At 54.7% G+C, this 57,671-nt stretch carries 50 protein-coding genes and 4 tRNA genes (1 of these 54 running past the window's edge); 29 read left to right on the top strand and 25 right to left on the bottom strand.

Annotated features, from left to right (window positions below; all coding sequences use genetic code 11):
• Positions 1-993 carry the 3' portion of a sensor domain-containing diguanylate cyclase gene (locus tag TH468_RS11695; protein WP_085644327.1) on the top strand. It extends 684 nt beyond the left edge of the window, so the window shows 993 of its 1,677 coding nt (coding positions 685-1,677); its start codon lies beyond the left edge, outside the window; its stop codon occupies positions 991-993.
• Positions 994-1,228: 235 nt separating this feature from the next.
• Here the strand turns inward: TH468_RS11695 and glnA are convergent, their stop codons facing one another.
• Positions 1,229-2,638 carry a type I glutamate--ammonia ligase gene (gene glnA, locus TH468_RS11690; RefSeq protein ID WP_007091889.1) on the bottom strand — a complete coding sequence of 470 codons (1,410 nt, stop codon included), beginning with the start codon at positions 2,636-2,638 and terminating at the stop codon, positions 1,229-1,231.
• Positions 2,639-2,702: 64 nt separating this feature from the next.
• Entirely contained in the window at positions 2,703-3,041 is a 339-nt protein-coding gene (locus tag TH468_RS11685) for a P-II family nitrogen regulator (RefSeq protein WP_007091888.1), read from the bottom strand.
• Between the two features lie 419 nt (positions 3,042-3,460).
• Here TH468_RS11685 and TH468_RS11680 point away from each other — a divergent pair, with 419 nt between their 5' ends.
• Entirely contained in the window at positions 3,461-4,633 is a 1,173-nt protein-coding gene (locus TH468_RS11680) for an aminotransferase (protein ID WP_085644325.1), read from the top strand.
• Between the two features lie 69 nt (positions 4,634-4,702).
• Here TH468_RS11680 and TH468_RS11675 read toward each other — a convergent pair whose 3' ends face one another.
• Entirely contained in the window at positions 4,703-5,053 is a 351-nt protein-coding gene (locus TH468_RS11675) for a rhodanese-like domain-containing protein (RefSeq protein ID WP_085644323.1), read from the bottom strand.
• A gap of 116 nt (positions 5,054-5,169) precedes the next feature.
• On the opposite strand from TH468_RS11675, the gene TH468_RS11670 reads away from it, so the two are divergent.
• The gene (locus tag TH468_RS11670) at positions 5,170-6,036 is read left to right on the top strand and encodes a LysR family transcriptional regulator (RefSeq protein WP_168177130.1); all 867 of its coding nucleotides are present in this window, start codon (positions 5,170-5,172) and stop codon (positions 6,034-6,036) included.
• Positions 6,037-6,164: 128 nt separating this feature from the next.
• Here TH468_RS11670 and TH468_RS11665 read toward each other — a convergent pair whose 3' ends face one another.
• Positions 6,165-7,166, bottom strand: a complete 1,002-nt coding sequence (locus TH468_RS11665; protein WP_085644319.1) for a Gfo/Idh/MocA family protein — start codon at positions 7,164-7,166, stop codon at positions 6,165-6,167.
• Between the two features lie 318 nt (positions 7,167-7,484).
• On the opposite strand from TH468_RS11665, the gene TH468_RS11660 reads away from it, so the two are divergent.
• Positions 7,485-7,561 (top strand) — tRNA-His (locus tag TH468_RS11660).
• Positions 7,562-7,697: 136 nt separating this feature from the next.
• On the top strand, positions 7,698-8,753 hold the full coding sequence (gene pyrC, locus TH468_RS11655; protein ID WP_085644317.1) for a dihydroorotase: 1,056 nt from the start codon (positions 7,698-7,700) through the stop codon (positions 8,751-8,753).
• Between the two features lie 70 nt (positions 8,754-8,823).
• Here the strand turns inward: pyrC and TH468_RS11650 are convergent, their stop codons facing one another.
• Positions 8,824-9,618: a putative metalloprotease CJM1_0395 family protein gene (locus tag TH468_RS11650; protein ID WP_085644315.1), complete on the bottom strand. Its 795-nt coding sequence runs from the start codon at positions 9,616-9,618 to the stop codon at positions 8,824-8,826.
• 139 nt (positions 9,619-9,757) lie between these two features.
• Between TH468_RS11650 and TH468_RS11645 the strand changes: the two genes are divergently transcribed.
• Positions 9,758-10,615 (top strand): DUF547 domain-containing protein, encoded by an 858-nt coding sequence (locus TH468_RS11645; RefSeq protein ID WP_085644313.1) that lies wholly within the window; start codon positions 9,758-9,760, stop codon positions 10,613-10,615.
• Positions 10,616-10,626: 11 nt separating this feature from the next.
• On the opposite strand, the gene TH468_RS11640 is transcribed toward TH468_RS11645, so the two are convergent.
• Positions 10,627-10,830, bottom strand: coding sequence for a hypothetical protein (locus TH468_RS11640; RefSeq protein WP_085644311.1), 204 nt, complete (start codon positions 10,828-10,830; stop codon positions 10,627-10,629).
• A gap of 311 nt (positions 10,831-11,141) precedes the next feature.
• Between TH468_RS11640 and TH468_RS11635 the strand changes: the two genes are divergently transcribed.
• The 11 genes from TH468_RS11635 (at position 11,142) to TH468_RS11585 (ending at position 19,944) form a co-directional block, all read left to right on the top strand.
• Positions 11,142-12,104, top strand: a complete 963-nt coding sequence (locus TH468_RS11635; RefSeq protein WP_085644309.1) for a DMT family transporter — start codon at positions 11,142-11,144, stop codon at positions 12,102-12,104.
• A 192-nt stretch (positions 12,105-12,296) separates the two neighbouring features.
• Positions 12,297-15,098: a DNA gyrase subunit A gene (gene gyrA / locus TH468_RS11630; RefSeq protein ID WP_085644307.1), complete on the top strand. Its 2,802-nt coding sequence runs from the start codon at positions 12,297-12,299 to the stop codon at positions 15,096-15,098.
• 12 nt (positions 15,099-15,110) lie between these two features.
• Positions 15,111-15,638 (top strand): pantetheine-phosphate adenylyltransferase, encoded by a 528-nt coding sequence (gene coaD / locus TH468_RS11625; RefSeq protein WP_007091878.1) that lies wholly within the window; start codon positions 15,111-15,113, stop codon positions 15,636-15,638.
• Positions 15,639-15,699: 61 nt separating this feature from the next.
• Entirely contained in the window at positions 15,700-16,230 is a 531-nt protein-coding gene (locus tag TH468_RS11620; protein ID WP_007091877.1) for a peptidylprolyl isomerase, read from the top strand.
• Between the two features lie 152 nt (positions 16,231-16,382).
• Positions 16,383-16,458, top strand: a tRNA-Lys gene (locus TH468_RS11615).
• Positions 16,459-16,688: 230 nt separating this feature from the next.
• A tRNA-Lys gene (locus TH468_RS11610) sits at positions 16,689-16,764 on the top strand.
• A gap of 230 nt (positions 16,765-16,994) precedes the next feature.
• Positions 16,995-17,070: transfer RNA gene (locus TH468_RS11605), tRNA-Lys, on the top strand.
• Between the two features lie 266 nt (positions 17,071-17,336).
• The gene (locus TH468_RS11600; RefSeq protein ID WP_085644305.1) at positions 17,337-18,218 is read left to right on the top strand and encodes a MotA/TolQ/ExbB proton channel family protein; all 882 of its coding nucleotides are present in this window, start codon (positions 17,337-17,339) and stop codon (positions 18,216-18,218) included.
• Between the two features lie 26 nt (positions 18,219-18,244).
• On the top strand, positions 18,245-18,634 hold the full coding sequence (locus tag TH468_RS11595) for a biopolymer transporter ExbD (RefSeq protein WP_063095394.1): 390 nt from the start codon (positions 18,245-18,247) through the stop codon (positions 18,632-18,634).
• Positions 18,631-19,047: a biopolymer transporter ExbD gene (locus TH468_RS11590; RefSeq protein ID WP_085644303.1), complete on the top strand. Its 417-nt coding sequence runs from the start codon at positions 18,631-18,633 to the stop codon at positions 19,045-19,047. The genes TH468_RS11595 and TH468_RS11590 overlap by 4 nt, the downstream gene beginning before the upstream one ends.
• Positions 19,048-19,050: 3 nt before the next feature.
• Positions 19,051-19,944, top strand: a complete 894-nt coding sequence (locus TH468_RS11585; RefSeq protein WP_085644301.1) for an energy transducer TonB — start codon at positions 19,051-19,053, stop codon at positions 19,942-19,944.
• A 54-nt stretch (positions 19,945-19,998) separates the two neighbouring features.
• On the opposite strand, the gene TH468_RS11580 is transcribed toward TH468_RS11585, so the two are convergent.
• The 3 genes from TH468_RS11580 to TH468_RS11570 all read right to left on the bottom strand — a co-directional run bounded on the left by TH468_RS11580 (position 19,999) and on the right by TH468_RS11570 (position 23,608).
• Positions 19,999-20,289, bottom strand: a complete 291-nt coding sequence (locus TH468_RS11580) for a DUF2218 domain-containing protein (protein ID WP_085644299.1) — start codon at positions 20,287-20,289, stop codon at positions 19,999-20,001.
• A gap of 45 nt (positions 20,290-20,334) precedes the next feature.
• Positions 20,335-21,471, bottom strand: a complete 1,137-nt coding sequence (locus TH468_RS11575) for an ABC transporter substrate-binding protein (RefSeq protein ID WP_085644729.1) — start codon at positions 21,469-21,471, stop codon at positions 20,335-20,337.
• Positions 21,472-21,583: 112 nt separating this feature from the next.
• Positions 21,584-23,608 (bottom strand): TonB-dependent siderophore receptor, encoded by a 2,025-nt coding sequence (locus TH468_RS11570; protein WP_085644297.1) that lies wholly within the window; start codon positions 23,606-23,608, stop codon positions 21,584-21,586.
• 162 nt (positions 23,609-23,770) lie between these two features.
• On the opposite strand from TH468_RS11570, the gene TH468_RS11560 reads away from it, so the two are divergent.
• Positions 23,771-24,778 carry a helix-turn-helix transcriptional regulator gene (locus TH468_RS11560; RefSeq protein ID WP_246832302.1) on the top strand — a complete coding sequence of 336 codons (1,008 nt, stop codon included), beginning with the start codon at positions 23,771-23,773 and terminating at the stop codon, positions 24,776-24,778.
• 10 nt (positions 24,779-24,788) lie between these two features.
• On the opposite strand, the gene TH468_RS11555 is transcribed toward TH468_RS11560, so the two are convergent.
• A complete protein-coding gene (locus TH468_RS11555) occupies positions 24,789-26,114 on the bottom strand; it encodes a globin-coupled sensor protein (RefSeq protein ID WP_085644290.1) in 1,326 nt (441 codons plus the stop codon).
• A 288-nt stretch (positions 26,115-26,402) separates the two neighbouring features.
• Here TH468_RS11555 and TH468_RS11550 point away from each other — a divergent pair, with 288 nt between their 5' ends.
• From TH468_RS11550 to TH468_RS11540, 3 genes are all read left to right on the top strand, one after another.
• Complete coding sequence (locus tag TH468_RS11550) at positions 26,403-26,879, top strand: hypothetical protein (RefSeq protein ID WP_246832301.1); 477 nt, start codon at positions 26,403-26,405, stop codon at positions 26,877-26,879.
• Between the two features lie 141 nt (positions 26,880-27,020).
• A complete protein-coding gene (locus tag TH468_RS11545; RefSeq protein WP_037989637.1) occupies positions 27,021-28,115 on the top strand; it encodes a TRAP transporter substrate-binding protein in 1,095 nt (364 codons plus the stop codon).
• 251 nt (positions 28,116-28,366) lie between these two features.
• Positions 28,367-29,461, top strand: coding sequence for a TRAP transporter substrate-binding protein (locus TH468_RS11540; protein WP_063096108.1), 1,095 nt, complete (start codon positions 28,367-28,369; stop codon positions 29,459-29,461).
• A gap of 90 nt (positions 29,462-29,551) precedes the next feature.
• Here the strand turns inward: TH468_RS11540 and TH468_RS11535 are convergent, their stop codons facing one another.
• Positions 29,552-29,944 (bottom strand): hypothetical protein, encoded by a 393-nt coding sequence (locus TH468_RS11535; protein WP_085644286.1) that lies wholly within the window; start codon positions 29,942-29,944, stop codon positions 29,552-29,554.
• A gap of 134 nt (positions 29,945-30,078) precedes the next feature.
• Between TH468_RS11535 and TH468_RS11530 the strand changes: the two genes are divergently transcribed.
• Positions 30,079-34,038, top strand: a complete 3,960-nt coding sequence (locus TH468_RS11530) for a NahK/ErcS family hybrid sensor histidine kinase/response regulator (protein WP_085644284.1) — start codon at positions 30,079-30,081, stop codon at positions 34,036-34,038.
• A 649-nt stretch (positions 34,039-34,687) separates the two neighbouring features.
• On the opposite strand, the gene TH468_RS11525 is transcribed toward TH468_RS11530, so the two are convergent.
• The 4 genes from TH468_RS11525 to TH468_RS11510 all read right to left on the bottom strand — a co-directional run bounded on the left by TH468_RS11525 (position 34,688) and on the right by TH468_RS11510 (position 38,486).
• On the bottom strand, positions 34,688-35,305 hold the full coding sequence (locus TH468_RS11525) for a LysE family translocator (protein ID WP_139834701.1): 618 nt from the start codon (positions 35,303-35,305) through the stop codon (positions 34,688-34,690).
• Positions 35,306-35,399: 94 nt separating this feature from the next.
• Entirely contained in the window at positions 35,400-36,242 is an 843-nt protein-coding gene (locus tag TH468_RS11520) for an AraC family transcriptional regulator (RefSeq protein ID WP_085644282.1), read from the bottom strand.
• A 68-nt stretch (positions 36,243-36,310) separates the two neighbouring features.
• Positions 36,311-37,492, bottom strand: coding sequence for an AI-2E family transporter (locus tag TH468_RS11515; protein WP_085644280.1), 1,182 nt, complete (start codon positions 37,490-37,492; stop codon positions 36,311-36,313).
• Between the two features lie 163 nt (positions 37,493-37,655).
• Positions 37,656-38,486 (bottom strand): YdhR family protein, encoded by an 831-nt coding sequence (locus tag TH468_RS11510; RefSeq protein ID WP_085644278.1) that lies wholly within the window; start codon positions 38,484-38,486, stop codon positions 37,656-37,658.
• Positions 38,487-38,599: 113 nt separating this feature from the next.
• On the opposite strand from TH468_RS11510, the gene TH468_RS11505 reads away from it, so the two are divergent.
• Positions 38,600-39,178, top strand: a complete 579-nt coding sequence (locus tag TH468_RS11505) for a TetR/AcrR family transcriptional regulator (protein WP_085644275.1) — start codon at positions 38,600-38,602, stop codon at positions 39,176-39,178.
• 13 nt (positions 39,179-39,191) lie between these two features.
• Here the strand turns inward: TH468_RS11505 and TH468_RS11500 are convergent, their stop codons facing one another.
• Both TH468_RS11500 and TH468_RS11495 read right to left on the bottom strand, forming a co-directional pair.
• Positions 39,192-39,710, bottom strand: a complete 519-nt coding sequence (locus TH468_RS11500; protein ID WP_085644273.1) for a hypothetical protein — start codon at positions 39,708-39,710, stop codon at positions 39,192-39,194.
• 117 nt (positions 39,711-39,827) lie between these two features.
• Positions 39,828-40,499 (bottom strand): response regulator transcription factor, encoded by a 672-nt coding sequence (locus TH468_RS11495; RefSeq protein ID WP_085644271.1) that lies wholly within the window; start codon positions 40,497-40,499, stop codon positions 39,828-39,830.
• A gap of 418 nt (positions 40,500-40,917) precedes the next feature.
• Between TH468_RS11495 and pepN the strand changes: the two genes are divergently transcribed.
• Positions 40,918-43,545, top strand: coding sequence for an aminopeptidase N (gene pepN / locus TH468_RS11490; RefSeq protein WP_085644725.1), 2,628 nt, complete (start codon positions 40,918-40,920; stop codon positions 43,543-43,545).
• Between the two features lie 99 nt (positions 43,546-43,644).
• Positions 43,645-43,947 (top strand): cupin domain-containing protein, encoded by a 303-nt coding sequence (locus TH468_RS11485; protein ID WP_085644269.1) that lies wholly within the window; start codon positions 43,645-43,647, stop codon positions 43,945-43,947.
• Positions 43,948-44,018: 71 nt separating this feature from the next.
• On the opposite strand, the gene TH468_RS11480 is transcribed toward TH468_RS11485, so the two are convergent.
• The 5 genes from TH468_RS11480 to TH468_RS11460 all read right to left on the bottom strand — a co-directional run bounded on the left by TH468_RS11480 (position 44,019) and on the right by TH468_RS11460 (position 49,406).
• Entirely contained in the window at positions 44,019-45,452 is a 1,434-nt protein-coding gene (locus tag TH468_RS11480) for an FAD-binding oxidoreductase (protein ID WP_085644267.1), read from the bottom strand.
• A 23-nt stretch (positions 45,453-45,475) separates the two neighbouring features.
• Entirely contained in the window at positions 45,476-46,375 is a 900-nt protein-coding gene (gene dapA, locus TH468_RS11475) for a 4-hydroxy-tetrahydrodipicolinate synthase (RefSeq protein WP_085644265.1), read from the bottom strand.
• Between the two features lie 30 nt (positions 46,376-46,405).
• Positions 46,406-47,710, bottom strand: a complete 1,305-nt coding sequence (locus TH468_RS11470; protein WP_085644263.1) for a TRAP transporter large permease — start codon at positions 47,708-47,710, stop codon at positions 46,406-46,408.
• Between the two features lie 10 nt (positions 47,711-47,720).
• Positions 47,721-48,239, bottom strand: a complete 519-nt coding sequence (locus tag TH468_RS11465; protein ID WP_071241269.1) for a TRAP transporter small permease — start codon at positions 48,237-48,239, stop codon at positions 47,721-47,723.
• Between the two features lie 132 nt (positions 48,240-48,371).
• On the bottom strand, positions 48,372-49,406 hold the full coding sequence (locus TH468_RS11460; RefSeq protein WP_085644261.1) for a TRAP transporter substrate-binding protein: 1,035 nt from the start codon (positions 49,404-49,406) through the stop codon (positions 48,372-48,374).
• A 413-nt stretch (positions 49,407-49,819) separates the two neighbouring features.
• Between TH468_RS11460 and TH468_RS11455 the strand changes: the two genes are divergently transcribed.
• Positions 49,820-50,437, top strand: coding sequence for a helix-turn-helix domain-containing protein (locus tag TH468_RS11455; RefSeq protein WP_071241289.1), 618 nt, complete (start codon positions 49,820-49,822; stop codon positions 50,435-50,437).
• A 4-nt stretch (positions 50,438-50,441) separates the two neighbouring features.
• Entirely contained in the window at positions 50,442-51,587 is a 1,146-nt protein-coding gene (locus tag TH468_RS11450; RefSeq protein ID WP_085644260.1) for an alpha-hydroxy acid oxidase, read from the top strand.
• 101 nt (positions 51,588-51,688) lie between these two features.
• Here TH468_RS11450 and TH468_RS11445 read toward each other — a convergent pair whose 3' ends face one another.
• The gene (locus tag TH468_RS11445; RefSeq protein ID WP_085644258.1) at positions 51,689-53,878 is read right to left on the bottom strand and encodes a methyl-accepting chemotaxis protein; all 2,190 of its coding nucleotides are present in this window, start codon (positions 53,876-53,878) and stop codon (positions 51,689-51,691) included.
• Positions 53,879-54,695: 817 nt separating this feature from the next.
• Here TH468_RS11445 and TH468_RS11435 point away from each other — a divergent pair.
• The gene (locus TH468_RS11435) at positions 54,696-55,757 is read left to right on the top strand and encodes an SPOR domain-containing protein (protein WP_085644254.1); all 1,062 of its coding nucleotides are present in this window, start codon (positions 54,696-54,698) and stop codon (positions 55,755-55,757) included.
• A 230-nt stretch (positions 55,758-55,987) separates the two neighbouring features.
• Entirely contained in the window at positions 55,988-56,638 is a 651-nt protein-coding gene (gene upp / locus TH468_RS11430) for a uracil phosphoribosyltransferase (protein WP_062951457.1), read from the top strand.
• Positions 56,639-56,720: 82 nt separating this feature from the next.
• Here upp and TH468_RS11425 read toward each other — a convergent pair whose 3' ends face one another.
• On the bottom strand, positions 56,721-57,170 hold the full coding sequence (locus TH468_RS11425; RefSeq protein ID WP_233421754.1) for a hypothetical protein: 450 nt from the start codon (positions 57,168-57,170) through the stop codon (positions 56,721-56,723).
• 286 nt (positions 57,171-57,456) lie between these two features.
• A partial coding sequence (locus tag TH468_RS21855; protein WP_210402245.1) for a hypothetical protein occupies positions 57,457-57,671 on the bottom strand: 215 nt, incomplete at its 5' end.

The following is a 57,671-nucleotide window of genomic DNA, read 5'->3' as shown; positions in this document are numbered from 1 at the left end:
AGCCTGAAGGGGCCAAGTGGCGCAATTGCCGGTACGATTGGCTCGTTGATTGATGTGACATCGCTAAAACAGGCTCAGGCCGAAGTCGCCGCGGCAGCACAACGTCTGACAGGGCTTTTGGAAAAGGCACCAATCGGTGTTGGCATTTCCAACCGGGATGGCGGGGAATTCCAGTTTTATAACAAGATGTTCGAGACTCTTCTGTCTCTTGATAGTGATGGGGCGGTGCCAACGGACACAGTGCTTCTTTCGGAGCGATACCGAGAAAAGAGTCTTCAGGATATGGATATGCTTGGCGAACTGCAGGATGTGGAATTACGCATTCGCCGTCCGGCAGATTCAGATGCGCGCTGGTTGAAGGCATCGATGGAGCCGCTGACATTTGAGGGGCAGGAATCTGTGCTCTGGTGGATAAGTGATATCACCAAGCAGAAGCTTGCCGCACGAGAGCTGCAGAACAAGGCAAATAACGACGAACTGACCGGCCTGGCAAACCGTGCGCGTTACATTCAGAAGCTTTCACAATGTGAAACTGTCTTGCGCGGCACGGATACGCCAGCGTCAATCTTCCTGCTTGATCTTGATGGCTTCAAGACCGTGAACGATACATTGGGGCATGGTGCTGGCGATTGGGTTCTGGTTGAAACGGCAAAGCGGCTCAAGCGTGTTGCCCGTCGGGCGGAGGAAGTGGCGCGTCTGGGCGGTGATGAATTTACCCTGTTTTTCATTAATAAAGGTGATGAAAAGGAAATGGCGGCACTGGCCGATGACATTCTTGCCGAGATTTCCAAACCGTATATGTGGGAGGGGAATCGTTGTGATATTGGTGCATCGATTGGTTTTACCGTTTTCGACGCAGGCTATTGCGACATGACCGAGCAATTGCGCCGTGCTGACAAGGCTATGTACGAAGCCAAAGAAGCCGGCAAGGGGCGGGCCTGTCTCTATCGGCCAGAGCTTGAACCCGATTTGCACAGGGATGATACTGTCTAGGTCCGATTGGTTTGCTCAAGTGGAATTTGGGGTGGGGTGATGTGATCATCCCGCCTTTTCCTTTGCTGATTTGATCAGTTGCATCCGCCAGTACTGCGGTTTTGCCGAGACTTTCAATTAGCCAATAGGGCTAACCAGACGCATTTTTGCCGGGAAGCTGGTGGTTGGCATAAACAAAAACGCCCGGCACATGGCCGGGCGTTTCGTGTTCGATGCGTCCTTTCTGGTGAAAGGATCAGCCGCTGTAGTACATGTCGAATTCGACCGGGTGCGGCGACTGTTCGAAGCGGATAACTTCTTCCATTTTCAGAGCGATGTAAGCGTCGATCAGGTCGTCGCTCATCACATCGCCTTTTTTCAGGAAGTCGCGGTCTGCGTCGAGGCTGTCAAGTGCTTCGTGCAGCGAGCGGCAAACGGTCGGAACTTCTTTGAGCTCTTCCGGCGGAAGGTCATAGAGGTTTTTGTCCATTGCATCGCCCGGGTGGATCTTGTTCTCGATACCGTCAAGGCCAGCCATCAGCATTGCGGTGAATGCGAGATACGGGTTGGCAAGCGGATCAGGGAAGCGAATCTCGACGCGCTTGCCCTTCGGGGATGCGGTGTAGGGGATACGGCAGGAAGCCGAACGGTTACGGGCCGAGTATGCCAGCAGAACCGGTGCTTCGAAGCCCGGGACCAGACGCTTGTAAGAGTTGGTCGTCGGGTTGGTGAAAGCGTTCAGTGCTTTGGCGTGCTTGATGATGCCGCCGATATAGTACAGAGCGGTGTCAGACAGGTCCGCATAGCCGTTACCAGCGAACAGCGGCTTGCCTTCGTGCCAGATCGACTGGTGAACGTGCATGCCCGAGCCGTTGTCGCCAAAGACCGGCTTCGGCATGAAGGTTGCAGTTTTGCCATACTGATGTGCAACCATGTGGATGCAGTATTTGTAAACCTGAACGGCATCAGCATGTTCGATCAGGGTGCCGAAAGCGATACCCAGTTCGTGCTGCGACGGTGCAACTTCGTGGTGGTGCTTTTCGCAACGCACGCCCATTTCGTTGATGTAGTTGACCATTTCGGCGCGAATGTCGTTGGCCGAGTCAACCGGCTGTACCGGGAAATAGCCGCCCTTCGGACCCGGACGGTGGCCGCGGTTGCCGCCTTCGAATTCGGTGCCGGTGTTGTACGGACCTTCTTCGGAGTCCAGCTGATAACCCATGCCTTCGCCTGCTGTGGTCCAGCGAACGTCATCAAACATGAAGAATTCCGGCTCTGCACCGAAATATGCGGTGTCGCCGATACCGGCCGATTTCATGTATGCGAGTGCGCGTTTCGCAGTCGAACGCGGGCAACGCTCATAACCCTGACCTGTGGCCGGTTCGATAACGTCGCAAACGATGATCAGGGTCGGCTGCGCGGTGAACGGGTCAACAACAGCGGTCGACGGATCCGGCATAAGGATCATGTCAGATTCGTTGATTTCTTTCCAGCCAGCAATCGACGAACCGTCGAACATGATGCCGTCAACAAAAACGTCTTCGTCGATTGTGCAGATGTCCTGCGCGGTGTGCTGCCATTTACCTTTGGAATCGGTAAAGCGCAGATCGACAAACTGGATGCCTTTTTCTTTGATAAGCTTAAGTACAGAAGCAGCGTCAGACATGATGCAACCCTTTAAAACTCAAAATTAGTGATCGTACGATGTTCAATGTCAGGTAACGGACCGATTAGATCGCGTCGTTGCCCCGTTCACCGGTACGAATGCGGATCGCGTCCTCAAGCGAGGAAACGAAGATTTTACCGTCACCGATACGACCGGTGTGAGCGGCTTGCTGGATTGCCTCAATCGCACGCTCGACAAGCGTGTCCTCAACGACGATTTCCAACTTTACCTTCGGCAGAAAGTCCACGACATATTCGGCGCCGCGATACAGCTCCGTATGGCCCTTCTGTCGGCCGAAGCCTTTGGCTTCGGTAACGGTAATCCCTTTGAGGCCAATCTCTTGAAGGGCCTCTTTAACCTCGTCAAGCTTGAATGGCTTGATGATGGCTTCAATCTTTTTCATTAAGCGCCCTCTGCTTTTTGCGAGAGTTGCGTAGAACTCGGAAAGCTCCATTGCTTTGCCGCGTTAATTGCACGGGCCGTGCCAGTTTTGGCCCGCGCGGTCATTCTAAGGAGTCTCTGCGTGAAAACCCAGCAAAACCCATGAAGTTTTTAAGATTTTCTTTATCGCATCTGATTGTCTTTTAGGCAGAATGTTTAAAATTTATGCAAACATTGTGAGATGGCAGGGGGCAACGAGGTTCTCCGCGATCCGTGCTTGCCTGATCTGCCTGCGTCGTGCGACAGAAAATACATAAAACACGTATCATGACGGCAGGGCATGGATCATATAATCTGCCTGTCTGATTTATAATTTGCGCCACCAGACAGATAAAAGCCGGTTTCCACCGACCGGTACTGAAACTCAGAGAAGGACGCCTCATGACCGAATTTATCGGCAATCCTCTTTTCGCTTCAGGCGGCATCACGATTTTTGAAGTGATGAACGAACTGGCTCAGAAACATAATGCCATCAATCTGGGGCAGGGAGCGCCCGATACTGACGGTCCGGCTGATATTCGCGAAGCTGCGGCCAAGGCGACGATGGAACTGTCCAATCAATATCCTCCGTTGGCAGGTGTTCCGGAATTGCTTCAGGCGGTTGCCGACCATAACAAGCGTTTCTATGATATCGAGGTCGATCCGAAGAAAGAAGTCCTTGTCGCGGTCGGTGCGACCGAGGCGCTGGCTGATGTGATCCTTGGTCTTGTTGCGCCCGGCGATGAAGTGATCCTGATCGAACCCCTTTATGACAGCTACCTTCCGATGGTGAAGCTTGCGGGCGGTATCCCCAAACTGGTACGTGTCACACCGCCAAGCTGGGATCTGCCACGCGAAGAACTTTCTGCGGCCTTCTCGGAAAAAACCAAGCTGATTCTGATAAACTCGCCGCAGAACCCCTGTTCAAAGGTCTATGGCGATGATGAACTGCAATTCATTGCCGATCTATGCATCAAGCATGATGTGATCGCACTGTGTGACGAGGTGTATGAACATCTTGTCTTTGACGGGCGCAAACACAAACCGTTGATGACCTTTCCCGGTATGCATGATCGCACCGTGCGCATCGGGTCAGCGGGCAAGACATTCTCGCTGACCGGCTGGAAGATCGGCTACATCACGGCATGTGCCAAATTGATGGAGCCAATCAAAAAGGCCCACCAGTTCCTTGTCTTCACCGTGCCGCCGGGGTTGCAGCATGGTGTGGCCTATGGCCTGAACAAGGGCGATGATTATTTCGAAGGCTTTACGGCTGAAATGCAGGCAAAGCGTGATTTCCTGATGAAGGGACTGAAGGAAGTCGGTTTTGGGGTTCTGGATTCGCAGGGTACTTATTTCATCACCTGCGATTTCCGACCACTGGGCTATGACTGCGACGATGTCGAGTTTTGTCAGATCATGATCAAGGAAGCCGGTGTTGTGGCGATCCCGGTTTCGGCCTTCTATCAGGGCAAAGATGGCGGGGTTCGGAACTTTGTGCGGTTCTGCTTCTGCAAGCAGGAAGAAAAAATGACCGAAGCCATCGAACGGATGAAGAAGGCCTTTGCGAAATAGCGCAATGCCTTGGCGCATTATGAAACAGGCCGACAATTGTCGGCCTGTTTACGTTTAAGGTGGGATTGATCAGGCGGTCTGCATCTGCGCACTCTGACCTTGCAGAGGAAGGCCTGCATCACGCCAATCCTGTTTGCCTTCGTGGTAATCGCGAACATTGCTGTAACCAAGACCGGTCAGCGTCTCCGCCGCAAGGCAAGAATTACGGCAGGGCCCGCTGGCGCAATAAACGACGATTGGTGACGTTTTATCAGGCAGGACCTGAGTGACCATCTCGGCAATTAGATCATGTGGAATATTGATCGCGCCCGGCAAATGAGCATCAAGATAATATTTTGCCGGAAGTGCCTCGATCAGGGTCGGAGCGTTCGGACCGGTCAGGGCGGCCTTAAGTTCATCACGCGTGATTTTAACAACCATCTATCGTCTCCTTTATGTGACGGGGTGTTTGATGGCTTGATTATTGATGTGCTATTTTGCGAAGTAAATTCGTGATAAATCACATATTATGTGCATAAAAGCGAATGGTGGTTTCGATGCTGGAATGGGATGATTTGCGGCTGGTTCTGTCTGTGGCACGGGCACGCAGTGTGACGCAGGCTGCACACCAAACAGGACTGCACCATTCAACCCTGTTTCGGCGTCTTGCGGATATCGAAAAGCGGTTGGGCAATAAACTGTTCGAGCGCAATCAGGGAGACTATCAGCCAACCAATGCCGGGCAGGTGGCGATCGAGGCCGCCGAAAAGCTGGAAGGCGAATTGTCAATTTTGTCGCGCAAGCTGGCCGGGACGGATATCCGCCCGAGCGGCACGGTCAGGCTGACCACCACCGATACACTGCTTCATGCGGTTCTGGCCCCCGACCTTGCCGCGTTTGGGGCGGCTTTTCCCGAAATCACGCTGCAGGTTGTCACCGATAACCGTTTTTATGATTTGAACCGGCATGATGCCGATATTGCCATCCGCCCGGCGAACGCACCTGACGGCAGCCTTGTCGGACGCAGGATCGGTGCAATCACATCGGTGATTTGCGGATCGGACGTTTTTGACGATCCGGAAAGCGCACCATGGATCACCTGCGATGAAAGCCTCGCGCATATCGCTGCCGCCCGATGGCGCGATAAAAACTTTGCCGATGGCCGGGTGGCATTGCGCAGCAATTCGCTTTTGAATGTCGCACGTCTTGTCGATAGCGGGGCGGGGATGGCGGTTCTGCCGTATTTCTTGGCACATGCCTTTGCCAATATCCGGGGGCTGGGTAAGCCGATTGATGGATTGGACAATGATCTATGGGTTCTGATCCATCATGACTTGCAGACGGTGCCGCGCATCCGGGCGTTCAATGAATTCATGTTTCCAAGATTAAAGGCCAAGGCCGCACTTTTTGCCGGTGCGGGCTGAAACTCTCAGACAGAGTGTAAAGGAGCGTCTCTCGTCCAGGTGCCAATGGGCATTCCTGAGACAAAGGTCGCTGCCGGTTGGCAGCGACCTTTGAATTTGTTGTATCCATCACGTTTCGCGAGAGGAGATCAGGAATTGACCATTTCCCAGCTTCCGGTACGGGCCGAGCGGGCCAGCGCATCCAGAATCTGCATATTGGCAATCCCGTCTTCAATCGGGTAGTCGACCGGGCTTTTGCCGTTAAAGATCGCCGTCGCGTTCTCGCCTTGCAGAGTGTAGTGGCTGCCAATCGGGAATTTGATTTCGCGCGCTTCGTCAAAACCTGGCTGCTTTTGCGTACCGACCCTGATCACTGCCGGATTTTCCGGCACCGGGTTGAACGGCATGATGATTTCAATGCGGCCTTCGGTCCCAAGGATATGAACGCGCTGCACGGCAGCCGACTGTGTGCCGCAAACAAAACTTGCCTGAACGCCGCTTCCGAAATCGAGCATGCCCGAAACAAGCCGGTCAGTACCGAATTTCGGATCCTTGTCCATCAGGGAAACCACACGCACCGGTTCCTTGCCAGTGATATAGCGTGGGCCGACAATGCAGTAACAGCCAATGTCAAGTAAACCGCCGCCGCCGATATCCTTTTTGTTACGCACATTGTTTGGGTCGGCATTGAAATAGGTAAAGATGCTTTGCACCGTGGTGATCGTGCCGATCTGACCGCTTTCGACGAGCCGACGTGCTTCCTGCCATTGCGGATGATGACGAACCATAAAAGCCTCAAGCACGTGTTTGCCGCTTTTATCGCGGGCCGCGATCAGGCGTTTGGCGTCTTCGGTGTCCAAACCGATGGGTTTTTCGCACAGCACGTGTTTTCCGGCTTCCAGCGCCTTGATCGTCCATTCGACATGCAAGTGGTTGGGCAGGGGATTGTAGATTGCTTCGATTGACGGATCGGCCAGCAGTTCCTCATAGGAGCCATAGGCGCGCGGAATGCGCAGGCTTTGGGCGGTTTCACGCGTTTTTTCCAGGTCACGTCCGGCAATGGCAAGGATTTCAAGCTTGTCGCTTTCCTGCATGGCCGGAATGACTTTTTCCGTGCCGATCTTTGCCGTGCTAATGACGCCCCACCTCATTCCGATACTCCGTATTGTTTTCTCTTTTGTGGCGCGCATGGCCTTTTGCGTCTGCGCGCCGTGTTAATTTCGCCCGGAATGGCGGGCGTGTTCAAGATATTGAATTGATTTAATTAGGCCACTTGCGCGATCACGCAAGATGTTCAAACGGATGGGATGCCTGTCCGGTCGGATTGGATGGAATGATATACCCGATGTAAAACCCGCAGTCCCCCGGATTGCGCGACTTTGCGAAGTTCCGGGGAAAACAGGGCAAAAAAGTAAAAATATGCGCTTGACGTCCGGGGCTCCCGGCGATAAAAACCGCGCCACACGATGGCGGGTGTAGCTCAGGTGGTTAGAGCACCAGATTGTGGCTCTGGGGGCCGTGGGTTCAAGTCCCATCACTCGCCCCATGTGAAAAGGTCAGGCAGAAATGCCTGGCCTTTTGTCTTTCGGGCCGCTTTCCAATTCCAAAACCGGGACTGATCTGCTAGTTAGCCTTTGCGCTCGCGCCCATTCGTTTGTTCCGGTTCCGAGGAGGTCGCCCCCATGTCCGCAAATACAGTAAATCGCATTACCCTTCGCCGTCCTGATGACTGGCATTTGCATCTGCGCGATGGCGCGATGCTTGCAGGGGTTATTGGCGAAACCAGCGAACATTTTGCACGCGCGATCATTATGCCGAACCTCGTGCCGCCGGTGGTCAAGACCGCGGATGCTATTGCCTATCGTGACCGGATTAACGCGGTCATCCCGCAGGGGCACGACTTTACACCATTGATGACGCTTTACCTGACCGAAGGTACCAATCCCGATGATGTCGAGGAAGGCTACAAGTCCGGTGTGATTACCGCACTGAAGCTGTATCCGGCCGGGGCAACGACCAATTCGGCAAGCGGTGTGCGCGATTTCGACAAGGCGATGCCGGTACTGGAACGTATGGCAAGTCTTGGTATTCCCCTTTGCGTGCACGGCGAAGTAACCGATCCCGAGATTGATATTTTCGACCGCGAGGCCGTGTTCATCGACCGCGTTCTTGATCCGCTACGTAAGCGTTTGCCGGAATTGCGCGTGATCATGGAGCATATTACCACCGAAGACGGTGTCGAATATGTAAAAGCCAATGACAGGAACCTTGGCGCGACCATCACGACCCATCACCTGATCATCAACCGCAATGCCATTCTGGTTGGCGGCATTCATCCGCATTTCTATTGCCTGCCGGTGGCAAAGCGTGAAAAGCATCGTCTGGCACTGCGCAAGGCGGCGGCTAGCGGCGATGTCCGCTTCTTCTTGGGCACGGACTCTGCACCGCATACCGATGATCGCAAGGAAAGCGCGTGTGGTTGTGCCGGTATCTTTACCGCCAGTAATACTGTCCAACTTCTGGCACATGTGTTCGAGGAAGAGGGGGCATTGGACAAGCTTGAAGGCTTTGCCTCGGTCAATGGTCCGCAGTTTTATGGTCTGCCGTTGAATGGCGACAAGATTACATTGGAAAAACGCGATGCGGCGGCAACTTTCCCGGCCAGAATTGAAACCGGTGAGGGCCCCGTCACGGTGTTTGATCCTGGCTTCCCGATTTACTGGCACTATGCCGGTTAGGTTTGCGTCGATCATGTTCAAAAGGGGCTTGTTATGCAGGCCCCTTTTTTTGTGGCTTCTACGGTGATGGTCAGCCCGTGATATCAATATTGGCTGGTGCCGCGCTCAGCCCTAATGTCATGCGATAGCTTTCGGCTGCCGCAATCGCCTGTGTTGCGATCATCGCACTGATGTTGCGTGACGCACCCTTTGCAACATTGAAATCGGCCGATGATGTGCCGGGCATAGAGGCGGCCCGCGATATGGCGGCCTGATTGGCAATCGCTGCAATCCCGTCAAGGCCCTGAAGCGGGTGGATGCTGACTTTGCCGCCCGTGGCATAAAGCCGCCCGTCGGGACCGGCGGTATAGCTGTAACTGATCATACCGGCATTCGCGCCAGCAAGGGTCTGATGGCTTTCTTCCTCGGTCCGGACATTGGCGTCCCGGGCCTGTAATTCCCGAACAACTTCGCGTTCCCGATCTGTCAAAATGGCCAGGTTGCGTGTTGGTCGGCGTGTACTTTCAGGTGTTTCCTCGCGCGTTTCGCGCTGTTGCGTGGTAGGACTTCGGGTATCGGGTGCTGCTGCACCGGGCAGGGTACGGGGATCAAGCTGCTGAATGATGGTTACAATTGACGCTGCGCTGTTGACCGGTGCGGAAGGTGTCTTTGCCGCTGTATCTGGTGCCTGTGCGGCAGAGGTGGCTTCATTGATCTGCCGGATCGAAACGGCGGCAGACCTTAATCGCGGCGCAACAGAACCACTACCGGCAGGACCAGAATCCGCCGATTGGTGTCCGGCATCGGGAAGGGCACGGGTGGCAATGACTTGCCCCAATTGCCCGCCACTGCCGGGGATAAGCTGAATTGCACCGGCCTGTGTCATGGGGGTATTGTATATCAACTTATGGTTAAGTGTATATGATTGGCATCACTGCAATCACGGCAGTTTGATGTGATCTTGAATTGCTGATCGATCATAGAATGCAGGAACGCGGTCGATATGGTGTAGGGGAAATAGCCGTTTGAAACATCTGCTTATGCCTGTTTTGATCATGCTTTGGGCGATGGTGTCGGCACCTGCAATTGCCGCACCTGATGCTGATCTATGGTCCGATTGGCAGGCGCATGATGATTCGAACGACGCCATCATTGATCATTCTGTCTGGCAGACGATCCTTGATCATCATCTGGTGGTGGTTTCGTCTGGCGTCACGGCATTTGATTATGCAGGTGCCAAATCTTCAAGCCTTACGCAACTCTCAGATTACCTTGATGTCATGCAGGCGGTTAAAATTGACGGATATAACCGCGATCAGCAAATGGCTTTCTGGATCAATCTTTACAATGCGCAGACTGTTGCGGTGGTCATGGATCATTACCCGGTCGACAGCATTCGGGATATCGACATTTCACCGGGGCTTTTTTCGCTTGGATTATTTTCGTCAGGCCCTTGGGACAAAAAACTTTTGACCGTCGAAGGCAGGTCTTTGAGCCTGAACGATATCGAACATCGTATCCTGCGTCCGATCTGGCAGGATGCGCGTATTCACTATGCTCTTAATTGTGCGTCAATTGGTTGTCCGGCGTTGGCAGCGACGGCCTATGACGGAACCCGGATCGAAGAGCAGCTTGATAAGGCGGCTCTTGCTTTCATCCAGGATGAACGGGCGGTGAGATTGGTCGAAGACGGATCAGAGATCGAACTGTCTTCGATTTTTGACTGGTATCGGTCCGATTTTGGCAAAAGCGATGCGGCATTTTCCGATCATCTGGCGCGTTATGCCGGATTGGAGCTTGCAACATGGCTGAGCGTTCACGGCGATGACCTGTCCATCAGCTTCTATCATTATGACTGGTCATTGAACGATAGCCATCCCTGAGGTCGCGTTGTTTACGCCGCTTTCATGCGCCAGTTATGGTGGGGGGCGCGGCTGCTTCGGACGCGAACAGGGGGTGATGGCAGGCGATTTTGCAAAACCTGATCAATCGTGTGACGAACGTCACTGGCAGAAATACCATCATAGCGCATTAATGTCTGGACGATCGGATCGGCCAGCATTTCCTCAATGGTCAGTTCCTGATCCACATATTTCATTGCTCGCATCCCATTCCTATTGTTACGCCCACAATAAAGCGATTGAAAATCATTCGCAACAAATAAGTTGTGTCAACTGCCTTTTTTCATCTTTTTGCTGTAGTCGCGTTGTGCTGCGTCAAATCCAGCCGGGCGATTTTACGCTTGATAAGGTGTTTCTTGTGCTGGGGCGCTGTTGATAACGGACCACATCCTGCGGTGGCTGGTTTTCAGCTATTTTCTTGATTCTCGTGTTTTCTGGCTCTAACGCTGTCATCTGGCTTTCGAAATCCGATAAAGCCCAATAACTGTGGCAAGAATAGGCTGGGAAGATGACACGTCCGGGAATTCGTGAATTTGCGTTGCTGTTTTTACTGGCGCTGATGTGGGGCAGTTCATTCACCTTCATCAAGATTGGTGTGCATGCCTATTCGCCGCTGGTGGTCGCAGCAGGACGATTGAGTGTTGCCGCGCTCGTGCTTTGGGCCTTTGCCTTTATCCGCAAAAGTGACCTTCCCAAGGGACGGCGCGCGTGGTGGTCGACCTTCTTTGTCGCGTTGTTGGGGAACTCTGCGCCCTTTTTCCTGATCAGCTATGGCGAAACGGAAATCGATGCCGGGCTAGCGGCAATTCTGATGTCTGTCGTGCCGCTGACAACGGTGGCGCTGGCACATTTCGTTACGAATGATGAAAAACTTTCGACGGGAAAGGCGCTTGGTGTGGTGCTTGGCACCATTGGCGTGATTGTTCTGGTCGGGCCGGAAACCCTGACCGGGCTTGGCGGGCAGCTTGTTTTTCAGTTGGCAGTTTTGATCGCGGCCGTGTGCTACGCGATTTCATCACTGGTGGCGCGAAATCTGCGTGATCAGCCGCGTGTTGGGTCTGCGGCGGTGATCCTGACTTTCGCTGCAGTGATGCTCGCACCCTTTGCGCTGTTTGTTGATCAGCCCTGGAATATGGGGTGGGACGTCGACGGGGCGCTTTCGATCCTGTATCTGGGGATTTTCCCGACTGGCATTGCCATGTTCCTGATCCTGTATCTGATTGCGCGCGCCGGAGCGAGCTTTGTGGTGTTTAACAATTACCTTGTACCTGCAGTCGGCGTGATGATCGGTTTTCTTGTTCTGAACGAAGTTCCCAAGCCGACCAGCGTGATTGCACTCGGCGTTATTTTGGCCGGGATTGCCGTTTCCCAGCTGCGTTTCGGTCGAAAGCCTGTCAGGGCTGGTGATGTTGCCGAAATGGAATGTGACCCGGTAACACCGATCATGACCGCACCCGGGACCAAAAAATAACTCTTCGGGGTGGGCATTTTTGCGTAAATTACGATTATTTCCGCCGTTTGTACCGAATGCCGGGACAGGCAGATTTGTCAATATTGTTTGTGCCGGACAAACCTGATACTTTCCGGCTCACTGGTCAGGCATATGTCCATATGTCACGCCGATTGAAGCATTTCTGATCAAGCGTTTAAGAGGTCACGGCTTTTGTCCACCAAAGAGACCAATCCAGATAGCCGCGATATTATCCCGGTATCCATCGAACAAGAAATGCGCCGCAGCTACCTCGATTACGCGATGAGCGTGATCGTCAGCCGTGCGCTGCCCGACGTCCGCGACGGTTTGAAGCCCGTGCATCGACGCATCCTTTATGCAATGCATGAAAACGGCTTTGAATGGAACAAACCATTCCGTAAATCGGCCCGTGTGGTCGGGGATGTGATGGGTAAATACCACCCGCATGGCGACAGCGCGATTTACGACGCGATGGTTCGTATGGCGCAGGGATTCTCCATGCGCCTGCCACTGATTGACGGGCAGGGCAACTTCGGCTCAATGGACGGCGATAAGGCCGCCGCCATGCGTTACACCGAAGCCCGCATGGCCAAGTCAGCCCATTATCTGCTCGATGATATCGATAAGGAAACCATCGATTTCCGCGATAACTACGACGAAACCACTAAGGAGCCATCGGTTCTGCCAGCACGTTTTCCGAACATGCTGGTTAATGGTGCAGGTGGCATTGCTGTTGGTATGGCCACCAATATTCCGCCGCATAACCTTGGCGAAGTTATCGATGGCTGTATGGCCTATGTCGATAATCCGGCCATTACCGTCGAAGGCCTGATGGAATTCGTGCATGGTCCGGATTTTCCGACCGGTGCATTGATTCTGGGCCGTTCGGGCATTCATTCGGCCTTTAAAACCGGTCGCGGTTCTGTCGTCATGCGCGCACGTACCCATGTCGAGGAAATCCGTGCCAACCGTGAAGCCATCATTGTTACCGAAGTTCCCTTCCAGGTGAACAAGGCAACCCTGATGGAAAAGATCGCCGAACTGGTCCGTGACAAGAAGATCGAAGGTATTTCCGATCTGCGTGACGAGTCCGACCGTTCGGGCGTTCGCATGGTGATCGAAATCAAACGTGATGCAGTTGCCGATGTCGTTCTGAACCAGTTGTTCCGCTTTACCGCGCTTCAGACGTCGTTTGGCGTCAATATGCTGGCGCTGAACCGTGGCAAGCCGGAATTGATGAACCTGAAAGAAATCATTCAGGCCTTTGTCGAATTCCGCGAAGAAGTCATTACGCGCAGGACCATTCACCTGCTGAAAAAGGCACGTGAGCGCGCCCATCTAGTGGTGGGCCTTGGCATTGCGGTGGCCAATATCGACGAAGTCATCCGCTTGATCCGTGCTGCGGCTGACCCGCAGATTGCACGTGAACAACTGATGGAGCGTAGCTGGCCGGCGGGCGATATTGTGCCGTTGATCGAGCTGATCGCCGACCCGAACCAAGTTGGTTCGGACGATGGCAATTATCGCCTGTCCGAAGCGCAGGCGCGCGCAATCCTTGAACTGCGTCTGCATCGCCTGACCGGTCTGGAACGCGATAAAATCGCGTCCGAATTGACCGAATTGGGCGAGAAGATCAAAGATTTCCTTGATATCCTTGGGTCACGCGAACGCAAGATGATCATCCTGAAGGATGAGCTGACGGAAATGCGGAACGAGTTCGCCAATGAACGTCGCAGTGAAATCCTTGAAGCCGAATTCGAACATGACATCGAAGACCTGATTGCCCGTGAAGATATGGTCGTGACCGTATCGCACACCGGCTATATCCAGCGTGTTCCGCTGTCGACCTATCGCGCACAGCGTCGTGGCGGCAAAGGCCGTTCGGGCATGGCAACGCGCGAAGAGGATTTCGTATCCAAACTGTTCGTCGCCAACACCCACACCCCGGTTCTGTTCTTCAGTTCCGAGGGGATGGTCTACAAAATGAAAGTCTGGCGCCTGCCGTTGGGCACGCCGCAATCGCGTGGCAAGGCGCTTGTGAACCTGCTGCCGCTCTCAGAAGGCGAATATATCACAACGGTTCTGCCACTTCCCGACGAGGAAGAGTGGCCGAACCTGCACGTGATGTTTGCGACTTCGACCGGTAACGTCCGCCGCAACAGCCTTGCCGATTTCGTGAATGTGAAATCAAACGGCAAGATCGCCATGAAGCTTGAAGAAGATCGTGGTGACAAGCTGATTGCGGTTCAGACCTGCTCGGACGATGACGATATTCTGCTGACGACCCGTCTGGGTAAATGCATTCGTTTCCGTGTTGCAGATGTTCGTGTCTTTACTGGCCGTAACTCGGTCGGTGTACGCGGTATTCGTCTGGCTGACGAGGATGCGGTCATTGCGATGTCCGTCCTGTTTGGCAATCATGCCTCTATGGAAGAACGTGACGAGTATCTGTCGATCGCAAGCAAGCTGCGTCGCGAGGAAATCTCGGCTGATGATAGTCTGCCGTTGGAAATCCTTTCTCAGGAACGTTACGACGAACTGTTGGCAGGCGATCAGCTGATCCTTTCGGTTACCGAAAATGGTTATGGCAAACGTACGTCTGCCTATGAATACCGCGTAACCGGTCGTGGCGGGCAGGGCTTTGCCAATATCGAGATGTCGGAACGCAATGGCAATGTCGCGGCATCCTTCGTGATCGAGGAAGGCGACGAACTGATGATGGTCACCAATGGTGGTAAGGTCATTCGTATGCCGACACACGATATCCGCATTGCCGGGCGCAAGACACAGGGTGTTACCCTGTTCCGTACGGCCGAAGACGAACAGGTTGTTGCTGTCGAACGTCTGTCCAATCTGGGTGACAATGGTGAAGAAGAGCTTGAAGGCGAAGAAGGTGCAGAAGGCACCGAAATCGCATCCGGCGAAGATGCACCGACCGTTGCCGAGGATAGTAGCGAGGCAGTGGAAACCGGTTCAGACGACACCGACGAATAAAACGGAAGATCAATGAACGAACAGTCTTCAAACGCCTCGCGTATCGGGATTTATCCGGGCACTTTTGACCCGGTAACCCAGGGGCATATGGACATTATTCGTCGCGCGACCCGCATCGTCGACAAGCTTATTGTCGGCGTTGCGGTCAATGCGGGAAAGGGCCCGATGTTTGGGGTCGAAGAACGTTGTGCTCTGGTCGAAGAGGCTCTTAAGGCTGCGGGCGGCGAGGTTGCTGCCCGCACCATCGTAAAGCCGTTCGGGTCACTTCTGATGCAGTTTGCCCAGGAAAACGGGTCGAGCATCATTATTCGTGGTCTGAGGGCTGTGTCTGACTTTGAATATGAATTCCAGATGGCCGGAATGAATGCCCGTCTTGCCCCAAAGGTAGAGACGGTCTTTCTGATGGCGTCCGACAAACAGCAATTCGTGTCTTCGCGCTTTGTGAAGGAAATCGCCCGTCTGGGCGGTAATGTTACCGAATTTGTGCCGGCAAACGTGCTGAAGCGACTGCACGAAAAGCTGGCCGAAGAAAAGGAATAGCGCACCCATGCGTCTTATTCGTCTCGCATCTCTTTTTGTACTCGTATTAGGAATAGTGACCATGTCGAACGGTGGTATCGGCGGCGGTGCTCAGGCCCAGTCGGCCGATGCATCGCAGGATCTGGAAAACACCCTGTATCTGGATCTTGAAGCAGGTCGCGTTGTGATCAAGCTGCGTCCGGATCTGGCGCCCAAGCATGTCGAGCGTATCAAGGAACTGACTCGTGAAGGTTTCTATGATGGTCTGACTTTCCATCGTGTGATCGAAGGCTTCATGGCGCAGGGCGGTGACCCCAAAGGGGACGGTACCGGTGGTTCGGGCCAGAAACTTCCGGCGGAATTTTCGAACGAGAATCATGTGCGCGGTACGGTTTCGATGGCACGTTCGTCCAACCCGAACAGCGCTGATTCGCAGTTCTTCATCGTCTTTGCCGATGCGCCGCATCTTGATGGACAATATACCATATGGGGGCAGGTCGTATCGGGTATGGAATATGTCGATGGCCTGAAAAAGGGTGCACCTTGGGCCAATGGCCGGGTTGCAGACCCGGACCATATTGTAAAAATGCAGGTCGCGGCTGACGCGCAATAAGCGCTTTGACCCCTATAATGCAACCGAAAGCCGTTCTTGATCAGGGCGGCTTTCGCGTTTTGGGGGCTGAAAGTGCAAAAACCGGGAAAATATGGAAAACAGGTGTTGACCGCAGCCGCCAGTCCCATTAAAACGCGCTTCACCAACGTTGAGGGCCCGTAGCTCAGTTGGTAGAGCAACTGACTTTTAATCAGTTGGCCACAGGTTCGAATCCTGTCGGGCTCACCAATAAGCCCCTGAAACCCAATCGGTTTCGGGGGCTTTTTCTTTTTCATGATTTTTATTGCGATCACTGTCATGCCGCTTTCCAGCCGATGCGAATGTCAATTTGGGGTGGATTGGGAACGGGCCGGGTTTTGATATTTTTTACCATTTGAATGGCTGTCATGCAGTTTGATCGAAAAAGGGGGGTTGACCCTTTGCGATCAGCACATTAAAAGGCCGTTCACCAACGTTGAGGGCCCGTAGCTCAGTTGGTAGAGCAACTGACTTTTAATCAGTTGGCCACAGGTTCGAATCCTGTCGGGCTCACCAATAAGCCCCTGAAACCCAATCGGTTTCGGGGGCTTTTTCTTTTTCATGATTTTTATTGCGATCACTGTCATGCCGCTTTCCAGCCGATGCGAATGTCAATTTGGGGTGGATTGGGAACGGGCCGGGTTTTGATATTTTTTACCATTTGAATGGCTGTCATGCAGTTTGATCGAAAAAGGGGGGTTGACCCTTTGCGATCAGCACATTAAAAGGCCGCTCACCAACGTTGAGGGCCCGTAGCTCAGTTGGTAGAGCAACTGACTTTTAATCAGTTGGCCACAGGTTCGAATCCTGTCGGGCTCACCATTTCAAAACCCCCGGAACCTAGATGTTCCGGGGGTTTTGCTTTTCCGAGGTCCTTTCTGTTTTCAAAAATCGATTCCACCCGGTTTTAGCGCCTGCGACGGGCGCTGTTTTACGTGCGATGCAATACGGCCACACACGAAAAATGCTCGTCTTTTCGCTGTTGCGATTGCATCGCAATGTGATTTCTTGTAAGTAATGCAAATCAGTTTCAAATGCACCGGAGCAGGACGTCCGGTGCTGATCGAATTTTGGATCGGAAGAGTTACATGCCTGAACCCGTAAATCCGATGTCCGCATCGCCAGATGCGCAGACTCCGCTTGGCCTTGAAGGTGTAACCACGGATGCCGCCAATGGTGCGATCACGCAAACAGAAGGTGGGGCCATAACCCTTGATCCGCAAACCGGCTTGCCGATGGCGGATGACGCAGCTGCCATCACCGAAAGCACAATCGTTCCGGATGCTATCAGTGGCTTGCCGGTTTTTGATCTTGTGGATCGTGCCGGTGTTGTCGGCTGGGTTCTGGCCGCGCTCGCATTGGTCGGGATGCTGATATTCTTCTACAAGCTGGTCGGCTTTATCCGGCGTGGAATTTTCGCGGATGGTTTTGCCAAGGATGTCGAACGTCATCTTTCCAATGGTGATGATAAGCAGGTCGCGCAGATTCTGTCGCGCCGCCGTCATCCGGCTGCTCGCATCGGTCTGTTTGGCATGACCTTGTCCGTTGCCAACCCGGAAAACCGTGAAGCGGCGTCGGATATCATTGCTTCCCATGCACGCAAGGAAATCGATGGCCTGAACAGCGGGTTGCGGATTATGTCGGCAATTGCGGTCTTGAGCCCTCTTTTGGGGCTGCTTGGAACCGTTATGGGCATGATTGAAGCTTTCCAGAAGATGGAAGGTGCCGGAAGTCGTATTGATCCTTCTGTCCTTTCAGGCGGTATCTGGCTAGCACTTTTGACGACGGCGATCGGCCTTGTCGTCGCGATCCCGGCAACCGCGTTCCATATGTGGATGCAGGGCGTTATCGCGCGTGCTGCGGCCGTGATGGAAGATGTCTGCACCATGGTGATCAATCGTGGTGAGTTGGCTCGGAAGGGTGCGCTTCGCGCGTCAAATGTCGCTGAACTGCGCCAGGCTGCGGAATAAGCCCGAACAAGGTCGGAATACGCCTTATGCAATTGCGCGATCGAAGTCGCGGTGCTTCGCCGATGATCGGCCTGACGCCGCTGATTGATGTTGTCTTCATCCTACTGATCTTTTTCATGCTGGCTTCCAGTTTTCTTGACTGGAAGGGGTTTGAAATGTCGGTGACTGTTACGGACGGTCAGGCACGGGCCAGCAGCGATATTCGCCCGGTAACGGTCAATGTTGATGCCAATGGTGGTTTGTCGCTGAATGGTGAAGCCGTGGCTGTTTCCAATCTTGCCGTGACAATTTTGCGTAACCATGCCGGGGCCAGTGTTCATCTGCGGCCCGTCAATGGTGCCGATTTGCAGCATCTTATTGTTGTGATGGATGCGCTGGGACGTGGCGGTGTGACGGATGTGGATCTGATCGAATGAAGCGCCGCATCCAGATCACCGATGACAGCCCGGCCCAGGAACCGATGTTGCCATTGATCAACATCGTCTTTCTTCTGCTGATTTTCTTCATGATAGCCGGAAGTCTGCAAAAGCTGGGGCCATTTGACGTGGATCCGCCCGCAAGCAGCACGGCCGAAGGCCAGCCAGAAGACACGATTGTCCTTTGGTTTGGCAAAAATGCCGAAGTCGGGATTGAAAATCGGCAGGGAGACCTTGCGGATCTTGCGGGGTTGCTACCGGCTGATTATGCCGATCGTCCAGTCGAAATTCGTGCTGACCGCACCACAGAAGGTGCCAGCGTTGTTGCCCTTTTGAAGCGGTTGCAGGAACTGGGCGTCGAAAAGGTGCAACTGATGACCGCGATGCAAGCAGATCAGGACCAAGACGGATAGAATATGTCGAAACGCATTGATTTCCTGATTGCGACCGGGTTGACCGGTATTGTTCTTGCCGGTGGGATCGTTCTAGCCATGCCTGAACCGCAACCTGCCGGTTGGGGCGGGGCAGGGGCCGTTCAAAGTATCAGCATATCGCTGGGCAGTGGTCAGGCGACCCAGGGCGAGGCCGAGACACCCGAAGAAAGTGCTGATTCCGAAGACAGTAAGCAGGGTGAAAAACCCGTCAACGAAGTCGAACCCCAACCAGAACCGGTCCCCGAGCCGGTTGTTGAAACCGTGCCTGAACCCGATCCCGAACCGATCGTTGAGCCGGAACCTGTTCCTGAGCCGGTGGTCGAGGAAGTGGTTGAACCGGAACCGGAAATCAGTCCGCTTTTGGCCGATGTCATGCCGGTCCGCAGAAAGCCGGAGCCCCCCAAAGCGACACCGGAACGGGCAAAGGCCCCCAAACCTGTTGAAAAGGCTGAAGTCAAACCGGTCGTGCAACCATCCGGCGGCCCCGTCGATTCAGTAAAATCAGAAGGCACGGTCGGCGAAGCAACCCAAAGCCAGGCCGCAAGTTCCGCATCGGGAAGTGGCGGAGGTGCGGCAATGAGCAGCGCGGCCTTTACCGACTATCAAGCAGCTGTGGTTCAGATGTTGATGCGTTATCGCGAATATCCAGATCGTGCCAAACGCCGCGGTATAGAAGGACAGAACATGGTCCGGCTGGTCATCCAGCGTGACGGCACTGTTTCATTCTTTGAAATGACCAGTCCGAGTGGTTCGTCTATTCTTGATCGTGCGACGCAGGATATGATCGAGCGGGTTAAACGTTTCCCACCATTCCCCGAAGATATGGCGCGCACAGAAATGACCCTGACGATCCCTGTGATCTACGACTTGCGCTAAACAAAGAAGCCAGCTCCGAAAGGCTGGCTTCTTTGTTTTACGGGGCGGGCAGGTTTAATCCGAACTGTCTTCCCAGACATATTCGATCTGCTCGCGCCATGCGAATTTATCGAGATGCGAGACAATAACGTCCTTCATGGCTTCAATCCCCTCGGCTTTCTCAGACTGTCCCTGAAAGCGCAGGGTAACGTCATCGGCCAGAATGATGCATGGGCCCATCGGAAAGCTCACATGGGCCTCGTGGGGCGTGAAATCGACTTCTACCTTGTGGGCAAAGTGCTTGCAGAGTTGTTGCATGTATTTACTGGACTGCTCGGTCTGAACCGATCCTGTGGTTTTGAACATTGATTTATCGATCTCTGATGGTTTCTTGGGGGATGTTCGGGCCGGTCATGGCCGACCAAGGCCGATCCAGTAAACACCATTCAGTGCTACCGGCTGGAACCGGTCAAAGAATTCGGCAAGGGTTGCGTCTGGATCAAGATCGGCAAACTGATCGGGATGGAACCATTTCGCCATGGCTTGTAACAGTGTCACATTCATGGGCGTGTTATAGAAGTGGTGCCACGCGGAATAGACTTTGCCGTTTTTAATGGCGTCGAGTTCGGGCAAGCCGGTGCGTTCCATGCTTTTGGCCAAAGACGCGCGTGATGTTTCGGCATCGGCGTAGGCTCCAAGTATGATGCGGCCGACATTCTGTTCGGCAGTCATTGTTGCCCCGCCAATTGCAGTTGCGACATAAATATCGGGCTGATCGACGAGCAGTTGTTCAACTGAAATCTGGCTGATGACGCCCGGAATCCGGTCTGCAAGGATATTGTCGCCACCGGCAAGCTCCACAAACCTTCCGATCATTTGGTTGCCCATCGCCTCGCAGCAGTTGCCATGCAGGCCAACCCGGCTTTCGAGGAAGACTTTGGGTTTATCCGTTAAACCCTTTAGACCTGTTCTGACCTTCGCCAGATTGTCTTCATAGAATTTGACGAAAGCCTCTGCCTGATCTTCCTTGCCCATCAATTTGCCAAGGATACGAATGCTTTTTGGGGTGTTTCCAAATGGGGCACTGCGAAAATCGATCATGACAACCGGAATGTGAGCTGCGCCAAATTGCCTCAGGACTTCATGGCTGTCTGATCCCGGACCATGACCGCCATCAATGCCGAAAATTGCGACATCGGGTTCAACTGTAATCGCCTTTTCGACGCTGAATGTTGCCTCGCCACTGCGGCCGACCAGCGGGATGTCGTCAATCTCAGGGAATTTTGCCTGGTATTGTGCAAAGGTTGCAGGATCAAGTTTTTTGAATTCCCCCATCATACCGGCGACCCAACGGACCGTATTTTCAGGATCAAGGATGCCAAGACTTGGCAAAAAACGCCCTTCGCCAAGGATCATATGCTTGACCGGTACTTCGACCGTGACTTCGCGACCGGAAACATCGGTCAGGGTAATGGTTTCGCCAGCATGAGCCTGACAGGTGATCATTGAGGCGACGGCGGCCAGCGTTAAAACGCGTTTGAATGTCATTGGGAAAGTCCTGTTGAAATAGGCAAAAATTGCAGAAAAGTCAGAAACGCCGAAATGGGTGGCACGGCATGCCCCCCATCGCTGATAGATGATCTGTTGGAAGATGGTCTGATCAGAACGCCACCTTTGCTGAAACAAGGAAGGTGCGCCCCGGCTCGTGATAGGGTTCAATTGCACTGCTGTCGTAGCCCGGCGTGGTCCGGGCGACATAGTCACGATCAAAAATATTCAGCGCATCGACGCGTAGGGTTACCGCATTCGACAATGCCTCTGGCGTCCATTCACCATACAGGTTGGCAACAAAGTAAGTGTCGAGCTTGGCATTGCCGTTCTTTTCGGGATCGTCGTCAGACAGGGCCAGTTCAGATGTCGAGCCGACCTGAATGCCAAGGGCATCAAACCGGTGGGCGACTTCAAAGTTTGCAATGTCACCGACGATGACGCCTTGATAGGACGCATCGTTGCTCAGCGGGACTTTGCCATTTCTTTCTACATCGGTATGGGTATAGGCAGCGCGGACAAAGCCGGGCCCGTATGTCCAGGTGGCGGACAGATTGATCCCACGTGTTGCAAGATCGCTGGTCGTATTTCGTGTTGTATATTCAAGCGAATGGGAACCGTTGATCTTGTTGTAGAACAGGTTTCCATCGAAATCCCATTCCGCCAACTGATAGCGTGCGCCCGCCTTGTAGTTATGCGACCGGGACGGTTTGAAACCGTCATAGGTCCAGATGCCGGTATAGTTGTAGATCGCAGACTCACCCAGCGGAAGTCCACCAAAGCTTGTACCCAATCCGCCATAGATCATCAGGTCATCGGTCAGGTCATATTCGGTATTGGCGTTACCGCTAAGTCCGAATTCGCTGAAATCGGTTCCGTCAATACCTTCGAACCACTGTTGATCGCCGCGCCCGCCGAACGAGACGCGCCAGCGATCGGTCAGCGAAAGGCGTGCCTGCGAAAAGACGCCGATATTGGTTGTTTCTTCGGTAAATCGCCCGGCACGTCCAGCCGGGCGGGCCGTGTCGCCGCCGCCGGTTGCTTCATCATGATAGAAATCGACGCCAGTTGTTATCCCGCCCATTCCAACGTCAAAAGTATTGGCAGCCTTACCGTTCAGGGTTTCAATTTCTGCTTCAAGGTGTGTGTTGCCGTTCAGTTTGGGAACATCAAGATGCGTTTTGCTGTAATTGAGGCTCAGTTCCGGTGCCAGAAGATCGGTTGGCTGTTCATCGACATAACTGATGCCAAGCGAGGTATCTTTGTATGAAATCCACTGCGGCGAGGCACCGCTGGTAAGGGTTCCAAAGTTTGGCCGGGCAGGGCGCACACCTTCGTCTTCAAAATGGCTTGCAAATGCTTCAATCCGTGAACCTTCGGTGCCGGTGAAGGCTATTTTGCCAAGTCCGTTTTCGCTGCCATCTGCCGTGCCAGCAACTTCGTTGTCATCGCCGTCCTTGTAATTGCCCTGATTGCTGTTCTGGATATAGGCAAGAGCTTCGAAGCCGTCGTGCTGACCGGCCAAGGTCAGCCATTCGGTGAGGCCTTTGGTATTGCTGTTATACTGGATTTTGGCAAAGCCGCCGAACGGATCATTCGGGGCAAGAATATCGCGGGCATCCTTGGTTTCGTAGGCCATTGAACCGCCCAATGCATTTGGTCCAGCATCGGCGGGGGCGATCCCGGACTCAACCTTTACCGATTTCAGCATTCCCGGATCAATGATCGCGGTGCCTATATGATGATAGGTGGAATCGACCTGCCGGGTGCCGTCTACCTGAACGTTCAGCTTGGTGTTTTCGATGCCCTGCACATAAACCTTTTGCGCGATGGCGGTCGGGCCGCCAACCTGAACCGATGGTTCGTTCGCAAACACATCCTTGATGGTTTGCGGATTGATGCGATCAAGATCATCCTGCGTAACCGTTACACTCCCGGCCGTAGTTGGGGCGCTATTCTGGCTTGCTGTGACTTCGATTGGTGCCAGAACGGTTTCGTCTTTGGCTTTGGTTTCTTGTGCGACGGCTGCTACCGGAAGTACTGTTAGGGCGACACCGGCAAGCAGGGTTGCGCGGCACAGGCCATAAAACGGTTGGCGGTATTTTTCGGGCAAGACCGGTCTTGATGGCTGCGACATGCTGATTTCCTTATCAAATAAATTGCCAATTGCGAATGATTTTGAATATTATTATCGTGATGGTTCGGGCAATCGGAATACCGTTTGCGAGATCGCCAATGATGTTTGCGAAAACGCAGATATTGCTTTTGACGGGATATTCAGGCTTGGAAGGGCACCCATATGGCGTTTGATCGGCAGCATGCGCCGCAACGTTTACGGCGTAATGTGACGCGGCGGGAAACCATCACCGGTCAGCAGCTTGAAGATTTCGGAACATCGCTACCGCGCAATGCATCCGAGGGTATTCGACGTCGTCCGGTGATGAGCGGCCGACTGTCAAACGACAACCTTCAGTCATTTTTGAATATCCACACGACCGATACTGTTAGCATGCAAGATGCGGACGTGAAATTTCCCGTCAAAGCTGCCGTCACGGCTGCGATTGTGTTGCGAGGGCGCGTTTGCGGGGCATTCGATGATGTTCCGTTTGATCTGGATGCACGGGATCAACCAGTGGGGTTTATTTGGTCCCTATCGCAACCGGTTATGTTGCATCGGCAACTTAAACAGGGTGACGATGTTAGCAAAGTGATGATTTCCGCGAAATTCGATTGGGTTGCCAGTCGAATTGGCCGCAATGATAGTCGGCATGCCGCAATTGATGATTTCATTCATGCCGGGATCTCGGTTCGGAGATGGCAACCGTCACGTCGTGCCATCGCCCTTGCGGACCAGTTGCTGTATCCGCCGACGGATGATCCGCTATTCCGTGATCTTTATGCCGAAAGCCGCGGGTTGGAAATTTTCGCCGAGGCGCTTGGATCACTTGGTTCTGACATGGGCGAGGCAAGTGTCGAGCCGGATGCGATTGATCAGCATCGGAAGGCGCAGGAAATTCGCAACTATGTGCTGGAACATATTTTTGATGACCTGACATTGTCCGGCCTGGCGGAAAAGTGCGGGATGAGCATAGCCAGCCTGCAACGTATTTTCAAAAATGCCTATGGCACGACGGTCAAGGATTTCATCCGCGAAAGTCGCCTGATTGCCGCGCGTGATGCTATGGAAAAAGACGGCCTGACGATTGGTCAGGCCGCCTGGATGGCTGGTTATTCAAGTCCGGCTAATTTTGCAACCGCGTTCAAGCGGGTTTTTGGCATTTCGCCCTCTGACGCGCGGGGGCGTTAAGGGCGGAGGATCAATTGGGTTCGGTCAGGCGCGAGACAAAGGCATTCACATCCGTCTTAAGCTGGCGTGAATGCTGTTTTAAGACCTGTGAGACCTTGTAAACCTCTTCGGCAACCGTACCTGTCCGGTGTGCCGTGCCGCTTACCGATTCCAGGCTGCTGTTTACGTTGCTGTTGGCTGATGAAACCGACGTGATATTGGTGCTGATTTCCGTGGTGGCGGCGGCTTGTTGTTCAACGGCGGCCGAAATGGCGGTGATCGAATCAACGATCGAGCTGATCTGACCGGCGACCTCACGGATGGCTGTCACTGCTGCAGCTGTGTTTTGCTGCACATTGTTGATCTGGGCTGTGATGTCGCCGGTGGCCTTGGCTGTCTGATTGGCAAGGTTTTTGACCTCGCTTGCGACAACCGCAAAGCCCTTGCCTGCATCACCCGCACGGGCGGCTTCGATGGTCGCGTTCAGTGCCAGAAGGTTGGTTTGGTTGGCGATCTTGTCGATCAGGTCGACGACTGTGCCGATTTCTTCGGCGGAGACATTCAGCGATGCAATGACATCCGATGTGGACTGTACGGAACTTTCAACTTCGTTCGAGACACTCGAAGCGCGTGAAATCTGGCTTGAAATTTCGCGGATAGAACTATCGAGCTCCTCGGCGGATCCTGCCACCGTTGATGCGTTTTCCGCCGAAATCTCGGCTGCTGATTTTGCACTTTCCACCTGTTCGGTGGTTTGGCCCATGCTGCTGATCAAGGTTTCTGAAGCACTGGACATGTCTTCTGCCGAACTGGACAATGCCTCGACAACCTTTGATACGGTTGCTTCGAACTCGCCCGACATTTTCGCCAGTCGGTTGCTGTATGTTTTCTGGGTTTCTTCATAATAGACCGTAATCGCCATTTCCATATCGATCAGAATGGCATTGGTCGAGGCGGTTACAATCTGCGAAACTGATGCGTCTTTGCGGAAATGTGCAAAAAGAATATCGCAAAGCTTGGCCATGATAAAGTTGTAGGCAGAAACATAGGCTTCCGGGGTTAGGCCGATGATTTCGTGAGCTTTACCGATCCGGCGGACATCGTCGTAATATGACTGGTCAAAAGTGCCATCAAATAACTTTGCCCAGTGTTTTCGCTGCGCATTTTTCAGTCGTTCAATGTTCGATGGATCGCCAATAATTTTGGCCAGATCGCCACGCGCCATCACCTTCTGATAAAATTCGTCCAGTATCGGTGCCAGGTGTTTGTCAATTATCGGCCACGCCTTTTTGAGGTTGGCTGCCTTCTTTTCATTGAAGTCAATGAATTCAAGACGGCGTTTAATTTCCTGATGCATGCGGGTCCCTCGTCGATATCTGTCATAAACAATTGGTTGGCGGGGCATTACCTTAGGTTGGTTAAAAATATTATGATGTTAACTATCCATAAGGGTGGGAATATCTGTCTTCTGTTGGGGTTGTGTCAAAAGATACCGTTTTCCGTCAGGTACTTGTTTCTTTTAGCAAACGGATAACAGAAAGCTATACAAGTATAGGAAGAGTTGGATGTGACCGGGATCACGAATGTGGTTCTCGTGCGTCGTCAGGCTGATCAATTCAGTTTTGATGAACGCAAAGGAAACATCATGCCCATCAATACTAGCCAATTGCGGCTCACCATCATTCGACCGGTTTTGCAAAATCTTGCTTTGTGGTCACAGGCTGCTGAAAACCTGCTTATGGGGACCGCTGCCCAGGAAAGCGGATTAGGGACCTATGTTGAACAGCTTGGCGGCGGTCCGGCCCGCGGTATTTTTCAGATGGAACCGGCAACTCTGAATGATTGCTATGTCAATTTTCTGGATTACCGCGCGAATCTGAAAGCCAAGATTGATGCCTATCTTGCGCCGCAGCCTGACAAGGCCACCCAGCTTGCAACCAATAATGCCTATGCGGCTGCAATGTGCCGGGTGCGATATATGCGGGTCAGTGCCCCGTTGCCCGATGCCAACGATATCGCGGGGCTCGCAGCCTATTGGAAGCAATATTACAATACCGCCGGGGGCAAGGGCGAAACGGATGAATTCGTTGCCAATTACAATCGATATGTTGGCAATAGCTAAGCTGCGGTAGTGTCGGCGAAAAAATCCGCATCGTTATGCGCAAAAATTGTGGCATATGCGCGATCTTTTCGCCAAAATCCCCTAACGCATGATGGTGATTGCGCAAAAAATCACCAAAGTAAAAGAGTTTAGGGGGTTACAATGAAACGTCGTCAGTTCCTTAAAGGGGCCGGTATTGGTGCCGGTGCCGCGGTTGCGGCTACGGTTGCCGCACCGGCCATCGTATCCGCGCAGGAAAGCCTGAATTGGCGGATGGTCATGCCGTGGCCCAAAGGAACGCCGGGCCTTGGCACCAATGCCGAAAAGTTCGCTGCCATGGTCAAGGAAATGTCCAATGGCCGCCTGAATATTTCGGTTTTTGGCGCTGGTGAAATCGTCCCGCCGTTCGAATGCATGGATGCGGTCGAGCAGGGCGTGGTCGAAATGGCGCACGGCACCCCTTATTACTGGCAGGGCAAGAACCCGGCGCTGAACTTCTTTTCGACCATTCCGTTTGGTTTGACCGCGTGGGAGCTTTCCGCCTGGCTTCGCTTCGGCGGCGGGCAGGAGCTTTGGGAAGAAGCCTATGCCGAATTTAACGTTGTGCCGTTTTATGCCGGTAACTCGGGCATGCAGGCTGGTGGCTGGTTCAACAAGGAAATCAATTCGGTTGAGGACCTTAAGGGCCTGAAAGCCCGTTATGCCGGTCTTGGTGGCGAAGCCATGCGTCGCCTTGGTGCCAACATCACCATGTTGCCGCCGGGCGAAATCCTGCCTGCGATGCAGTCCGGTGCGATTGACGCCGCCGAATGGGTTGGTCCTTGGAATGACCTTGCATTTGGTCTCTATCAGGTTGCCAAATTCTATTATACCCCGGCATTCCATGAGCCCGGACCGGGCCTTGAAATCTTTATTTCCAAGGAAAAGTTCGACGCGCTTGGCAAGGATATGCAGGCGATCATTCGTTATGCAGCTCAGGCGATTGCCGAAAATACACTGGCTGATTTTACCTTCAACAACCTGCAATCCTACCAGCCGCTGATCGACAAGGGTGTTGAAGTGCGCCAGTTCTCGGATGATGTCATTCTGGCGCTGGCTGAACAGTCGAATGCTGCGGTCCAGGAAATTGCTGCTAAGAACGACCTGAGCGGCAGGATCGCGGATAGCTATCTTGCTCTGGTCAAGAAGGCGGCGCGCTATGGCAAGGAGTTCGAAGCAACCGGACTTTTGCATCGTGCGAAAGTGTGGGGATACTGAGCCCCGCGAAATCCGGAAAGCGACATGCTGGAAATTTGGGGCTGCTTTCGGGCGGCCCCGTTTTTTTGTTTTCTGGCAAAGTTCAAGCAAACTTTGCGCGATGTCATCGACGTTACGGGATGTTGGAAACTTTGAATATGACGTGTCAAAGACAGCAAAAGCCGCAACTTCAATCCCTTGCAAAGTTACGAATGCTATTTTAGAAGCAGATTTGCGCAAAAAATTGCCAATATGAATTTGGGAGCCCCACAATGAAACGTCGTCAGTTCCTGACGGGTGCCAGCATGGCCGCCGGTGCCTTTGTCGCCAGCAGTGCCGCACCTTCAATTGCCAAAGCCGATGAACAGATCCACTGGCGCATGGTCATGCCATGGCCGAAAGGTACGCCGGGCCTTGGTGCCAATGGTGAAAAATTCGCCGAGCGCGTGACCAAAATGTCGGGCGGCCGTCTTAAAATTACCGTTTACGGCGCAGGCGAACTTGTTCCGGCATTCGAATGCATGGATGCGGTCGAGCAGGGTGTGGCCGAACTGGCGCATGGCACCCCTTATTACTGGGCAGGCAAGGATGCGGGTGTAAACTTCTTCTCGACCATTCCATTCGGTCTGATGGGCTGGGAACTGTCGGGCTGGCTGCGTTTTGGCGGCGGGCAGGAACTTTGGGACGAGCTTTATGCCCAGTTCAACGTCAAGCCGTTCGCGGCCGGGAATACCGGTTTGCAGGCCGGTGGCTGGTTCAACAAGGAAATCAACACCGTTGACGACATCAAGGGCATCAAGATGCGCTATGCCGGGATCGGTGGCGAAGCGATGCGCCGTCTGGGCGCCAATGTGACGATGTTGCCCGCAGCCGAAATCCTGCCGGCCATGCAGTCGGGTGCAATTGATGCCGCCGAATGGGTTGGCCCATGGAACGATTATGCGTTTGGTCTGACCCAGGTTGGCAAATATTATTACACTCCGGCATTCGCCGAGCCGGGCACAGGGATTGAAGTGTTTGTCAACAAGGACAAATTCGCGGAATTGCCCGAAGACCTTCAGGAAATCTTTGCCGTCGCCGCACAGGCCAATCTTGAACAGACGCTGGCTGATTTCACCTTCCACAACATTCAATCCTATCAGGCCGTCTTGGCCAAGGGTGCGGAAATCCGTCATTTCAGCGACGATGTGATTGCAGCCCTTGCCACCGAGGTCAAGGCAGCGGTCAAGGAAATCGCCGATCAGAACGAACTGAACGGCCGTATCTATGCGTCCTACATGGATTTCGTGAAAAAGGCCGCGCCGTATGGCAAAGAGTTCGAAGCCACCGGGCTTCTGCAACGTGCCAATGTCTGGGCCGACGCCTGAGAACTTTCGGCCAATATGACCGGATAAGGAAAAAGCGGCACCTTCGGGCGCCGCTTTTTCATGTGAATGGTGTCCGGTCCGGCAGCCTTTTCAATGCATGGTCGGCGCGCCGGGGGGCAGGGGTAGGTCGAAGGTGAATTTGTCCTGCCCTTCATATTCTTCAAGTGCGATGCGTTTGACCAGTTCCGAGCCCAGTGCGAGCGAGGTTTCAATCGCCCATTTGAGCTGATTTACCGCACCTTCATTGCCGGCGGCCAGCGCCTCGGACAGGATGCGTTCCTGAAGGAATTTGGCTACCCCGGCGAAGGCACGGGCGGCACTTTCGCAATTGGCACGTTCAACAACAAAGCGCCCGGACTGTTCGATGGCGGCGGCGATGCCGGAAAGATGGCCCATCATGACCTTTATCTCGCGGTCGTCGCTTTCGGTTTTCTTTGCCACAAAGCGCAGGATTCCTGCGTAAAAGCCGTAATCGGAAGACATGACAATCCTGATCGTTCTTGGTCTTTGGTCGGGTTTGGATTTGCGCCGTTTTAGTCCATAAGCGCGTCGTGGTATAGTCCAAACGCCAACCAACTGTTTTGGCGGCATGATCGATACGCGGAGCCATAAGCCGGATGCTTCAGGGCGGACTTATTTTCATTGTTGCCATGGCCTATATCGGGCTTCTGTTTGCGATTGCGCATTATGGCGACAAATATGCCGAAAAATGGCGGGCGTCGCGGCTGAAGCCCAGCATCTATGCGCTGTCGATGGCGGTCTATTGCACGAGCTGGACGTTCTTTGGCTCGGTCGGGACAGCGGCGACCCGCGGCTGGGCGTTTTTGCCGATCTATATCGGCCCGATCATCATGATGATTGTCGGTTTTGGCGTGATGACCAAGATCGCCACCGTATGTCGCGAACAGAACATTACCTCGATTGCTGATTTTCTTGGCTCGCGCTATGGCAAAAGCCAAAGTCTGGCCGCCCTTGTGGCGATCATTGCGGTGATTGGGGTTCTGGCCTATATCGCGCTTCAGCTTAAGGCGGTGTCGTTATCATTTGATGTTCTGATCGGCGAGGTCGGCGAGCAGATCGTGCGCCACAGTGCGACCGATTTTTCCAAGGATACCGCGTTTTACGTCACGATCCTGATGGCGGTTTTCGCGATCCTGTTCGGGGTGCGCTATATCCACGCTTCCGAACATCATGACGGGCTGATCCTTGCGGTGGCGTTCGAAAGCATGGTCAAGCTGGTGGCGCTTTTGTTCGTCGGGCTGTTTGCGGTTTACGGGCTGTTTGATGGCTTTGGCGACATGCGCATCCGGGCCGCAGCCGACCCTGACATTACCGAGATGTTCAAGCCCGATGCCTGGCTGACATCGCATTTCTTTATTTCGACCCTGTTGGCGCTGTTTGCGATTTTCTGTCTGCCGCGTCAGTTCCATGTGACATTCGTTGAAAATGACGACAGCCGGAATTTGAAATCGGCGCGCTGGCTTTTTCCGGGCTATCTGATTGCGATCAATATTTTCGTCGTGCCGATTGCGATTGCCGGGATATTGCTGTTTGGCGGTGATCCGGCAGTCAATCCCGATACGTTTGTTTTGACTCTGCCATTGCTGGGTGGGGAAAACTGGCTGGCGGTGATTGCCTTTGTCGGGGGGCTTTCGGCCAGTACCGGCATGGTGATCGTATCGTGTGTCGCGGTATCGACGATGGTGTGTAACGATCTGGTCATGCCGCTTTTGCTGCGGTCGCAGAAATTGCAGGGGCGGTTCGCAGGCGATGTCAGCCAGGTTCTTCTGAAAATCCGGCGCGCGGCGATCATTGCCATCCTGTTTCTGGCCTATGGCTTTTACCGGTTCCTGTCGGAAAAATATGCGCTTGCTGATATCGGGCTTTTGTCCTTTGCCGCGGTGGCGCAGTTCGGCCCGGCGGTTCTGGCGGCGATTTACCTTAAATCGATCAACCGCACCGGGGTTCGCATCGGTCTGATTTCCGGTTTTGTGCTTTGGACCTATACCCTACTTCTGCCAAGCTTTATCCAGAGCGGTCTGTTGCCGATGTCGATCCTGACGGACGGGCCGCTTGGCATCGGGATTCTGCGCCCGCAGGCGTTGCTGGGTGTGGGGATCGAGGACCATCTGACGCACGGGGTTGTCTGGTCGCTTGGGGTTAATTTCGTTCTGATGTTTGTCGGATCGGCGATTGGCGTGCAAGGCGTTACCCAGCGCCGTCAAGCCCAGCTTTTTGTCGATATCTATCGCAAGGATACCAAGGCCAGAAATGACACATGGCCCGGCCGCGTGACCCTTGGCGATCTTGAAGACCTTGCCGCGCGCTTCCTTGGCAAACATTGGGCAGAGCGCGCGTTTCGCACCTACCTTAGCCAGCGCGGCGATGGTTGCAAACGATCCGATATTGCCGATTTTGATGCGGCGAATTTTACCGAACATCTGCTTTCGGGCGCGGTCGGGGCGGCGTCATCGCGTGTGGTGATGGCTTTGCTACTGCCCGATAAGGCGGTGTCGCGGCGCGATGCGATGGAGCTTCTGGATGAGGCGTCCGAGGCGATCAAATTCAACCGGGACCTTTTGCTCAACACGCTGGAAAACATTTCGCAAGGGGTCGGGGTGTTTGACCAGAATTTGCGTCTGGCGACCTGGAACCATCGCTTTATCGATCTTTTGGGCATCACCGCAAGCGATATTCAGGTCACGATGCCGCTTGCGGAACTGGTCGATATCTGCCGTGACAACGGGGCGCGTGCGGTCGATATCGATATCCTTCTGGGGCGCAATGCCGCCCCGCAGATGCGACGATTGCCCCATACCTATGAGCGCAAGCGGGCGGACGGCATGGTGCTTGAAATGCGGACCAACCCGATGCCCGATGGCGGGTTTGTCGCGACCATTGCCGACATCACGGCCCGTGTCCGGACCGAGGAGGCATTGCGCGAAAGCGAGCGCAACATTCGTATCTATACCGATAACATCCCGGTCATGATCGCCTATGCCGATAAGAACCAGCGGCTGCGTTTTACCAACCGCCCGTATGAGCGGATGTTTGGCATCCGCCGCATCGAGGCGCATGGAATGGCGGTGCGCGAAGCGGTGGGCGAAGAACGCTATGTCCGGCTGGAGCCGATGATCCGCGCGGTACTGGAAGGCTATCGCCAAAGCTTCGAGATCGATTTTCCCGCCCCCAAAGAAGGCTGGGGGGCAAGTGACGGCAGCGAACGCGAAGCCCGCTATGCCGAGGGGACATATATCCCGCACTTTGACGAAACCGGCGAAGTGCTTGGTTATTTCTGTATCTATCACGACATCACCGAACGCCGGAATGCCGAACGCGCGCTTAAGGACGCCAACGAGGGGCTTGAGGCGCGCGTGACGGAACGTACCCACGCGCTTGAGGAGCTGAACTCGGAACTTTCGGTTGCCAAGGAACAGGCCGAAACCGCGAACGATACCAAAACCCGGTTCTTTGCCGCGGCCAGCCATGACCTTTTGCAGCCATTAAATGCCGCCCGGCTGTTTACCGTGGCGCTGGGCGGCAAGGAGCTTCGCGACGATATCCATGATCTGGTCAACAAGGTTGATCTGTCGCTGAAGGGGGTTGAGGAACTGCTTAACGAGCTTCTGGATATCTGCAAACTTGATGCCGGGGCCATGCAACCCACCATCCGTGATTTCCGGGTTTCGGATGTGCTTAATGCGCTCAAGACCGAATTTACCCCGGTGGCCGAAAAGGCCGGGCTTCGGTTTGCGGTTCATCCGCGCGATGTGTGGGTTAAAAGCGACAGTCGGCTTCTGCGCCGCATCCTGCAAAACTTCATCTCCAACGCGCTGCGCTATACCCGCCATGGCGGGGCGGTGGTCGGGTGCCGGATGCGGGGGAACAAGGTCAGGATCGAGGTCTGGGATAGCGGGCCGGGCATCCCCGAGGACAAGCTTAAAATCATCTTCCGCGAATTCCATCGCCTTGAGGGCCCGGAAACCACCGATGTGAAGGGGCTTGGCCTTGGCCTTGCGATTGTCGATCGTCTTGGCCGGTCGCTGGATCATACGGTTTCGGTGCGATCCCGCCCGGGGCGAGGGACGGTTTTCTCGGTCGATGTGCCGATTGGCATTGTTGACGAGGCCGCAATGCCCAAACCACGCCGCCGGATGGCAGGCGAACTGGGCGGGTTACGCGTCCTTTGCATCGATAACGAACCCGATATCCTGGATGGCATGCGGGCCATGCTGGAAAACTGGAATTGCGTGGTGGCGACCGCACGCTCAGGCGCGGAGGCCGAGAAAATCCTGCTGAATGATAACGGTGATAACATCGGCTTTGTCCCAGATATCATCCTTGCTGATTATCATCTGAGTTCCGGGGAAACCGGGCTGGATGTGCTGATCCGGCTGCGGGACCAACGCGGGCTTGATATTCCCGGTGTGGTGATCACGGCGGACCGCAGTACCGAGACGGCGGAACTGATCAAGGCACAGCGATTCGCCTTGCTGAACAAGCCGCTGCGCCCGGCCAAATTGCGCGCCCTTATGACCCGGGCATTGACCCGGCAAAGTTCGGATGCGGCGGAGTAGGGGCATATGGTTTTGAAAAATAACATCTTTTCAAGGGTTTCGGATTTTTTGCAAATTTCCTGAAAATTGTTCTTGATTTGTTCTTTTGTTTATGGCATAAAGACAAAGTCAACGGGAGAAATGCACCCGGACCCAAAACCCGCAAAGCGTGATTCGCTTTCGCGGGTTTTTGCGTTTTGGGCCAAAGACAGGAAAACGACGATGACGGTGCAACGATCTGACAGGTCGAAAGGACGACGGCGACATCGCCAAAGGGGCATCAATGGCGTGTGGAAAAGTCATTACGGCGGTATTGCGTCCCGGCCGTGAGGCCCAGGGAAACTTGCGGAAAATTTGTGTGAATCATGACGGGAGAAATGTGCCCTTTGAGTGAGGGCGGGCCGTTCGGAGCGAAGGGGGCCGGGGCGAGGCAATAGCGGGGATCATCCAGCTTGGCTTGGCGACGGGGTCTATGATTGCGTTCGGAAATGCGGGAAGGTCAGTCACCGACGGCGACAAGTGCGCCTGCCTTACGTTCATCGACCGTCACTGGTGCGGGCATCCTGTGTCATCGGCAGGTGGGCCGGGTGTTTGGCTTGCAGCCGGAACCGTGAACCAGAGGCCCATGCAGTGCGTCTGGCCCGGTTCGAGGTGTTGCGTATCCAGCGGATTATGGTCGCCCGGCGAGCACCAGCTTTGCAGCAAGAAGGGCGAACACCCCGGCAAAACTTTTCCCCAACCAGTTCATGACCTTTGGCCGTTCGACCACGTGGCTTCGAAGCGCACTGGCAAACAAACCGTAGACGATGAAAACCGCAAAGGTGAGTGCCATGAAGGTCAGGCCGAGCAGGGTCATCTGGGCGGTGGTTCCGCCGGCATTCGGGGTGATGAATTGCGGCAGGAAGGCCAGGAAGAACAGGGACAGTTTCGGGTTGAGCGCGTTGATCAGGATGGCGTCGCGGATGATTTTGGCGGCGTTGACGGGATCGGATTTGGCGGTGACTTTCATCGCACCCGTGCCACGCCACATGCCCCACGCCATGTAAAGCAGCCACGCCACGCCGAGATAGCGCAGGGTTTCAAAGGCAAGGGCGCTTGTGTGCAGCAGGGCCGCAAGGCCAAGGATGCTTGCCCCCATGGCGGGCAGGATGCCGAGCGTGCAACCAAAGGCCGCCCAGATGCTCGCCCTCATGCCGCGCCCAAGCCCAATGGCAAGGGTATAGATCACCCCCGTGCCGGGCAGCAGGACGACAACAAGTGAGGTCAGGAGATATTCGGGGCTGATCATGATGGCATGGTTCCGTTTTTGGTTTAACCTGATCAGCCCAGTTAAGCGCGTTTTGATCCGGTATTCTTGAACGGAATTGCAGGCCGGAGAAGGATCAGTTTGTCCTTACGGCTTTGGCATAGCGCCCCGGTGACAGGCCATAGGCGCGGATGAAATGCCGGTTCAGGTGGCTTTGATCGGCAAAGCCTGCGGTGGCGGCGACCTCGGCCAGTGGGGTGCCGGTTGCGATCAGGCGGCGGGCGAGATCAAGGCGGCGCTGGATGATATAGGCATGCGGAGTGAGGCCCGTTGCGCGGGTGAAATGGCGGACGGTCTGAAAGCGGCTTAGCCCCGCCGCATCGGCAAGATCGGCCAGCGAGAGGTTTTCGTCCGGGGCATCATCAATCATGGATATGGCGCGCGCGATACTGGCATCGGCACCGCTTCGTGACCGGTAGCGATAATGATCGGGTTCGCCCGGCACAATGATCGCGTGATGGAGCAGAAGAAACAGCATTTCCTCGCGCCGCAGGCCTGCATTTTCATGATCGCCTTTGGTGATGGCGGCAAAAAGATCAGCAAAGCAGTGCGCGACGGCGGGCGATGTGATGACCGGGCTTGTGAATTCGTAATGGTCTGATTTGCCATCTGACATGTCACGCGCCGTATCACGGATCAGGTCCGGGTCCAGATACAGCATGTTCCAGCCACGCGGGCTTTGACCAATCGGGGTGCCGTCATGGACTTCGCGGGGATTGACCGTGAGGATATTGCCTGCCCCGGCTTCCACCATACCGCGCCCCGAAAGCGATTTTTGCGCGCCCTCAAACATGAAGCCGATGCCGAACTGTTCATGACTGTGTTTGGCAAAGCTGTGGCATGTTCTGGCCTTGAGGGCCAAAACGCCGGTGCAGTCATGAGACAGGATTCGAAACGGTTCGTTTGATGCGTCTGACATGCCAGAAGACTGGCAGTTTTTGCGCCGTTTCGCAATCGGGTTGCCATCGGGTTGTCATCGGGGCGCAATCAGTTGCCGTTATTGTTGTTGGGGCCGAGCATCTCGCGCAGGCCGCCGAGACCCGCGACATGTTTTGCAAAGACGCTCATGACGATCAGAAGGGGGACTGCGACAAGCACACCGATGAAACCCCATATCCAGCCCCAGAACGCAATGGCGAGGATGATCGCGACCGAATTGATGCGCAGCCGGTTGCCGACAAGGGCGGGGGTGAGAAACTGGCCTTCAAGCGCGGTGCAGGCGAGATAGATTGCCGGGGGCAGCAGGGCGGCGGTGGTGGTCGGCATGGAAACCAGTGCGACCATACCGACGATGCCGATGCCGACAACAGCGCCCAGAAGCGGCACGAAATTCAGGATCGCCGCAACAATGCCCCATAAAACCGGGTTGGGCATGCCGACAATGGCAAGGAGGCTTCCGATAATGATGCCAAGCCCGATATTGATTGCCGATATGGTCAGGAGATAGCGCGAGACTTCGCGTTCGATATCATGCGCAATGCGCAGTCCCTTTCGGCGGTCGCCAAAGGTTGGCAGGGCCCGGACCATTTTTTCATAGACCATATCCCCCGATGACAGAATGAACAGCAGCAGCACGAGCATCAGCGCAATACCGGCAACGATTTCCGGTGCACCCTGTGCTGCCTGACTGATCATGGTGGGTTCCTGAACCACGACCTTTTGCGTGTCGGTCCCGTCATTCTGATTGGTGGCTTTTTCAACCTGTTTTTGTACATCGCGGAGCTTTTCAAGCGGTCCGCCCAGATCGGCAAGACGCAGGCGCAACTGACGTTCGATCCTGGGGGCGTCATCGATCCATTTCGATACCGGTTCGCTCAGGCCATAAATCCCGGCGATGACGGATGTCGTCAGGGTCAGGACAATCGCAAGCGCGGTCAGGCTTTGCGGGATGCGATAGCGGGCGAGTGTGCGGACGACCGGGGAAAACACCAGTGCCAGCAGGAAGGCCAGTATCACCGGCAGGATCAGGCTTTGGGCGACGTAAAAACACCCGAAGGCCAGAATGACGAAGGTGCCGATAACCGATACCGTGCGCGCCCGGCGATAGGCGCGTGCACGCGCGCTTAACATTCTTTGTTCGGCTTCTTCAGCTTCGTCGATTTCGGTAGGGGCATCCGCAGCACCGTTTTCAATGGCGGGGGTGTCGGATGCCTTGATCGGATCGGTCATGCAATATGCTCCGGGCGGAATTCTGCCGGGCATGATGCAGTCGGCAGGAGAATATCGTGAGTGTAACGTATTGCCGCGGTGGGATGTTCCGCAATCGTCTGAAACGGAACGGGTACGCGGTTAATTGCCGCGCACCCGAACGGTTTTGATCCGATATTTAAAATCAGCGATAGAATGGCGATGCCATGTCGCGGCTGGCGGCCTCGGTCACGGTGGCGTCGAAAATCCGGGTATAGAAGGCGGCATCAAGGGCCCTGGTTTCCGTCGGGAAGTAATCAAGGGCAAAGCGTTTGGCGTTTTCGATACTGTCAAAGGCATAGAAACCACCGACCGTGCCGGTGTGAAGGCCGCTTAGCCAGGTTTTTGACAGAAGACCCGGCTGCTGTTTCAGGACCGGGTTGAAGGTCCGCCACGGGCCATTGTCAAACGGCAGCACGTGAAGCTGGACTTCGGTATAGACAAAGGCCGCCGGTTTGACATCAACCCTGGCACCGTAATGCACCGAATTCATATCAATGCTGGCTTCGCTGGTGGCAAGCGCATCAAACACACGGGTGGTTTGCGCCACGCCGAAATTCCGTGCTTCGGCCGGGAAATAGCCGGTGACGAACTTTTTGGCATTTTCGATGGTGTCAAAGGCATAAATGCCACCCGCCGAATTATTACCAAGCCCCGATAGCCAGGTTTTGTTGAGGAATCCCGGCTGGGTCTTGATGGTTTGGTTGATGTTTTGCCATGGCACCTGATCAAAGGGGGCGGAGATTTGCAGTTCGGTATAGACGAAGGCGTTCTGTGACATCTGAGTGTTTCCCGGATTTGAAGTGATGGCCGCCGCACGTGAGGGGGACGGCAGAAGGAGGCCCGTGCCCGCCATCGCGGCGGTGGCGGCGGTAATGGCCGTGCCGGTGGCGCGTTTCAGGAAGTCGCGCCGCCCGAGCCGGTTGTGGCCGGTCTGGTTGTGGGTTTGGTTGTGGGGTTCTGGATCTGTTGTCATGATTGTGATCCGTTTGAGGTTAAGAAATATAACGATCGTTATATAAGTAACTGATCGACAAATCCGGGCCTGTCAATTAAAAATATAACGATCAATATATTTTTGAGGGTCCGATGGTCAAAAACCAGACACGCAAAGAGGAAACCCGGCGCAATATCCTTGACGCGGCAAGCCGTGGATTTCGCGAAAAGGGCTTTGCCGGGGTCGGTGTTGACGGGATTTCCAAGGCGGCACAGGCGACATCGGGCGCGTTTTACGCCCATTTCGGATCAAAGGACGGGGCGTTTCTGGCAGCGCTTGAACTTGGCCTTGACGAGGTGATTGACGGGGTTCCGCAGTTTCAGCGCGATTTTGGCGATGGCTGGACCGATGCCTTTATCGATTATTATCTGGGGCGCGATCATAGGGACGATCTGGCATGCGGGTGCGCGATGACCAGCCTGTCGCCGGAAATGTCACGCGCCGATGCCAAAAGCCGCGCATTGTATGACCGGAAAATGCAGACCATTGCCGGACTGGTGGCGAAAGGGTTGCCGCAATTCCCCGCCGATCAGCGGTTGGCAAAGGCGTGGGCGTTTCTGGGGATATTGATCGGCGGGCTTACGGTGACGCGGGCACTAAGTGACGATACCGCGATTGATGCGGTATCGGGCGCGGTAAAGAATGCGGCCACCGATTTGTTGCGGGCCTAGGCGCAGGGGCGCATCAGCCCTGAAGGATGGCGGCGCGTTTTTCATCGAAGCGGGCATTTTCCGCGGCAATGTTTCTGGCAAATTTTTCATAGGCGGTGTCGGCCTTGGTCTGAAGGCTGTCGCGCCTGTCGCGTACTTCGTCGGCATCATCTGCGCGTTCGGCAAAGTTCTGAAATTCCAGTTCGGCTTTTTCCAGTTCACCATGCAGGTCTTCAAGATGGCTGGTGATCGCCTGATCATGGGCGGCATTCAGGGTTGCCAGTTCACGGCGAAGGGCATCGGATGGATTGGTGGGGACAGGTGCAGATGCCGCGTTTCCATCATCGCCATAACCACGCGTCAGCGGATCAATGCCGGTATTGGCGCGCACATCTTCGGCGGCCTTGCGGATGGTATTGCCGATGACGTCACCCAGAATTTTGGCCATGGCGGCGGTGGTTTCCGGGTTTTGTTGGGCAAAGGCCGGGGCGGGGGCCGTGACGGCAAGCGATGCGGCAACCGCCATGGCAGACAGCGAAAGGGATTTCTTCATCGGGTGATCTCCTGTGCGGGGCAGAGGGCTTTGCACAGGAAGCATCACGCGCAATTGCGGTGATAAATTGGTGCCGGTCTGGCAGGGACGTGACAGCAGGGCGACGGGCGTTAACCCTTACGCCTCGATCGCGGGTTCCTGCAATTGCAGTTCGCGGGCCATGATAACGGCCTGTGTGCGGCTATGGACCGAGAGTTTGCGCAGGATGGCGGAAACGTGGGCCTTTACGGTGGCCTCGGTCACGTCAAGCTCGTAGGCGATCTGTTTGTTCAGCTTGCCTTCGGTCAGCATGTTGAGCACACGCAATTGCTGTGGCGTCAATTGACCGATTTTTTCGGCAAGGCCGGTGGCCTCGTCATCGGCGGGGCCGTTTTCGATGGCATCGCGCGCCCAGTCGGGCATCCACATATCGCCATTCAGAACGGTGCGGATGGCTGTCCCGATCTGATCAACCGGGGCGGATTTTGGCACGAAGGCCGATGCGCCATATTCAATCGAACGGCGGACGACCGGCAGTTCCTGACTGGCCGAGACGATGGAAACGGGAATGTCGGGATAGGAGGCACGCAGGCTGAACAGGCCGGTAAAGCCGTTCATGCCGGGCATGTGAAGATCAAGCAGGACAAGATCGATATCGCCGCTATGGGCTTCGATCTGTTCGATGGCCTCAGCCAAGCTTCCGGCCTCGTAGAGTGTGACATTTTCCAATTCTGATGACAGGGCCTGTTTGAGTGCACCGCGCACAAGCGGATGATCGTCTGCGATCAGAATCTGGAAGCTGTCAGCCATTGGCGATTTCCCCGGAAGTTATTTCCCCGAAAGGTCGCGATTATTCCATCCCGTTATCTTTTAACGGCGTCTCACGATAATATTAAGGTGAGGGGACGATAGACCGGGATGACATTGTTTGTCTGGTGTGGTGCGACCCTGATGCGTCCCTCTGCTTTGGCAGAAAGGAGTGAGGGAAACCAAAGATCACTCTCGCCCCACGAAATGTGAAACTTCGGCCCCCCTCGCGCCACCACTGATGATTATGACGACTAAAATCGGGCTCGTAAACTCTGCATTTGTCCGAAAGTGAAATTTACCTTATCTGTTGGGTTAATGAACGAAATTCAGTTTTGAAGAACTGCACCGCATTGCAACATTGGCGATTTTATACAATCACCGGCAACGCCGCGCAGACCAAGGGAAAAAGGACCATCTGATGTCTGATCAACCGCAAGTCATCCGCCGCGAAGATTACACCGCACCGGCCTTTCTGATCGAAAAGGTCGAACTGGTATTCGAGCTTGATCGGGATGTCACAAATGTGAAATCGCGGCTGTTCGTGCATGCGAATCCTGTGCGTGGGACTGGCGGCGGGGACATGGTCCATCTTGACGGCGAAGACATGAAGCTGGTTTCGATTGCGGTTGATGATCGCAAGCTTGGCGTTGATGAATATAGTGTCGACCCATCGGGTTTAAGCTTTGCCGCGCCGGGTGAAACCTTTGTTGTGGATATCGAAACCCAGATATCGCCCGCAGCCAATACGCGGCTTGAGGGACTTTATGTATCGCAAAGCGCGTTCTGCACGCAGTGCGAGGCGGAAGGGTTCCGGCGCATTACCTATTTCCCGGATCGCCCGGATGTGATGGCGACCTATAAAGTCACTATCCATGCCGACAAGGCGAGCTGTCCGGTTCTGTTATCCAACGGCAATCTGATCGATAGCGGTGATTTTGACGGCAACCGGCACTTTGCGGTGTGGGAAGATCCGTTCCCGAAGCCGAGTTACCTTTTTGCACTGGTGGCGGGTGACTTGGCCTGTGTTGAGGACAGCTTCAAGACCATGTCGGGTCGTGATGTTGCGCTGCGCATTTTTGTCGAACATGGCAATGAGGACCGTTGCGATTACGCGATGGACAGCCTGAAACGGTCGATGAAGTGGGATGAGGAGGTCTATGGGCTTGAATACGATCTGGACCTTTTCAACATCGTCGCGGTTTCCGACTTCAATATGGGGGCGATGGAAAACAAGAGCCTGAATGTGTTTAATGCCAAATACATCCTAGCCAAGCCCGATACCGCGACCGATACGGATTATGAATTGATCGAATCGATTGTTGCGCATGAATATTTCCACAACTGGTCGGGCAACCGGGTGACGTGCCGGGACTGGTTCCAGTTATCTCTTAAAGAGGGGCTTACGGTTTTCCGGGATCAGGAATTTTCGGCCGATCAGCGTTCCCGCCCGGTGCAGCGCATCAAGGATGTCGCGCAGCTTCGTGCGCGCCAGTTCCCTGAGGATGGCGGGCCATTGGCCCACCCGGTGCGCCCGGACAGCTATATGGAAATCAACAATTTCTATACCGCGACGGTCTATGAAAAGGGGGCGGAGCTGATCCGCATGATGCATACCCTTTTGGGGGCGGATGGCTATCGCAAGGGGATAGACCTTTATTTCGATCGCCATGACGGGCAGGCGGTGACCTGCGATGATTTTGCCAAGGCGATGGAAGATGCCAATGATGTTGACCTGAGCCAGCTTAAAATCTGGTATTCGCAGGCAGGCACGCCAAGCCTTAGCTGGCACGGCGAACATGATGCGGATACCAAGCAGTTCCACCTGACCGTCGCGCAGAAAACCGAACCGACACCTGGGCAGCCCGACAAGGTCGCACTTCATATGCCAATTGCGATTGGGCTTTTGGGCCGGGATGGCAGGGAGCTCGTTTCGCGCACCGTCCAACTGACCGAAGCCGAGCAGGAATTCGTGTTCGACAATATCGATCAGATGCCGGTGGTTTCGTTCAACCGTGGTTTTTCGGCCCCCGTCAATGCCGCGACCGAGCAGCCGCATGAAGAGCTTGTGTTCCTGATGGGGCATGACAGCGATGCGTTCAATCGCTGGGAAGCGGGGCAGAAATATGCAACCGCGTTGATGCTTTCAGCCATTGCCGAATTTGAAAAGAATGGTGGCGATGTGGACGCGGCATTGGGCGATGTGACCGAATTTGTGGCGGCGATGCGTGCGACCCTGATCAATGATGATCTGGATAAGGCGTTTCGCGCTGATGCGCTTGTCCTGCCGGGCGAAGAATTCCTTTCCGAGCAGCGCAAACCGGCCAACCCGGAAGCGATCCATCAGGTGCGCAATGCGCTGCGCAAGCGGATCGGATCGGACCTTCGGGCCGAATTTGGCAATGCCTATCACCAGAACGCGTCAAACGCGGCCTTTACCCCGGATGCGGAATCGGCCGGGCAGCGGGCTTTGCGCGCAACCGCACTTTCCTATCTGGTCGCAAGCGGCGAGGGCGAGTTTGCCGATCTGGCAGCCGAGCAATATCGCAGCGCGGATAACATGACGGATCGGATGGCAGCGCTTTCTGTGCTGAACCATCTGGAGCATCCGGGCCGGGCCGAGGCGCTTGCCGATTTCGAGGCGCGCTTTGGCAAGGATACCGTGGTGATGGATAAATGGTTCGGGCTTCAGGCGATGTCATCGCGGGATGATACGCTGTCGCGTGTGAAGGACCTTATGAGCCATCCGCTCTTCACCATGCGCAATCCGAACAAGGTCAGATCGCTTATCGGGGCGTTCGCCATGGCCAACCCGCGGCATTTCCATGCGGCTGATGGCAGCGGATATGCGTTTTATACCGACCGCCTGATCGAACTTGACGATATCAACCCGCAGGTCGCAGCACGTCTTTGTGCGCCGCTTGGCAAATGGGCGAAATATGATGAGGCGCGGGCCGACCTGATGAAGGAAGCGCTTGATCGTATCCTCGCCAAGCCGGATATTTCGCGTGATCTGTATGAAATCGCATCGAAATCGCGGGCGGTATGAGGCCGTGGGTCATTGCGTGAACGCCTTTCTTCATAAGGCCCATGCGCCCGATATGCATGATTTGCGATGGGAGTTGTTGCGAATGGAAAGGGATAGAATATGAATTTGGCCGCCGTTGCAGCACAGCTTTCCGACGGATGGAAGGGCCGGGTTCTTGCCGATTTTGGCTGTGTCCGGATGAAACTTTTCAAGGCAGATGCCGTCGGCCTTGCCGAGGAAATGCATTCGGATTGGGATGAAGCGATCCTGATGCTGGAGGGTGAACTGGTGCTGGAGCTTGATCAGGTGCCGATGCACCTTAAGGCTGGTGATTTTCACCTGATCCCACGCGGGGTCCGGCATAGCATTTTGCCCGGTTGCCGCGGATCGTTCATATTGCTTGATCCTGAACCGCTGGCTTAAACAGCCGACCAATGGAAAACGCGAAAGGCGGCACGCGATATGTGCCGCCTTTTTTTGTTTCGGACTGGTATTTAGCAGCCTGTGGTCAGGTTCCTGAAAAGAACGCCGGGATTCATTCTGTTTTCCGGATCGAGGCTTTTCTTGATGCCGATCATCAGTTCGTAGCGCAGCGGATCGCAGAGGCGTTCGAGTTCGTCGGTCAGTTTTCGGCCAACGCCGTGTTCGGCGCTGAAAGTTCCGCTGAAGCTTGCTGCGATGTCGTGGACGCAGCATTGGACGTCATGTGTGACCTGTTCGGGATCGGAAAGCTGGTTCCAGTAATCGTGCGGGAACATCAGGATGTAATGCACATTGCCGTCGCCCAGATGGTTGACCAGAAGCGGGGTTGCCATCGGGAATTTTTCGGCGGTGACTTCCTTGGCCCTGGCGATGAAGGCCGGGACCTTTGAGACGCGTACCGCAACATCGTGGACAAGGCCCATGCCTTCGAGCTTGTTGGCCTCTGTGACGGAATGGCGGACGTGCCATATCTGTTCGGCCTGCTGGGCGTTGCTGGCGATGAAGGCATCAAGGACCGATCCGTTCTCAAGGTTTTCGCCAAGAACCTCTTCAAAGATGCCGTTCAGATCGACCGATGCATCGGTTGCAGTCAGTTCGATCATCAGGGACCAGTCGGGAACGGTATCGAAAGGCACGCGGATGCGGTCAATGTGGCGGACAACCGCGTCAATTTCGGTGCCGGAAACGAGTTCGAAGGCTTCGATATAGGGGCCGCATTTATCCTGAAACTCGGTAAACAGGCGGACGGCGGTTTCGGGAGAATCAACTGACACCCAGGCATGCGCATCATTGGTGTTTTCCGGATGCAGGCGCAATGCCGCACCGGTAACAATGCCAAGTGTGCCTTCGGCCCCGATGAACAGATGTTTGAGGTCATAGCCGGTATTGTTTTTCTTGAGCCCCTCAAGATCGCTTAGAATCCGGCCATCGGCCAGAACAACCTCGATCCCGCAGACGAGATCACGCATCGGGCCATATTTGACAACGCCGGTACCCCCGGCATTGGTCGAGATCAGGCCACCGATCTGCGCACTGCCTTCGCTGCCGAGATAGAGCGGGAACTGGCGTTTGTAGGGCTTACTCTTTTCATGTAGGTCGGCAAGGATGACGCCGGCATCGACGGTGACGATATTTGCCGCCGCGTCAAATTCGCGGATCTGTTTCATGCGCTGCAGGCTGATGACGATGCCCGGTTTGTCATCCGCGGGGCTTTCGGGGACACCGCCGTAGCAGAGGCCTGTATTCCCCCCGAGGGGGAATACAGGCTGTCCTTCCTCGGCCGCCACTTTCATCGTCCGGGAGACCTCCTCGACATTGGCTGGAAGGGCAACGCACAGGGCTTTGCCTTTCCTTCGATCACGCCAATCTATCAGATAAGGGTGCATATCCTTTGGATCGGTGATCAAACCTTTATCGCCGAGGATTTGGTGGAGACGATCAATCATGGCAGGTCCTTGGAAAGAAGTGATCAGGCTACGTTGGCAAGAGAAGCGGTATCAAAGGCGGATTTCAGCGCCTTGATCGTGACTTCTGACGGGTCTTCAAGGGGCAGGCGCACACCGCCAACCGGCTGTCCGGCCATTTCCATGTATTTCTTCAGGGGGCCGGGATTGGTTTCGCGGAAAATGGCATCGATTGCGTTATCGAGCTGCTTCTGAAGGTTAAGCGCCTCGTGCAGTTTGCCGTTACGCGCAAGGTTGAAAATCTCGATCCAGATTTTCGGATAGACGTTTGCGGATGCCAGAACACCGCCCTTGGCACCAAGGGTTACATGGGTGGCAAACAGCGGTTCTTCGCCGCTGAGAATGGCCATTTTATCACCGGCCAGTTTCATCGTCTTGATGAATTCCGGCATGTCATAGTTCGAACATTTCATGCCGATGATCGAACCGTCTTCGGCCATTGCCTGAATGGTTTCGGCCTTGGTTGAAACGGTTGTGCGGCGGGGGATTTCATAAAGCAGAACAGGGACGCCAACTTCGTTACGATAATTGGCAAAATATTCGCGCATGCCGTCCTGGGTGCCGGCCGCGTAATAGGGGGTCACGGTCATGACCCCGGCAGCCCCGACTTTTGCGAAGTCCCTGCCAGCTTCGACGGCGTCGGGGAAGCCGGTGGAAAGAACGCCAGGAATGACCGGGGCGGTTCCGGCGGCATCGACACAGGTTTTTACGATGTCCTTGCGTTCTTCGCGCGAGAGGGCCGGATATTCACCCGTACCGCCAATCGGAACGATGCCGGTAGCACCCGCAGAAAGCTGCCGGGTGACAAGGTCGGCAAGTGCCTTGTGATCAATGGATTTGTCACTTTTGAACGGGGTGACAATCGCGGTGTAAAGGCCGGAGATATCGTTTTTTGTAAGAGTCATTTCAGTCTCGTGTCTTTCGGGTGGTGGCGATCAGTTCAGGAAACCGAACATGCGCGGCAGCGTCAGGGAGACAGCAGGCACGTAGGTTACGATCAACAGAACGACGATATTGGAAATCAGGAACGGGAAGCTTTTGCGGACAATCGCGGCAAGCGGTTGGCCGCTTATGGCCGAGCCAAGGTAAAGTCCCAGTCCGTAAGGGGGAGTCATGAGCCCGATCATCACGTTAACCACCATGATGACACCGAATTGTACCGGGTCGACACCCATGGCAGCCACGATCGGGGTGAAAAGCGGGGCAAACAGAAGCAGCTGAACGGAATCCCCGATCCAAAGTCCATTGATCAGGAAAAAGACGTTCAGACACAGCAGCAGCATCCATGGCTGCATATCAAGCGTTTCAACCAGCATGGTCAGTTCGGACGGCACACGTTCGGTTGCCAGAATCCAGCTGATCACACTCGCAAAGCCGACAATCAGATAGACCGAAGCCGACGTGCGGACCGCGCGATCAAGAATGTCCCATATCTGTTTGAGAGACAGGGTGCGATAGGCACAGATGCCGACCAGAATGGCATAGGCAACGGCGATTGAGGCGGCCTCGGTCGCGGTGAAGATGCCCGAAATGATCCCGCCGATAATGATCAGCGGCATGAACAGCGCCCAGAACGCGTTGTAGAAAATCTTGAATGCCAGCGCCAGCGTCAGGGCCTTGATCGGGTTGGCGGGGAAGTTGTTTCTGCGCGCGATGAAATAGATGACGATGATCTGGGCGATCCCCATCATTGCGCCGGGCACGGCCCCGCCAAGGAAGAGGGCCGCAACCGATGTGTTGGTCAGGCTTGAGAAAATGATCAGCGGGATTGAGGGCGGAATGATCGGCCCCTGAATGGCTGAGCTGACGGTGACAGCGGCGGCAAAGTCCGCGCGGTATCCATCCTTTTTCATCATGTCGATTTCGACAGGGCCAAGGGCCGAGATATCAGCCAGTGCCGAGCCGGACACGCCCGAAAACATCATGGAGCCGACAACGTTGACATAGGCCAGTCCGCCGCGCCAGCGACCGACCAGAAGGCGGGAGAACTGCACCAACCGTTCTGTCATGCCGACCGATGTCATGATTTCACCGGCTATGATGAAAAGCGGAATCGAGAGCCAGATAAACACATCCATCCCGGTGAAGAATTTATGCGAATACATGTGCAGCATGTCGACCATGCCGGGCTTGACGAAGAAATAGGAAAGGCCGGCAAAGCCAATCGCAAAGATCACGGGGCTGCCAAGGAACATCAGCAGCAGCAGCAACCCGATCATGGTAAGAAGTGCGTAATCCATAATATCCCCCCTAGAGCTCGGCACGCAGAAGTGAGGCTTCCTGCTCGGTGTCGGGGCCTCTGAACAGGTCACGAATGGCGAGGATGACCATGTGAAACAGCATCAGAGCGGCACCTACCGGGACCGAAAGATAGATCCAGAACCATGACAGGTTCAGTGCTGCCGAGGTGCGCCGCAGGCCGAAGATGGCAGAATCAATGCCTTTGACCAGAAGCACGCCCAGCAGCAGTGCGAGCAGCAGACGGAAGAAAGCGTTGCGATAACCCAGCCAGCGGCGCGGCCAGAAGCTGTCAAAGAAGTCGACACAAACGAGCTGCTCATCACGGACAAGCAGGCTGCCGCCCAGCATCACCACCCAGACCATCAGGAAGCGTGATGCTTCTTCGGGCCAGGGCAGGGAGAAGTTGAAGCCAAATCGCAAGACGACCTGTATGAACAGGATGACCGCAACGGATGCAAGCATCAGCCGGGCTACGACCGAGGTTGCACGGGCGACAGTCGATGAGAGTTTATCGAGGGTCTGAAGCATGAGGGGCCTCTTTCGGATCGGGTTCTGACGGGGAACACGGATCACGGAACGTCGCGCAAATGGACCAGATGGCATTCGCAGAACAAGCAGGAACAAGAAAGGCCCGGCGGAAAGTCAGCCGGGCCCGTAATCTTATTTCTGTGCTTCTTTGACAGCAGCTTCGAGTTCATCGATCAACTGGGCACCAACCTTTTCTTCCATGAAGGCACGGATCGGTTCCTTGGTGGCATCGACGAATTTCTGGAATTCTGCCGGGGTCGGCTGATAAATCTCGACGCCAGCGTCACGAATGACCTTGAGGTCCTGTGATTCCTTGGCCGCGATAATGCCGAGCATTGCAAAAGTCGCCTTAGCGGTCGCGGTGTCAAAGATAACTTTGTCTTCGGTACTCAGGCCTTGATAGAAGTCATCGTTAATGGTGATGAGCGGCATGTTGATCAGGTGATGATCAAGCGTGTAGTACTTCTGGACTTCCTGAAGATTGGTCAGAAGCATGGTGTAGGGCGCGTTTTCCTGACCATCGACAACGCCGGTCTGCAGGGCGCTGTATAGTTCCGCCCATGCAATCGGGGTCGGGGAGGCACCAAGTGCCTTGACCATTTCCATATGCAGCGGAACGGTCTGGGTCCGGATTTTCAGGCCCTTCATGTCTTCGGGGGTGTGGATCGGACGGACCGAGTTCGAGAAGTTGCGGAACGCGCCGGTCAGATAGCTGAGCACGCGTACACCGCTGCCTTCGGCAATCATGTCCGAGAGTTTTTTGCCAAACGGCCCCTCGTTCAGCACCTTGCGCGCGACTTCGGTGGTCGGGAAGGTGTAGGGCATTTCAAGGATCTGTGCGGGCGGATAATATGCCGCGAGGTGGCCGGCATTCAGGCCGCCAACCATGTCAACCAGACCGATGGAATTCTGTTCCGCAAGGGATTCAAGGTCCCCAAGCTGGCCGTTTGGATAAACTTCGAGCTTGAAACGACCGCCCGATTGGGTCTGAAGGACGTTGTCAAAAACCTCGGTAAAGGTCCAGTACGGGTTATCAAGAAGGTCGCCTTCGCCATCGACATGGGCAAATTTGACGATCGTTTGAGCATGCGCAGATATGGAAAACAATGCACTCAGGCCAACGGTGGCGGCGAGGGTGACATGCCGAAGCTTTCGAGTGATGTTCATATTTTCTCCTTATACCGGGCAGCGCACAGAGCAATGGTGCTTTGATGTCGGCCTGGTATTTCCCTGATAAATTTTCAGACACTTGCGTTTGGTTGAGTTTCTTATTGGCCGCAAAGTCGGTTTGGTGCCGGACGCATCGCGAAAGGTTGTGCTGCGAAGATTGGGCGAGAAGTTTTCGCAAGGTTCGAAATGCATCCGGTGAATTCAGAATATATCCGATACAATCGAAGTCAATAAAATACGATAAAAAATTTCCTATAGTATATTTTTTGTCAAATATGGCATATTTTCCGATATGGTATATGCTACTGATGCTGTAAAAAGCGAAGGGGGTGTTCAGGCTTCGGTTGTTCAACAGGCAGCGGCTTCTGACACGAAAGGGCATTGATTATGAACAAGGGGAATATCAAGGCATGAACGTCGATCTGGAAGATTTCCAGTCCAACCGCCGACAGACGAGTTCATCGGGTGACAGGCCTGATGCGTTTGGTCCGCGATTGCATCAATTGCGCAAGGCGCGCAACTGGACATTACAGGATGCCAGCAAGGCTTCGGGGATTTCGGCATCCGCTTTCTCAAAGATTGAACGTAGCGAACTGTCGCCGACCATCTCGACGATCCAGCGGATCGCGAGGGGCTTTGATATGGATGTCATCAGCCTTCTGGCTGATCCGGATGAACAGCCATCCCTGTTGGGACGTCGAAGTGTTACACGTGCGAACGAAGGTAAACCGCATCTTTCGGGAAGCTGCGATAACAAGCTTCTGTGTTCTGATCTGAAAAACAAGCGCATGACGCCGATCAAAACCCGTGTCGTTGCCAGGGATGTAGAGGAATACGATGTCTGGCCCAAGACGGATGCCGAGATTTTTATGACCGTGCTGAGCGGAACGGTCATCGTGCATAGCAAAATCTATGAACCGCTGGAGCTTCATGAAGGCGATTCGATGTATTACGATGCCAGTGCAGAGCATGTCTGGACCCGAAGCGGGCCGGAAGAAGCGGTTGTCCTGTGGGTTCTGACGAGTTGATCGAATGGCAGGGCTATTGAATGGCGACGATTATCGTGCGGTAGCACGCAAACGGCTTCCCAAAGGGCTGTTTGAATATATCGATCGCGGGACCGAGGCCGAGCTGGCCTTGGGCGATATCCGCCAATCCCTTGACCGTATTAAATTGCAGCAGGTTGTTCTGGCGGGGCATGACAATGTCGACCTGTCGGTTTCGCTGTTTGATCGCAAGTATTCCTGCCCGCTGATCATTGCGCCGACGGCTTTGGCCGGTCTGGTGTCGCATGACGGGGAGGCGAAGCTTGCCCGGGCAGCCGGAACGTTCGGCATACCTTTCTGTGTTTCGACCCAGTCCGTGATGACCATCGAAGACATTCGCAAAGGGGCGCCCGATGCGGAATTGTGGCTTCAGCTTTATGTGTGGCAGAACCGGGCTTTGACGTGGAACTTGCTGGATCGGGCACAGGGCTGTAATGCGGAAACCCTGATTGTGACGGTTGATACGCCGCAGGGACCCAAGCGCGATTATAACCAGCGTAACGGATTTGCCATTCCCTTCGTCCCAACTGTGCGTGGCATTTCCGATGTGCTGCGTCATCCGGGCTGGTTATGTTCGGTCATGTTGCGGTATCTGATGACGACGGGCATGCCGAGCTATGCGCATTACCCACCTGAATACAGAACTGCGATTACCCGCCAAACGGCGGCGGACGATGTCAAAATCGAAAAGACGCTCAGTTGGGATGACATTGCGGAGATCCGGGATCGCTGGCAGGGGCGGCTTATCCTTAAAGGCATATTGTCGACGGTTGATGCCGAGCGTGCCGCCCAGATCGGTGCCGATGGTATTGTGGTGTCCGCACATGGCGGGCGGAACTTTGACCTTGCACCCGCACCGGCGACCGTTCTTCCGGAAATTGTGGCCAAGGTCGGTGGCAGGCTTGAAATTATGGCCGATAGTGGCGTTCGTCGCGGCAGTGATGTTCTTAAATATCTGGCGCTGGGCAGCCGTTCGGTTCTGATTGGCCGGTTGCCGCTTTATGGCCTTGCCGCTGGCGGAGAGCAGGGGGCGATAGATGTCCTTGCGATGCTTCTTGATGAAATGCAAAGCAACCTGATCTTTGCCGGTATTGGCCGTGTGGAAGATTTCAAAGAAAACGCCATTGCCTGATGGGGGCAGTTGGTGCGGCAAAACCGATTGATGCAAATGAAAAAAGGCGGCACGTGATATGCCGCCTTTTTGTGTCCTGGCCTGTTTGAACGAGGCTTCGATCAGGTCAGTTTCATCCGTTCGCTGAATTCCTTCATGCGTTCGGAAAGATTGCGCGCCATGTCGGAAAGTTCGCGGCTGGCGGTGTTGAGGTCATGGGCCGAGCGGCCCGTGCTTTGCGCACCGTCATTCACAAACCGGATCATCTGGTCCATCGATCCGGCCCCCGATGCAATGCGCTGCACGTTTTCCGAAATCTCGCTGGTGGCACGACGCTGTTCATCCACCGAATGGGTGATGGTCGACTGGATGTCGTTGACCTGATGAATAACGTCGCCCACCGTGCTGATGGAATGGGCGGCTTTCTGGACTTCCTGCTGGATCGCGGTGGTCAGATCGCCGATCTGGCCGGTTGCACTCGCGGTCTGATCGGCAAGCGATTTGACCTCGTTTGCGACAACGGCAAAGCCACGCCCCAGTTCGCCCGCACGTTCGGCTTCGATGGTCGCGTTTAGCGACAGAAGCTTGGTGCGATGCGCGATATCGTTGATCAGATCAATGATCGATCCGATTTCCGAACTTGCCTTTTCAAGCGAGACGATATTGCGCTGGCTTTCTTCGGCCTCGGAGCGTGCCCGGTTGGTCACGTCTGCGGCCTCTGTTGCCTGACGGTTGATTTCTGCAATCGAGGATGACAGTTCCTCGACCGCGGTGGCGACGTTCTGGGTGTTGCTTGCCGCCTCGCGCGAGACGTCAAGCGCGCTGCCCGACTGATCGACCGTATTTTCCGACTGGCTGGTCAGATCACGGGCAAGGCCAAGAAGCCCTTCGGACTGTTCGGTGACCGATTGCGCAACGCGGGCGACCTCGGCCATCATTTCCGTAACCGCGATGCGGCTTTCTTCGCGTTCGGTTACCACATTCCAGGCCAGCATGGTGCCCAGAAGGACATTGTCCTTGTCACGCACCGGCGCTGCCAGAAGTTCAAGGTGATCGCGTTCGGTCTCGACCACCTCGGTAAAGGGCAGGTTGGCTGGATTTGAAAGCCGTTTCTGGAATTCCGCACCGACTTTCAGGAAGTCGCCGGAAACCGATCTGGCATCACCACCGACATAGGTTTGCGCACTGGCATTAATATATGTCAGTTCGCCTTCAGGCGTGATCAGGGCGGTCATGGTTGGGGTGTTTTCGACCATGTTTTGCAGGATCATTGCCTGACGCACGGCTTCACGCAGGCCGACAAGGGCCTTGCGCATTTCACCGATTTCATCGGACCCGACGCGGGGCAGACGGACATTGGTGTCCCCGTTCGAGATCGATGTCATCGCCCCGGCAAAGGCGCGCAGATTGCGAAATACCGTGGTTCTGAGCAATATCCAGCCAGCGATCCAGCCAACCAGAAGGACGGCCACCAGAATTTCGATCGACAGGGTCCGAAGATCGTCGGTCTGGGAATAGAAGTCGGTAATATCGCGATCAAACGTGGCGGTGGCCCAAACCCCGCCACGGTCATTGCCGATTTCGATATCGACCGTGGCACGCCGGGTGCCGTCGGCCGGTGTCACGGCTGCTGCGTTTGTATCTTCTGCCTTATTTTCTGGGGTAGGGGCCTCGGTGCTGGTGGCTCCGGGCAGGAACTCGCCGCCTTCCGTCGTTTTACCGTCTTCAAGGCTTTCAAACAGAACGGTGCCATCATCGCCAAGAATGCGGAAATTACCGCCAAGCACCTTGCCGATACCTGTAAGGGTAGGCAGGGGATCGGTGATGACTTCCATAAAACCGACAGCACGAAAACCGCCGACCGGAACGATGGTGCTGAAAACCGGTTTGCCGGTAGGGGTTGCCCACATATAGGTCACCGGTTTGCGGGCATCGGCCTTGTCGCGTGTTTTAAGGTAATCCATGACCGCCGGATCATCGGTCACACTGGCACCCAGATTGGCATCCGAGGTCGCAAGCTGGTTGAAATCGGTGTCATAGGCGATGGTTTCGACCAGAACCAGTTCGCCCTGAACGACCTGGCTGGCATTGGAAAGGATGTTAAGTTCGGCCTTCATGCGGGCCTGATCGTTATCCTGATAGCTTTTGACCAAACTGCCAAGGCGCGACCATTCATTGACGATGGGTGTGACCTTGTCTGCGTAATCCTGTGCCACGCGTGAACGGACAAAGAAATTGACTGTGCCGCTGACCGAATTGTTCAGCGTATCAACGGCAAAGTTTCGATAGGTGTCGCCGGTCCACAGTAGCATCCATGTGACTGCACCCGATAAAAGCAAACCTGTTACGAGCAAAATACGCCGTAACGTCAGGAGGCCCGTAGCGCCCCCTGCAATAGCCGTCTTCGCGGCTTTGTCTCCCGTCATTCTTTACACTCCAGAGCCAGTTTTTTTATGGTTCTTTTGGTGCTTCGTTCCCCGGACTACCTCTTAAGGGGTAATTGACCTGATCCAAACAGAGCTTTGCGGCAAACACAATAGCGCTATTGCCCCAAACCCCATGTTTTTCGCGGTATACAGTATTCTATATATTCGGGGCGGGCGTGAAATCCGGGGAGAAAATCCTGCGAATTTCCAATGGCTATTGAAAAAACTCAAAAAAATATGCGAACGCGTGTGATAATCGTTTGCAATTAGGTTTTTGATGCTCTATGACTGTCTTTGTCAAATGCAGACGGCAATGTCGTTTGCGACGGGCCATCAGGCTGACATGGCGTACCTGATGGTCACTGTTCTTCGGGACTCTCTCTCCCCGAAGGTCGATCTCTCTCACTCGAGGGGGCTGGTATCCGGAAATTGTGCGGGACAATTCCGGGCTATATACCAGCCTCCCTTTTTTTGTCCTGCATACCGGGTTTGTGACATCCGTGCTTTGAAATCGCCAAAGTTTCATGACATCCGCAATCTGCGTATCGGCGCGCACTTGTGACGCGATCAGGCGTGCATGTTTTTAGCGTTTTATAAACGGCCTGTGTCCTAAAAGAAGCAGGGTAACCCGTGGCGGGACATGATCGCCATTGCGGATACGCGCGATATTTACAGGTAATCAGTCGTAAAGGACCGGCAGAAAATGGCTGGCGAAGACGAAAACAACCGCACCGATTTGCATGCGGACCCGAAACCGGAACCGCAGAAAGACGCGCCCTTACCGGCGTTTATTTATGGCCGCAATGGTCATGGCGAGGACGGCGGGCGTCATCGACAGTCACAAAATGGGCGGATAGCAGAAATGGATCGCAAAACCTTACTGGGTCTCGCAACCGGTGCCGGCATGCTCGGTCTGGTCTTGTTCTTTGTCGGCATGCTGGTCGGCGCAGGGCTGTTTATGGACCCTGATGAACAGATGGCTGCCAACGAAAAACCGGCCGGGCAGGCCGAAATTCTGGCAACCCTGCCCGAAAGCCCGGCATCAAGCCCGGCACCGACAACTGAAACGCCCGATACGGGGTCTCTGCCGGGGACGGAAACGTCACCTGCAACTCCGGCTGTACCGGTGGCCACCGATGATCCGGTGGGCGATCTGATTGCTGAACGCAGTGCCGCGATCGAGGGCGATGATGCGGGCAATTCCGCGGAAAACGGTGACGCGGCCAATGAAGGTACGACCGACGCAAATGATGCCCCGGCAGCCCCGGAAATGAGCGACGCCGAAAAGGCGGCAGCCCGTGCGGAACAGGCCGATCAGGGCACGAATGCCCCGCGTAAGCTTCAGGCACCGGAAATCAAATCATCCGATGATGCGGCCAAGTCATCGACAACCTCCGCGCCAGAGGCACCAGAAGCCCCGGCGGTACCGGCAGAAAACACCACGGTTGCCAAAAAGACTGAACCGGCAGCGACGTCTGCACCAAAAGCATCCACGTCCGGGGCAGCGGCCCCGTTCTCGGTTCAGGTCGGCGCCTTCAAGGTGCATGAAAATGCCAGCCAGCGGGCCGAGGAACTGCGCAAGCTTGGCCTTGAAGTTGCGGTTGTTGCCCGTGGTCCGGAAGGTGATGCCACCTGGTATTATGTCCGGATTGGCAGATACACGACCATGAAAGAAGCACGCGACAAGGCGGTTGCGGTCAAAAAGGACCAGAATCTTGAAGGTTTCCCGGTCCGGGCCGAACCCAATGATCGCGAAGTCAACTGACACATATATACATATATATAGTGTCGCAAGATACGATACCGGGGCCGGTGCAGATGCTGCATCGGCCCTTGCCGTTTTCTGATGAACGGGTTTGTTTTTGCGCCGTCTTTGCGGCATTCTACTTGCCATCTCAGGGCAAAGGCTTTAGGCGGTACGCCAGAGTTTTTCGGAAAGCAAAGCCGTGACGTGCCACGCGGGCAGCTTTGCACATCAGGATGGTTGGCAGAAACATGACCACACAGAACGATTTTCCCAATCTTCATATTCTCGATCACCCGCTGATCCAGCACAAACTGACGCATATGCGCAAGGTTGATACCTCGACCAAGACCTTCCGTCAGTTGCTGAAGGAAATTGCGCTGCTGATGGGATACGAGATCACCCGCGAATTGCCGGTCAGCTATGAGGATATCGTCACCCCGATCTGCCCGATGAAGGCACCGATGATCCAGGGCCGCAAACTGGCCGTTGTGCCGATCCTGCGCGCCGGTCTTGGTATGGCCGATGGCCTGATCGAGCTGATGCCGTCCGCGCGCATCGGTCATATCGGCCTGTATCGTGATCCCGAAACCCACATGCCGGTCGAATATCTGGTGAAGCTGCCCGAAGTCGAAGGCCGGACCTTCATCCTGGTCGACCCGATGCTGGCAACCGGGAATTCGGCGGTGGCGGCGATTGATACGCTGAACAAATATGGCGTGAAGGACGAAGACATTCGTTTCATGGCGCTGGTCGCGGCCCCCGAAGGGGTCAAGGTCTTCCATGATGCGCATCCGAATGTACCGGTCTATACCGCGGGCCTTGACGAGAAGCTGAATGAAAAGGCCTATATCGTGCCGGGCCTTGGCGATGCCGGCGACCGTCTGTTTGGCACCCGCTGATCTGATCGCATGATACCGTAATACAAAAGGGCGCCGTCGGCGCCCTTTTGTCTGGTCTATTCGGATCTCGTCGGTGCCGTGATCAGCCTTTTGGCGATACCGTGATATCAACCGTTGATCCGGCAAACGATCCGCCTTGCAGCTTGATCGTGGCAACGCGACTTTCGCGGTCATAAACCATCACCGATATATCGGCGCGGACCACGGTGACCTTGCTCCAGCCGAAATTGGGCATTTCACGTTCATAGAAATCATACATCTGGGCGGGTGTGCCACCGGCATTGATCACAAGACGCCCGTGCCACGCATCGGATGCCCCGAAAATGATGCTGCGATCCATATCCAGCGAGGAATTGGACGGCATCGGAATATCGGTGAACTGGGTAAAGGACGGGATCGGCTGACCGCCGCCCTTGCTATCCGATCCGTTGTTTGACGAAGTATTCGGAACAAGGTTCGAACCGGAGCACCCCGCAAGCGCAAGGCTCGCCAGTGCGGCTGCACAAATAAATGAATGTCGCAGTCTCATCATCTTCCTTCGGTCCCCTAATGCCGTTCAGGCACTGTTATCTCGCCCCATAATCAGGTCATTATGTAAAGGAAAGGTTCACATATTGCCTTTTGTCCATCTTTTCAAAGACCAATTGGCAATATTGCGGATCCCGTCCGGTTTTCCTGCAAGCGATCATTGCACCGCAAACATCATATATAAAGCATCAAAATTGCCATCGATCATCTGATCCGGATCAAGAAAGTGGATCGGGGCAGGGGGTAATTTGGTCGAACCCGGATAAAAAAGTGGCCTTAATGGCGAATCATTATTCGGGTTTCGGGTTTTTCTTGCGGTCTGAATGGCCGACTTGCGCCGTATTTTGCCAGACGGATTTGCGATTATTCAACTTAAAGTCCGAATCCCGCCGTCGACTTGTTGCCCCGGTTGGTGAAGCGTAAAATACTAAGTCATTGAATTTAATGAATTTTGATAAAAAAGACGTCGAAATGCATTTTTTCTCGAAAAAGGTGTTTACAGGTC

The sequence above is a fragment of the Thalassospira sp. MCCC 1A03138 genome (genome assembly GCF_002115785.1).
Classification (GTDB): domain Bacteria; phylum Pseudomonadota; class Alphaproteobacteria; order Rhodospirillales; family Thalassospiraceae; genus Thalassospira.
Note: the sequence above shows the minus strand (reverse complement) of the source record. Positions and strands in the feature narration are given on the sequence as shown.

Excerpts from the sequence above, each read along its gene's own strand:
- glnA (WP_007091889.1), bottom strand. The coding sequence starts at position 2,638 with ATGTCTGACGCTGCTTCTGTACTTAAGCTTATCAAAGAAAAAGGCATC.
- TH468_RS11685 (WP_007091888.1), bottom strand. The coding sequence starts at position 3,041 with ATGAAAAAGATTGAAGCCATCATCAAGCCATTCAAGCTTGACGAGGTT.
- TH468_RS11680 (WP_085644325.1), top strand. The coding sequence starts at position 3,461 with ATGACCGAATTTATCGGCAATCCTCTTTTCGCTTCAGGCGGCATCACG.
- TH468_RS11675 (WP_085644323.1), bottom strand. The coding sequence starts at position 5,053 with ATGGTTGTTAAAATCACGCGTGATGAACTTAAGGCCGCCCTGACCGGT.
- TH468_RS11670 (WP_168177130.1), top strand. The coding sequence starts at position 5,170 with ATGCTGGAATGGGATGATTTGCGGCTGGTTCTGTCTGTGGCACGGGCA.
- TH468_RS11665 (WP_085644319.1), bottom strand. The coding sequence starts at position 7,166 with ATGAGGTGGGGCGTCATTAGCACGGCAAAGATCGGCACGGAAAAAGTC.
- pyrC (WP_085644317.1), top strand. The coding sequence starts at position 7,698 with ATGTCCGCAAATACAGTAAATCGCATTACCCTTCGCCGTCCTGATGAC.
- TH468_RS11650 (WP_085644315.1), bottom strand. The coding sequence starts at position 9,618 with ATGACACAGGCCGGTGCAATTCAGCTTATCCCCGGCAGTGGCGGGCAA.
- TH468_RS11640 (WP_085644311.1), bottom strand. The coding sequence starts at position 10,830 with ATGAAATATGTGGATCAGGAACTGACCATTGAGGAAATGCTGGCCGAT.
- TH468_RS11635 (WP_085644309.1), top strand. The coding sequence starts at position 11,142 with ATGACACGTCCGGGAATTCGTGAATTTGCGTTGCTGTTTTTACTGGCG.
- coaD (WP_007091878.1), top strand. The coding sequence starts at position 15,111 with ATGAACGAACAGTCTTCAAACGCCTCGCGTATCGGGATTTATCCGGGC.
- TH468_RS11620 (WP_007091877.1), top strand. The coding sequence starts at position 15,700 with ATGTCGAACGGTGGTATCGGCGGCGGTGCTCAGGCCCAGTCGGCCGAT.
- TH468_RS11600 (WP_085644305.1), top strand. The coding sequence starts at position 17,337 with ATGCCTGAACCCGTAAATCCGATGTCCGCATCGCCAGATGCGCAGACT.
- TH468_RS11595 (WP_063095394.1), top strand. The coding sequence starts at position 18,245 with ATGCAATTGCGCGATCGAAGTCGCGGTGCTTCGCCGATGATCGGCCTG.
- TH468_RS11590 (WP_085644303.1), top strand. The coding sequence starts at position 18,631 with ATGAAGCGCCGCATCCAGATCACCGATGACAGCCCGGCCCAGGAACCG.
- TH468_RS11585 (WP_085644301.1), top strand. The coding sequence starts at position 19,051 with ATGTCGAAACGCATTGATTTCCTGATTGCGACCGGGTTGACCGGTATT.
- TH468_RS11580 (WP_085644299.1), bottom strand. The coding sequence starts at position 20,289 with ATGTTCAAAACCACAGGATCGGTTCAGACCGAGCAGTCCAGTAAATAC.
- TH468_RS11575 (WP_085644729.1), bottom strand. The coding sequence starts at position 21,471 with ATGACATTCAAACGCGTTTTAACGCTGGCCGCCGTCGCCTCAATGATC.
- TH468_RS11570 (WP_085644297.1), bottom strand. The coding sequence starts at position 23,608 with ATGTCGCAGCCATCAAGACCGGTCTTGCCCGAAAAATACCGCCAACCG.
- TH468_RS11560 (WP_246832302.1), top strand. The coding sequence starts at position 23,771 with ATGGCGTTTGATCGGCAGCATGCGCCGCAACGTTTACGGCGTAATGTG.
- TH468_RS11555 (WP_085644290.1), bottom strand. The coding sequence starts at position 26,114 with ATGCATCAGGAAATTAAACGCCGTCTTGAATTCATTGACTTCAATGAA.
- TH468_RS11550 (WP_246832301.1), top strand. The coding sequence starts at position 26,403 with ATGCCCATCAATACTAGCCAATTGCGGCTCACCATCATTCGACCGGTT.
- TH468_RS11545 (WP_037989637.1), top strand. The coding sequence starts at position 27,021 with ATGAAACGTCGTCAGTTCCTTAAAGGGGCCGGTATTGGTGCCGGTGCC.
- TH468_RS11540 (WP_063096108.1), top strand. The coding sequence starts at position 28,367 with ATGAAACGTCGTCAGTTCCTGACGGGTGCCAGCATGGCCGCCGGTGCC.
- TH468_RS11535 (WP_085644286.1), bottom strand. The coding sequence starts at position 29,944 with ATGTCTTCCGATTACGGCTTTTACGCAGGAATCCTGCGCTTTGTGGCA.
- TH468_RS11530 (WP_085644284.1), top strand. The coding sequence starts at position 30,079 with ATGCTTCAGGGCGGACTTATTTTCATTGTTGCCATGGCCTATATCGGG.
- TH468_RS11525 (WP_139834701.1), bottom strand. The coding sequence starts at position 35,305 with ATGATCAGCCCCGAATATCTCCTGACCTCACTTGTTGTCGTCCTGCTG.
- TH468_RS11520 (WP_085644282.1), bottom strand. The coding sequence starts at position 36,242 with ATGTCAGACGCATCAAACGAACCGTTTCGAATCCTGTCTCATGACTGC.
- TH468_RS11515 (WP_085644280.1), bottom strand. The coding sequence starts at position 37,492 with ATGACCGATCCGATCAAGGCATCCGACACCCCCGCCATTGAAAACGGT.
- TH468_RS11510 (WP_085644278.1), bottom strand. The coding sequence starts at position 38,486 with ATGACAACAGATCCAGAACCCCACAACCAAACCCACAACCAGACCGGC.
- TH468_RS11505 (WP_085644275.1), top strand. The coding sequence starts at position 38,600 with ATGGTCAAAAACCAGACACGCAAAGAGGAAACCCGGCGCAATATCCTT.
- TH468_RS11500 (WP_085644273.1), bottom strand. The coding sequence starts at position 39,710 with ATGAAGAAATCCCTTTCGCTGTCTGCCATGGCGGTTGCCGCATCGCTT.
- TH468_RS11495 (WP_085644271.1), bottom strand. The coding sequence starts at position 40,499 with ATGGCTGACAGCTTCCAGATTCTGATCGCAGACGATCATCCGCTTGTG.
- pepN (WP_085644725.1), top strand. The coding sequence starts at position 40,918 with ATGTCTGATCAACCGCAAGTCATCCGCCGCGAAGATTACACCGCACCG.
- TH468_RS11485 (WP_085644269.1), top strand. The coding sequence starts at position 43,645 with ATGAATTTGGCCGCCGTTGCAGCACAGCTTTCCGACGGATGGAAGGGC.
- TH468_RS11480 (WP_085644267.1), bottom strand. The coding sequence starts at position 45,452 with ATGATTGATCGTCTCCACCAAATCCTCGGCGATAAAGGTTTGATCACC.
- dapA (WP_085644265.1), bottom strand. The coding sequence starts at position 46,375 with ATGACTCTTACAAAAAACGATATCTCCGGCCTTTACACCGCGATTGTC.
- TH468_RS11470 (WP_085644263.1), bottom strand. The coding sequence starts at position 47,710 with ATGGATTACGCACTTCTTACCATGATCGGGTTGCTGCTGCTGCTGATG.
- TH468_RS11465 (WP_071241269.1), bottom strand. The coding sequence starts at position 48,239 with ATGCTTCAGACCCTCGATAAACTCTCATCGACTGTCGCCCGTGCAACC.
- TH468_RS11460 (WP_085644261.1), bottom strand. The coding sequence starts at position 49,406 with ATGAACATCACTCGAAAGCTTCGGCATGTCACCCTCGCCGCCACCGTT.
- TH468_RS11455 (WP_071241289.1), top strand. The coding sequence starts at position 49,820 with ATGAACGTCGATCTGGAAGATTTCCAGTCCAACCGCCGACAGACGAGT.
- TH468_RS11450 (WP_085644260.1), top strand. The coding sequence starts at position 50,442 with ATGGCAGGGCTATTGAATGGCGACGATTATCGTGCGGTAGCACGCAAA.
- TH468_RS11445 (WP_085644258.1), bottom strand. The coding sequence starts at position 53,878 with ATGCTACTGTGGACCGGCGACACCTATCGAAACTTTGCCGTTGATACG.
- TH468_RS11435 (WP_085644254.1), top strand. The coding sequence starts at position 54,696 with ATGGCTGGCGAAGACGAAAACAACCGCACCGATTTGCATGCGGACCCG.
- upp (WP_062951457.1), top strand. The coding sequence starts at position 55,988 with ATGACCACACAGAACGATTTTCCCAATCTTCATATTCTCGATCACCCG.
- TH468_RS11425 (WP_233421754.1), bottom strand. The coding sequence starts at position 57,170 with ATGATGAGACTGCGACATTCATTTATTTGTGCAGCCGCACTGGCGAGC.